Genomic DNA, 57318 nt, shown 5'->3' with positions numbered 1-57318 from the left:
GCCCAGGTCTTGCTCGAAGTTCTGCACCCGGCGCGTGATGGCCGGCTGGGTCAGTTGCAGGGCCTCGGCGGCAAGGTTGGTCGACTGGCAACGGATGACCGCCACGAAGGCGTCCATGTCATCGATTTTCATATTCGGCGCTCACATATTGAAATGTGGGGACATGCCTACAGAGCATAATCCCCGTGACGCCGATTGTCACAGCGAGTTGGGCTGCCAGGCCGTTCCGCCTCAGCCGTGGGCGAAGCCCAGCAAGGTTTCACCCTCCATCCGATACCGGACCCACTCATCCTGGGCCTCTGCGCCCAACGATTTGTAGAACCCGATGGCGGGCTCGTTCCAGTCCAGCACGCTCCACTCCAGGCGCCCACACTGGTTTGCCACCGCCTCACGGGCAATGTGCCGCAGCAGTTGCCGTCCTGCGCCATCGCCGCGTTGCTCGGGGGTGATGTACAGGTCTTCCAGGTAGATGCCGTTGCGCCCCAGCCAGGTCGAGTAACTGTAGAAATACACGGCAAAGCCGATGGCCCGGCCGTCTCGCTCGCAGATCAGGCTATGCACCGTGCTGCCCTCGTCGAACAGGCTGTGCTCGATGTCGGCTAGGGAGGCGACCACTTCGTGGCGGGCACGTTCATAGTCGGCGAGCTCGGTGATGAAGGCCAAAATCTGCGCAGCATCGCTACGAACGGCAGGGCGGATGTTGAGGCTCATGGGGCGTCCTTGTGGGTGGAGAACATCGCGGGTCGGTACAGTGATTTGTATCTGTTTAATTTAACCCAACTGTATCGGTTGCAGTCAGGGCGACTCGGCTAGTGTGGCAGCAACGACAATAAATGCGGAATGCCGATCATGCTTGCCTCTGCCGATTTGCTCATGGCCTTCATGTTATTCGCCTTCGTTTCCTCCATCACCCCAGGGCCGAACAACACCATGTTGCTGGCGTCGGGGGTGAACTTCGGCGTGCGTCGGACCATTCCCCACGCCATCGGAATCAGTGTCGGCTTCATGGTGATGGTGCTGGCGGTGGGCTTTGGCCTGGGCGAAGTGTTCAAGGCCTGGCCGCCGCTGTATACCGTGCTGCGTTATACCGGCGCCGTTTACTTGCTTTACCTGGCCTGGAAAATCGCCACCTCCGGACCGGTCGGCAGCTCTTCTTCCGGCGCCCGCAAGCCCCTTGGGTTCTGGGGCGCGGCAGCGTTTCAATGGGTCAATCCCAAGGCCTGGGTAATGGCCGTGGGGGCGATCACCACTTACACACCGGCCCAAGGCTATGTGCTCAATGTCATCGTGATCGCTGCGGTGTTCGCCCTGGTCAACCTGCCCAGCGTCGGGGTCTGGGTGATGTTCGGCAGCGCCTTGCGCAATGTGCTGCAGAACCCGCGCTGGCTGATGCTGTTCAATGTCCTGATGGCCTTGTTGCTGGTGATTTCGCTGTACCCGTTGCTGTTTGTAGAATCGGCGTTTTCCTAGAACGATGAGTAGCGCGCGCCGATGGAGTTGATTCCCTGGTCCCATACCTGCACCGAAGGTTTCACCTTGCGCGGCTGGCGTTCGCCAGCCAGTGGCAAGCCGCTGGTGCATTTTCTCCATGGCAATGGTTTTTGCAGCCTGGCTTACCAGCCACTGTTGATGCGTCTGGCAGAGCATTTCGACTTGTGGCTGAGCGACGTGCAGGGGCATGGAGACAGCGACCACGGCGGTGATTTTCTGGGCTGGAACCGCACGGCGGCACTGGCCTTGGAGGCCTTCGAAGCGGGACGCGGCGAATATGGCGATGTACCTCGATATGCCGTCGGGCATAGCTTCGGTGGCGTGCTCACCGGGCTGATGCTGGCCAGCGACCCGCTGGCCTTCGCGCGAGCCGTTTTGCTTGACCCGGTATTGTTCAGTCGGCGGATGATCGGGGTCATGGGCGCGGCCGCGATGGTTGGCCTGCATCGTCGTCATGCCCTGGCGCGCAAGGCGGCCAGCCGCCGCAGTCACTGGCCGGATCGCGAAGCCGCACTGGCCTCGCTTCAAGGGCGGGGTATCTTCAAGGGGTGGAGCGCCGCAGCGCTGCAGGCCTACGTCGAACACGCTATCGGTGACTGCGGGGAAGGGGTGGTGCTCAAGTGCCGGCCCAGCCGCGAAGTGGAGATATTCAGTTCTTTCCCCACCCGCATGTGGCCCAATCTTGCCCGTATCCAGGTGCCGACCCTGGTGCTGTACGGCGAGCACACCTATCCCTTCGTCCCTCGCTCGGTAAACCGCCTGGCCACGCTCAATGCCAATGTCACCGCGCTACCCGTACCCGGTGGTCACTGCTTCATGCAGGAAGACCCTGTCATGGCGGCGGAACAGGTGCTCTCCTTTCTTCACCAATGAGCGTATTGTCCTGTCAGTGGAACGATCCATGCCATTTGAGCCGTCTTCCGGCGGATTGACATGGTTGTTAAGGTGAGCTCAGCCGAGAGAGGAGACTTCTCATGAAAACGATACTGGGTATCCACCGCAGCCCCCATGCGCACTGGGTGGGGGACGGTTTTCCGGTACGCAGCCTGTTCACCTATGACAACCTGGCCAGCCAGATCAGCCCATTCCTGCTGTTGGACTACGCGGGGCCCCATGACTTCACGCCCACCCATGACCGGCGTGGGGTTGGGCAGCACCCGCACCGGGGCTTCGAGACCGTGACAATCGTCTACCAGGGCGAACTGGAGCACCGTGACTCCACGGGTGCCGGCGGCCTGATCGGCCCAGGCGACGTGCAATGGATGACCGCCGCCAATGGCATCATTCACGAAGAATTCCATTCGCCAGCGTTCGCGCGCCAAGGCGGTACCCTCGAAATGGTGCAACTTTGGGTCAACCTGCCTGCGCGGGACAAGCGCGCCGCTGCGGGCTACCAGACGCTGCTGGCCTCTGACATTCCTGTGGTGCCGTTGGCGCATGAGGGGGGCAGTGTCCGGGTGATTGCCGGTGAGTACGAAGGCCGGCGAGGCCCCGCCCGCACCTTTACCCCGATGGACGTCTGGGACTTGCGCCTGAAAGCCGGTACTTCGCTGCAGTTGCCGGTGGCGCAGGGGCGCACGGCCGCTCTGGTGGTGTTGCGCGGTATGCTGCGCGCCAACGGCGAGCGAGAAGCCGGCCCGGCCAGCCTGGTGCTGTTCGAGCGCGACGGAGAGCATGTGGTGATCGAGGCGCAGCAGGACAGCAGTGTGTTGCTGCTCAGTGGTGAGCCGATCGACGAACCGATAGTGGGCTATGGTCCGTTCGTGATGAACAGTCAGGTCGAGATCGCCGAGTCGTTCGATGACTTCCATGCCGGTCGGTTCGGACAGATGGCCGAGGACCGCGACGGTGCCGCGCACTGACCGCCCGTCGCGAACTGCCAGCATCCAGTCGAACCACCCGGCCCGGATCGCATTCTTCCACTAAGGTGCTTAGGGATATCTGAGCCGATCATTGTTCAGGCACATGGAGTGCCGCTTGGACATGCGCATTATCAATTGGCACCCCACGCGGCAAAGGCGTACTCACACAACAGGCCATCCAGTACAGAGAGGGTCGTACCATGTCGTTGATTGGAGTTTCGATGCTAGAGATGCGGCAGATGATCGAGCAAGCCTGCCTGCCCGATCGTTGCGAGGTAAGCTGCCCGGACGGCGCCACCCTGACAATCCGCCTTGGCCAGGGACAATCGCTCGATGACGGTGTAACGTTGACATCGATCCCGCTGCAGAATCTGAACAGTTGCCGTGACCTGGTGCATCTGGTCAGTCAGTTGCACGCCCTTCGTGACGCACAGCCAACGGTGCTGAAAGCCATTGCCTGACAGTGTCTAGCCCCGGCTGGCCCAAGCTGGCCGGGGGCGATCCCCGCTACTGCAGTTCGAGCAACAGGTTCAGCCCGCCGTCTCCGCACTTTCCATGGTCCCGTACCACTCCACGGTAGTCTCGCCCGTCCCAGATGAAGGCGACGCTATGGGCACGGTCGACTTTATCTGGCAGCGGGGGGCAGATGTGCAGGCGTAACGCGGGGCGGCCCTGGAGCGTGAGGGCGGCCAGTTGGCATTGGCATTCGACGCGCTGGGCCACGGGCCCGAAAAGCGTATCGCGCACATAGTCTAGTTGTAGGCAGGCATTGGGCGAGCGACCGGGCATTTTCATGGGCGTGGCGTCCCCATGGGCGGTCGCTGTCCAGATTGGACGCGGGTCATGACAGGCTCCTCGCAGGTGGCGATTGGTATCTTCGTTTGAAGCGTGTTTTTCGCAGATGTTCAATCGATTTGATGAACATGCGACCGATCGCTAGCGGGTGCTGAACTTGAACGACGGTACATACCCTGAGCCAAGCAAGTACGGGCATTTGGACGGTACAAACGCATCGGTCATCAGGTCGTGGGCGCTGTTGTATTCATTGGTCAGCACACCTGTGATACCAAGCAGCGTATGGGGTAGCGAAGAGGTACTGATGGGTTGGTCGGCCCGGTCCTTGAGTTTTGCGAGCCTGAGGTTGAGCGGTGCCGGCAGGTTGTCGGATGCCCAGATGAACGAAGAGACCGCCAGGTCGTATTCATTGCCGATGCCATGACCCAGCAGCTCGCGGTGATCGTCCAGGATATTTTCGCCATGGTCGGACGCGTAGACCAGCAGGGCAGGCCGTCGACGGGCCTGCAGTTGGGTGATGAGGCTGTTCAGCAGCCAGTCGGTGTACAGAATGGTGTTGTCGTAGTCTGCGGTGATCTGGTCTTTCGCACTGCCGCTGGCCGGTTTGAATTGCTTGAAGTTGTCGGGGTAGCGCCGGGCGTAGTCGAAGTGGCTGCCCTTGATGTGGATGAAGATCGCCTGTTTGCGCGTGCCGCCGTCGCGCACTATTTTTTCGTAGGCAGGAAGCAGGGCGCCGTCATGACTGCGTTCGAAATACTGACGGTACTGCGCTTCCGCGGCGATGTGCGGGATGATGCCGCCGAAGCTGTCGACTTCCTGGACCGAAAGCCAGTGGGTGTCGTAGCCCGCTTTTCGGTAGATGCCGACCAGTGATTGGGTCGAGGCAATCATGTCCCAGTTGGAAATGGGCGACAGGCTGAGCATGGCGGGAACGGCCACCGACGTATACGGCGAGGTGGTGCACACGTTGTCCAGCCTGTAGATACCCTTTTGCCGGTCGAGGTTCGGCGTGGTGGGTTTGTGGTAGCCATAGAGTGACCAGTTATGTGGCCGTGACGATTCGCCGATCACGAACACCACTGTTTCGATACTCGCTTCGTCGGCCTGGCTGATGATGTCGATCTTCGCGGTGCGACGTTTGCTGATGTGTTCCTGGGATTGCATGTGCAGGTAGGTGGTCAGGCCGATCTGCGACAGGTAGCCGAACGGCGTGCTCTGGTCCTTTGCGGCAAGGTCCAGGACTGCACTTGTGCCAAGGCTGTTGAGTTTGACTGTCTTGTAGAAGTAGGCGCCGTAACCTAGCAGCAGGGTGCAGGCCGTCAACAAGGCGAGGGCCGGGCTTCTGTAGTAGCGCCGTTTGTACAGCCCGGCCAGTCCCAGGCCGTAGCACAGGGCGAATATGGCCAGCACCGAGACGACCGGCTTCCAGTAGGTGGCTGCGAAATCGCTCGCCTCCTTGTAATTGGTCAGGGCAATGAATACATAGGCAGCAGTCAACCGGGAGTTGAAGTTCAGTACCAGGAACAGGTCGATCGTGGCCAGCAGGTAGAAGGGCAGCAGCAGCGCGTGGACTTTGAACTGATTGGACGAAACGAGCCGCAGCAACACCAGCCAAAGCCCGGAGATGGCAAGGTTATAGAGGGCCAGCAAGTCGATGCTCGCATGCTGCTGGTTGGCAATGCCCCGTATCAACAGGGGGGACAGAAGGTATGCCCACAAGACCAGGGTTGGCCATTGCGATATCAGTGAATGAGGGGTAAGCGGGGGCGTTCGTTCCGAGGTCTGCATGTTTGAATCGTCCTCGTGATAAGCCCAACCACCCCAGCGCGGGTAGCGCCTGAAGAAGGTGTGGCGAGCTACAACGTTCCATGCGCAAGCGTGCAATAGCCAATTGCCGGTAGCTAAGCACCAGCATAGTCAGCCCAACACACTCCCAGCACTCAGTGCCCTGATATTTTGTGTAACCGCCCGATAAGCGGTGGCGTCGCATCAACCTGTGCGTGACTTTTTCTTCCGCTGCCGGTTTATTTGGCGGCAGTTTGAGGCTAGCTTCCTCGAGTCGCTGTCCCAGTTGTCCTGCTCGCGCCGCCGTGCTCCTGGGGCAGACCACGCTCCTTACTTAACTAACAGACATCGCTCCCTATGCCCGAAGGCTTCCCGAACCTGCCATCGTTGAACGCCCTACGGGTGTTCGAAGTGGTTGCGCGCCATCTGAACTTTCGCCTGGCGGCCGAGGAACTGGGTGTTACCCAGGCTGCGGTGGCCCAGCAGATTCGCGGGCTGGAAGCCAGCCTGGAGATTCGTCTGTTCGAGCGCTTGCCGCGAGGGCTAGGCATGACCGATGCCGGGCGCTCCTACGCCAGCCGCGTGCGCAGCGCCTTGTCCATGATCGACGAGGCGACCCGTCTGCTCAGGCCGCAGCCGCTTCACCTCACGGTCAGCGTCACCCCCTCCTTTGCCTCGAAGTGGCTGATCCCAAGGTTGGGTGCCTTCGCCGAGGACTACCCGGATATCGACCTGCGCGTACTGGCCACGGACAAGCTCTCGCACTTCAGCACGGATAGTGTCGATTTGGCGGTGCGCTATGGCCAGCCCCCGTTCGGGCCAGGGCTGAATACCGAGTTGCTGATGGACCAGCGGATCGTGGCGGTGGCCAGCCCACGGTTGCTGGCCAGCAAGGGGGCCCCCGACAGCTTCGAGGCATTGCAGGACTTCGTGATGCTGCATGATGCGCATGATTTCTGGCCAGAATTTACCGGTGCGTTGTTTGCGCAGCACGCCCAGGGCACGGCGAAAAACGTGCGGTTCAACCAGACGTCGCTGGCCATCGAAGCTGCCATCAACGGCCAGGGCATTGCCTTGGCCAGCCAGATGTTCGTTCAAGGAGACATCGATGCCGGACGACTGGAGCAAGTGTTTGCCCAGCAGTTGCGGCTCGATAAGGCGTTCTATCTGGTCTGGCCACGCAAGGCTGGTACACCGCCAGGTTTGGCGGTGGTCAAGGATTGGCTGTTGCGTCAGGCTCATCTGTAGACAGTAGTTTTGCTACTGCCAGCACCAACTTCGGCTGCCTCCCTCACCGGCGACTCTGCTGCTAGTGTGATGACATCAATTCACACGATGTCCATCCAGAGGAGGCAACATGTCCATAGAAAAAGTAGCGATCATCACGGCAGGCGGCAGTGGTATGGGCGCGGCAGCTGCGCGGCGTCTGGCAGCGGATGGCTTCAAGGTCGGCATCCTCTCATCGTCGGGCAAAGGTGAGGCGTTGGCCAACGCACTGGGAGGCGTCGGCGTGACCGGTAGCAATCAGTCGAATGAGGATCTCCAGCGCCTGGTCGATGCCGTGGCGGAAAAATGGGGCCGTGTCGACGTGCTGGTTAACAGCGCAGGTCACGGCCCGCGCGCGCCGATCCTGGAAATCTCCGACGCCGACTGGCACCTGGGTATGGACACCTATCTGCTCAACGCCATCCGTCCGTCCCGCCTGGTCACGCCTATCATGCAGCGCCAGGGCGGTGGAGTGATCATCAATATTTCGACGGCCTGGGCATTCGAGCCCAGCGACATGTTCCCCACTTCGGCGGTGTTCCGCGCAGGTCTGGCCGCGTTCACCAAGATTTTCGCCGATACCTACGCCGGCGATAACATCCGCATGAACAATGTCTTGCCAGGCTGGATCGACAGTCTGCCCGCCACCGAGCAGCGCCGCGACAGCGTACCGCTCAAGCGCTACGGTACCTGCGAGGAAATTGCAGCGACCATTGCCTTCCTGGCCGGGGAGGGTGCCGCTTACATCACCGGGCAGAACATCAAGGTCGATGGCGGTATCACTCGCCATCTCTGACAGGAGCACGCGCCCACGGCATCGGCCCTGTTGTGCGATTGGATGGTTCATCGGATAGCCGCTCGTGGCTTTTACCTGTGATGCCAAAAGCGGCCTGGCAGCTGGCCGTCGATGGTCCAGACTGTCTGATGCGAGCGGCTTGCGATGCCATCGCTGCCATTGAACCATGGCAGCGATGGCATTCATGTCTGGCCGTCGAATGCCAACCGTGCCGAGGGTCGTACATGGATGAGCGTGGTCCTTGCCTGGCGATTCTGCTGGTCTGCGTCCTGGCGGTGCTACCAAAGACGGCACTGGCGGCGCGAGACTGCCATTATCTCACTGCAACAGGTAATCCCGAGTATCCGCCTTACCTGTGGCGTGACCCGGACAATCCACGGCAGCTGATCGGCGCCAATGCCGACCTGCTCCTGCACCTGGGCAGAAGCCTGGGCCTGGAGGTACAGGTGTTGTATACCGGGCCTTGGTCCCGGGCGCAGGAGGAAGTACGCACTGGCCGTATCGACCTCATGGCGGGCTACTTCCTGACCCAGGCGCGGCAACAGGTGATGGATTTCGTGATGCCGGCGTTCCTGCATACGCCCAGCGTGGTCTGGGTGCGCCAGGACAGCGTCTTTGCCTATCAGGGGTGGGCTGACCTGCAAGGACTCAAGGGCGGGACCTTGGTCAGCAACAGCCATGGCCAGCAGTTCGACGACTACGCCAAGGCACACCTGAACCTCGAAGCGGTGCCCAGCGCCAGGCAAGCCTTCGAGAAACTGCTGCACAAGCGCAACGACTATGTGGTCTACGAGCAATACCCCGGCATGGCGCTGGCGCGTACGCTGGGCATGGACCCGCTGCTGAAGGTGTTGGAGCCACCGGTGGCCAGCGAGGGGCTGTATCTGGCGCTGTCACATCAATCGCCGTGCAACCAGCCTCTGCTTCGGCAACAGCTGGCGCAGAAAATGAAAGCGATCGTCGATGGGCCGCTGCCGGCGCAATGGCTTGAGCAAAACCTCGAGCGCTGGAAAAAACAGCAGAAGAACGCGGCGCAACCCTGAAGGAGGCTGGCCCACGATGGCCAGCACCGCGGCCCCTTCTGACCCTAACCGAGCAAATCAGTCGGGGTATCGACATCCCGCAAGACGCCGGAATCTTCCACGTCCACCCTGCGCCAGGCATGCCGGTTGTCCAGAATGACCTGCCGACCACCCTGGTCACCCTGCACGCATTCAAGCGCCGGCCAGAACGCCCGCCCGAACAGCACCGGATGGCCGCGCTCGTCCTGGTGGAACGGCATCACGATATGCGTTTCGCTGGCCTCGGCGCGCAGGCGTCGCAGTGTGTGCGCTGTTACCCAAGGCATGTCCCCAAGCATGATCGCCACCGCCTGGGCCCGCGACGCCTGCAGCGCTTGGATGCCGGCGGCCAGGCTGGCTGACAGGCCGTTTTCGGCGTGCGCGGCGTAGACGAGCTTCGCGTCTGGCCCGATGCCCAGTCGCTGTGGCTCATCCCCCGGGCGCACCACCACCAACACTTCGTCGAAGTGCTCAAGCGCTTGCCTGAGTGTCTCGGCCAGCAGTGTCTGGCCCGAGGGCAGGGCGGCGACGCGTTTGTCGCTGCCAAAGCGCGTTGCCCGCCCAGCCGCCAGTACCAGTGCTGCGCAGGTCGCCAGGCCCGCCGTCACGCGCCCTCCTCTTGGGCGTACTTGGCCAGGCTGACATCGAGGGTACCAGGCAGTACCACGCCATTCTTGGCCGCGAGCAACTCGGCCATGACGCTGACGGCGATTTCGGCCGGGGTCTTGCTGCCGATGTAGATGCCGATGGGGCCGTGCAGGCGCTGCAGCGAGGTTTCGCTCTCGCCGAAGTGTTCGATCAAACGCGCGCGGCGCAGCTCATTGTTGCGCCGCGATCCGATAACGCCGATATAGAACGCCGGGCCTCGCAGGGCTTCGAGCAGGGCCAGGTCGTCGAGCTTGGGGTCGTGGCTCAGGCCAACGATGGCGGTACGCATGTCGGCGGCGTAGGCGCGCACCACGTCATCCGGCATGCCGACGAGCTTCTCGACACCGGCAACGTTCCAGCCATCCATGTACTCCGGGCGCGGGTCACAGACCGACACCTTGAAGCCATTGAGTAAAGCCATGGTGGCCAGGTATTCGGCCAGCACACCAGCGCCTATCAGCAGCAGGCGGTAGCCTGGCCCCAAGGTATTGACCATGCGTTGGCCGTCGAAGCTGAACGGGACCGGCGTATCGGTAACGTTCAGCCGAGCCTCGCCAGTGCCAACTTCCAGCGTGCGCTGTACCAGGTTGCCGGCGTCGAGCTGGACCAAAAGTTGATCCAGGCTGCGCCATGCTGGGTTGGCCTCCAGGATCAGTTCCAAGGTGCCGCCACACGGCAGGCCGAAGCGATGAGCTTCATCGGCGCTGACGCCGTAGCGCAGCACTTGCGGGCTTCGTTGCGCAATTCCGCTGCCGCCATAGGCGGTGGTGTGGCGATGAATGAGGTCGTCCTCGATACAGCCACCGGAAACGCTGCCAACCACTCGACCGTCGTTGCGCAGGGCCATCATCGAGCCGACGGGCCTGGGCGACGAGCCCCAGGTCCGAGCCACCGTGGCAAGCAGCACGGACTCGCCGGCTTGCAGCCAGTCTCGGGCGGTGCGTAGGACCAGCAGGTCGATACTTTCCATCGGTCAATCCTGTTCAACGCATATGCAGAATGATCGGGCTGCTACTGGCTGGGTCGGTGTGCCCGCGCAGCTTGGCCACTGCCGGGGCATCGACCGCGCCGCCATGGTTGCCCCAGGTGGTGCGGATATAGCTCAATACTTCGGCAATCTCCTGGTCGGATAGCTGTTCGCGGAACGCCGGCATGCGATAGGCATCCGGCAGCCCGGCCGTGACCACCCGCTGCGAGCCATTGAGGGTGATATTGATTGCCGATGCTTGCTCCTTGGCCAGCGCCGACGTGGCGCCAGCCAGCGGTGGCATCCACTCTTTCTGGCCTTTGCCGTCCAGGCCATGGCAGGCGGCGCAGCGGGTAATGTAGGTGTGCGCGCCTGGCGTGTCCGGCTGGGCGTCGGCAGCGACGGCCTGGTACTGCCACGGCGTGCCGTCACGTTGCGGGTCGCCAGGCAACGACGCCAGGTAATGGGCGATCGCTGCCAGGTCCTGGTCATTCATGAACTGGGTGGAGTTGTTGAAGGCCTCGGTCATCGAGCCGAACACAACCGTGTGTTGGTTGCGACCGGTCTTGAGGAACTGCACGATGTCGGCCTCGCTCCAGCGCCCCAGGCCAGTGTTCGGGTCAGCACGCAGGCTTGGCGCATACCAGCCATCGAGCAGGGCGCCGGACAGGAACGTGTCGCCAGCCTCGTCCAGGGCTTTTTCGTTGAACGCCAGGCCCCGTGGGGTGTGGCAACTGCCGCAATGGCCCGGACCCTGGACGATGTAGGCGCCGCGGTTCCACTGGGCATCCTGTGCGGGCTTTTCCGCATAGGGCATGTCGGGGGCGAACAGCCCGTTCCACAGCGCAATCGGCCAACGCAGGTTCAGCGGCCAGGGAATCTCGCCAGGGAGGTTGGGCTGGTTGGCCGGTTGCACGCCTTTCATGAAGAAGGCGTACAGCGCACGCACATCGTCGTCACTGAGCTTGGCGTAGGAGGGGTAGGGCATGGCCGGGTAGAGCCTGCGTCCACCCGGCGCGACCCCGTGGCGCACGGCGCGGTCGAAGTCGGCAAGGCTGTAGTTGCCGATGCCGGTAGCGCGGTCGGGGGTGATGTTGGTGGCATGGATGGCACCCAGCGGTGTGGCCATTTCCAGTCCGCCTGCGAAGGGAGCCTGCCCAGGCAAGCTGTGGCAGGCCACGCAGTCGCTGAGCCTGGCCACGTACTCGCCGCGGCTGATCAGCGACGGCTCATGTTGGGTGATGGGCTGGTTCTGGAACGGCGAGGCGGGCTCGCGGCTGACATACCAGGCCAGCAGGCCTGCCGCCACCAGGCAGGGCAGCGCGAGCCAGCCTGCGGTGCTTGCGAAACGGCTTTGGGTCATGGGCAATCCTTGCTCGGTCAGCTGAAGGTGTAACGGCTAAGGGGCATGCTGCGAATGCGCTGGCCGGTCAGCCGCGCCACGGCGTTGGCCACAGCCGGGGCGACTGCCGGCAGTGGTGGTTCGCCGATGCCGCCCATCTTCGCGCCGCTTTCCACGATCCGCACATGCACGTTTGCCATCCGCGACGGTGGCAAGATCGGGTACAAGTCGTAGTTGCGCGCCTTGGGCTTGCCGTCGACGTACACCGCTTCCTCAAGCAGCGCCTGAGACAGCCCCAGGGCCACTGCACCGTTGACCTGCGCTTCGATGATCGCCGGGTTGACGATGCTACCAGGGTCGATGGCCTGCCAGATGTCGTGCACCTTGACCTGGCCATTCTCGATGGAGACCTCGGCGATGACCGCTGCCTCGGAGCCGAACGGAGAGGCCATGGCCACGCCACGGGCGCGCTTGCTGCCATCTTCGGCGGTGAACGGGCCGCGCTTCCAGCCGCCGGAAAGCTCACCGACAGCCTGCAGCAGTTGGGTCAGCCGTGGGTTACCTTTGAGCAACTGCAGGCGCAGTTCGAACGGGTCCTTGCCGCCTTTGTCGGCCAATTCGTCGAGAAATGCCTCGTAGAAGAAATCGTTCAGCGAATTGCCCACCGAGCGCCAGTAGCCAAGCATCACCGGACCTTTCACATAGATCTGCGCAATGCGCTTGTTGGCAATGGCATAGGCCTTGCCGGACAGCCCTTCCAGCGCGGTAGGGTCGATCTTCTCGCCCTGCTTGCCGGCCAGCGCCTCGGTTGGACCCTCGGTGGCACTGACGGCCTCGATGGCGACTGGCAGGCCTTCGGCATCCAGCGCGGCGCGAAACTTGACCACCGCCATGGGCCGATGCACGTCGCGCAGGAACTCTTCCTCGCGACTCCAGATGAGCTTGACCGGTCGGCCGACCGCCTTGGCCAGCGCGATGGCCTGTGGGTAGGGGTTGGCCGAGTCGTACAGGAAGTGTCGCCCGAAGAAGCCACCCAGCAGCGGTGAGTGCAGGGTGATGCGTGCCGGGTCCAGGCCGGTGCGCTTGGCGATGTCGTCGCGGAACATGTCCGGCGCCTGGTTGGGTAGCCAGACTTCCAGCGAGCCATCCGGGTTGAAGCGTGCGATGGCCGACGGCGGCTCCAATTGGGCATGGTTCAGGTACTGGTTGTGGTAGGTGGCCTCAACCGTGGTCTTGGCTTCGGCCAGTACCTTGGCCACGTCTCCCTCTACCTCGTCATCACGGGCCGGTCCTTGCTGGGCAGCCAGGTGGTCGCGGTAGGCGTCGCTGGAGAAGTCGGCCGGCATGGCCCGCACTTTTGAGTCGGCGGCAGGTTCTTGCCAGTCGACCTGAAGGGCCTCGACCGCACGCTTGGCGTGCCACCAGCGCTCGGCCACCACCGCAACGGCGCCAGGCAGGCGGTGCACCGAATGCACGCCTTTCATGGCCTTGACCTGGTCCTCGTTGCGCAGGTTGCCGACGGTCATGCCCAAGCGTGGCGCATGTTGCACGGCGGCGTGGAGCATGTCGTCGACCTTGATATCGATGGTATACAGCGCCTTGCCGGTGGACTTGTCATAGGCATCGACCCGGCGCACCGGTTTGCCGATCCAACGGAACTGACTGGGGTCGCGCAGCTTGATGCTGGCAGGGTCCGGCACCGGCAGGTCCATGGCGCGCCCTGCCAGCTCACCGTAGGCCAGCGAACGGCCAGATGCGGCATGGACGACTTTGCCAGGCTCGGTGGACAGCTCGCCGACCGGCACGCCCAGCTGTTGAGCGGCGGCTTGCAGGAGCATGGCCCGGGCCAGGGCGCCGAGGCGGCGCATGGTCGGGTAGCTCATGCGCACCGACATGCTGCCACCGGTAATGCGCATGCCGTTTTCCATCACCACATAGGTTTCGCCGGGCGGTGCACTGTCGAGCACGAAGGTGGCGGGGTCGGCATCCAGTTCTTCGCCGACGATCTGCGCCATGGCGGTGTAGATGCCCTGGCCGCCTTCCATGAATGGGCACAGCAGGCGCACGGTGCTGTCCGGGCGGATTTCCAGAAATGCCGGAACCTGGGTGCCGCGCGCTTCGGGGGCAGCGGTTGCGGCCTGGATCCGGGCCGAGCCCAGTGGCAAGCCGAAGCCCAGGACCAGCGCGCCTACCGCGCTGCTGGCCAGGAAGCGTCGGCGCGACAGGTTGACCGTTTCGCCCGCCGTTAGCTTCAGCAGGTCTTCAGGGGTGTCGGTCCGAGGTTTCATTACGCCTTACCCCCTTCGGCCAGCGCATGCACCGCCGCATGGATGGCGTTGTAGGTGCCGCAGCGGCACAGGTTGACCATTGCCGCATCGATCTGCTCGTCACTGGGTTTCGGGGTGTGCTTGAGCAGAGCCGTGGCAGCCATCACCTGGCCGGACTGGCAGTAGCCGCACTGAGCCACCTGGTGCTCGACCCAGGCAGCCACCACGCGTTTGCCCACCTCGTCGGTTTCGATGGCCTCGATGGTGGTCACCTCGCGGCCGACCACGCCTGCCACCGGCGTCACGCAGGCGCGCACCACATTGCCGTCCACCAGCACCGAGCAGGCGCCACATTGGGCCAGGCCGCAGCCGTACTTGGTGCCGGTCAGGCCCAGGTCGTCACGGATCACCCACAGCAAGGGCGTGTCCGCATCGGTCTCGACCTGATAGGTCTTCTGGTTGATCCGTAGTTCCATGGTTCACCTGCTGATCATCGGTTGCTGTCGCATGTTCTGGGTGGGCTGGGAATACACTCTTCCCTGACCCAGAAACGCTAGCACAGGAGGGTGACCCCTGGTCTGGTGCGGGGTGCAGGTCAGGAGGATCAGGCAAGTAATTCGGTGAAATGCGCAAGCCAGCAACGATGATGCCGGTGCAGACAAACAGGACTTCCGGGTCGAAAACCCGGATAATGCCGGCCAATTTCGTTTTGCACGCTTAAATCACGGTAATCCCGCATGGAAATCAAGGTCAATTTTCTCGACAACCTACGTCTTGAAGCCAAGTTCGACGACTTCACGGTAATCGCCGACCAGCCGATCCGCTATAAAGGCGATGGCTCGGCGCCGGGGCCGTTCGACTACTTCCTGGCGTCGTCGGCCTTGTGCGCGGCTTACTTCGTGAAGTTGTACTGCCAGACACGCAATATCCCCACCGAGCACATCCGTCTTTCGCAGAACAACATCGTCGACCCGGAAAACCGCTACAACCAGATCTTCAAGATCCAGGTCGAGCTGCCCGAGGACATTTCCGAGAAGGACCGTCAGGGCATCCTGCGCTCCATCGACCGCTGCACGGTCAAGAAGGTGGTGCAGACCGGTCCGCAGTTCATCATCGAGGAAGTCGACAACCTCGACGCCGATGCCCAGGGCCTGCTGATGCCGGTGGCCGACACCACCACTTACATCGCCGGCAAGGACCTGCCTCTGGAGCAGACCATCGCCAACATGTCGTCGATCCTGGCGGGGTTGGGCATGAAGATCGAGATCGCGTCGTGGCGCAACATCGTGCCCAACGTGTGGTCGCTGCATGTGCGTGACGCACAGTCGCCGATGTGCTTCACCAACGGCAAGGGTGCGACCAAGGAGGCTGCGCTGGCTTCGGCGCTGGGCGAGTTCATCGAGCGGCTGAACTGCAACTTCTTCTACAACGACCAGTTCTGGGGCGAGGAAATCGCCAATGCGCCGTTCGTGCACTACCCCAATGAGCGCTGGTTCAAGCCAGGGCCAAAGGATGCGCTGCCGGTGGAGATCCTCGACGCGTATTGCCTGGACATCTACAACGCCGATGGCGAGTTGCGCGGCTCGCACCTTTACGACACCAACTCGGGCAATACCGAGCGCGGTATTTGCTCGCTGCCATTCGTGCGCCAGTCGGACGGTGAAGTGGTCTATTTCCCGTCCAACCTGATCGAGAACCTGTTCCTTAGCAATGGCATGAGCGCGGGCAATACCCTGGCCGAAGCCCAGGTGCAGTGCCTGTCCGAGATCTTCGAGCGGGCGGTCAAGCGCGAAATCCTCGAAGGCGAACTGGCGCTGCCGGATGTGCCGCAGGAAGTGCTGGCCAAGTACCCAGGCATCCTGGCCGGAATCCAGGGGCTGGAAGAGCAGGGCTTCCCGGTGCTGGTCAAGGATGCGTCGCTAGGCGGTGAGTTCCCGGTGATGTGCGTGACCCTGATGAACCCGCGCACCGGTGGCGTATTCGCCTCGTTCGGCGCCCACCCGAGCTTCGAAGTGGCACTGGAACGCAGCCTCACCGAATTGCTGCAGGGCCGCAGTTTCGAAGGGCTGAACGACTTGCCGCAGCCAACCTTCGAAAGCCATGCCCTGACCGAGCCGAACAACTTCGTCGAACACTTCATCGACTCCAGCGGCGTGGTGTCGTGGCGCTTCTTCAGTGCCAAGGCCGATTTCGAGTTCGTCGAGTGGGACTTCTCCGGGCACGGCGAGGATTCGAACGTCCAGGAAGCCCAGACCCTGTTCGGTATTCTCGAAGACATGGGCAAGGAAGTGTACATGGCGGTGTACGATGACCTCGGCGCCAATGCCTGCCGCATCCTGGTGCCGGGCTACTCGGAGATCTACCCGGTCGAAGACCTGATCTGGGACAACACCAACCGTGCCCTGGCGTTCCGCGCCGACATCCTCAACCTGCACAGCCTCGACAACCGTGCGCTGCGGGCGCTGCTCAAGCGCCTGGACAACTGCGAGGTGGATGACTACACCACCATCACCACCCTGATCGGCGTCGAGTTCGACGAAAACACCGTGTGGGGCCAGTTGACCATCCTTGAGCTCAAGTTGCTGATCTGCCTGGCCTTGCAGCGTTTCGACGACGCCAAGGAGCTGGTGGAGGCCTTCCTGCAGTTCAACGACAACACCGTCGAGCGCGGCCTGTTCTACCAGGCCTTGAACGTGGTGCTGGAGGTCGTGCTGGACGATGAGCTGGAAATGGCGGATTACGAAGTCAACTTCCGTCGCATGTTCGGCAACCCGCGCATGGACGCGGTGCTGGGTTCGGTGGACGGCAGCGTGCGCTTCCATGGGCTGACCCCGACCAGCATGAAGCTCGAAGGCCTCGACCGCCACTTGCGTTTGATCGAAAGCTACAAGAAGCTGCACGCGGCACGGGCCAAGGCCGCCCAGTAAGGGTCAGTCGGGCGCGACGTTGCAACGGTTGCGTCCGAGCCGCTTGGCTTCGTACATCGCCTTGTCCGCGCGCGCCAATACCTCTTCCGGGGTGTGGCTACCGCCCCCAGCACCGCGCACGTAGATGCCAATACTGGCACCGATGGTGACCTGCGTATCGGCCAGGCGGAACGGGCTGGCCAGGGTGTCGCAGAGCTTGCGTCCGATATCCCGGGCAGCGGCCTGGTTGGCCACGGACTGGGCAATGACGATGAATTCGTCTCCAGCCAGACGGGCAACCACATCATCGGCCCGCATGACCGCCAGCATCCGACTGGCGGCCGCCTGCAGCAGGAGGTCGCCGGTTTCATGGCCGCATTCGTCGTTGACCTTCTTGAAACCGTCCAGGTCGATGAAGTACAGGGCGAAGGCAGTCTGCTGGCGCAGCGCGTAGGTCAGCTCGTGCTGCAGCACCGCACGATTGGGCAGGCCGGTCAGCGGATCGAGGGTCGCCTGGTCCAAGAGCGATTTTTCGCGTTTCTTGCGTTCGGTCACATCCAGCGACATCACGAAGAAACCTTCAACCTTGCCCTGGCGCACGTCGGGTACATAGCTGGTGTGCCAGATGCGCGGGTCGGCCGGGTTGTAGCGGACATCGTCGGCCTCCACGCGCTCGCCGGCCAGCGCCTTGCCAAAGTATGGGAGCAGGTGTTCGTAGACATGCTCTGGCAGCACTTCGGCGACCTTGCGCCCCTTCAGGTGAGCGGGGTCCAGGCCGAAGATTTCCTTGTACAAGGCATTGTTGAAACGGTACCTGAGCGCCGTGTCGATGTGTGCGATCAACACCGGCAGGTTGTCGGCGATGGCCTGCAGCGTGGTCTGGCTGCGCTGCAGATCTTCGGTGCGCTGGGCCACTTGTTGTTCCAGCGAGGCCTGGTATTGCTGCAGGCGTGACTGGGTGCGGCGCAACTCGGTGATATCGCGCACCGAAGCCACCAGTTGCGCGGGCAGACCGTGCTCATCGCGCAGCGCCGACATGCTCAGTTCCACCCACACCACGCCACGAGCATGGCTGTGCAAGCGCAAGGTCTGCATGGCGTTGTCCTGCTCACCGGTCAGCAGGCGATGGACCAGGGCGGTGTACAGTTCGCGATCCTCGGCATGCACTTGCTGCAGTAGGGTTTGCAGCACCAATGCCTCGGGCGGCTGGCCCAGCAATTGGCAGAACTCCCGATTGGGCTCGTAGATACGGCCTTCCAGGCTGATGATTGCCTTGCTCGAAGGGCCCTCCTGGAAGACCGCGCGGAAGCGCTCGGCCGAGGACACCAGGGCGCTGCGTTCGGCTTCATCGACGATACGCGCGTCGATGGCCAGGCTGCGGTGCAGCAACTCACGCTCGACGATCCGGGCCAGGTCGCGCAGGTGCTCCAGGTCTTGCTCGCCGAGTTGCCTCGGACGGGTGTCCAGCGCACACAGCGTGCCGACGGTCAGCCCGCCGGCAAAGCGCAGTGGCACGCCAGCGTAGGAGCGGATGAACGGGGCACCGACCACCAGCGGGTTATCCGCGAAGCGTGGGTCGGTTTTGGCGTCGGCGATCACCAGGATGTCATCGGCGTGCAGGGCATGGGCGCAGAAAGCGACATCCCGCGAGGTCTGTTGCGCATCGAGGCCGTGGCGTGACTTGAACCATTGGCGGTTCATGTCCACCAGCGAAACCAGCGCCATTGGCACGTCGAGCAGGCGGCTGACCAGCCGTGTGATGCGGTCGAAGTTTTCCTCTGCCGGCGTGTCGAGGATATTCAGGCTGTCCAGGAAGCACAGTCGGGCAGCTTCGTTGAGGGGTGGTGGGGCAATTAGCATGACGGATTTTGTTTTCCAGGCTGCGATGTCCTGAAGCCAACCTTAGCGGGACGTTCGGCAAGCGCAAGCCCCTGCAACGGGCATCTAAACAGATGCATCGTTGTAATGAACCGTTCTTGCCATTCAGCCAGGTGCTGCTTGCCGCGCAGCGAATGTGGGGTTTAGCTGGTGAATGGCCCTCAGCGGGTCTCAATTCTTTCTGACTCAAGGCGCATCGACCGCCGCAAAGTCGTCCGGTCGAGCACTACACAGTAGGCGTGGACCATGAGCACATCCCTGGATTTCAATGCGTTGAAGACCCGCCAGCAGGCCGCCTGGGCCAGCGGCGATTATGCCGTGATCGGAACCACCCTGCAGATTGTCGGTGAGCGCCTGGCCGAAGCCTGCGACTTGCGCTGGGACGAGCAGGTGCTGGATGTCGCGGCCGGTAACGGTAACGCCACACTGGCTGCCGCGCGGCGCGGGTGCAAGGTGACGTCTACCGATTATGTACCCGCGCTGCTCAAGCGCGGCGAGGAACGCGCCCGTGCAGAACACCTGAGCGTGGACTTCCAGGTGGCGGACGCCGAGGACTTGCCATTTCGAAACGGTGCCTTCGATGCCGTGATCTCAACCTTCGGCGTGATGTTCGCCCCCAACCAGGCGCAAGCGGCCCGCGAGCTGGCCAGGGTTTGCCGTTCTGGTGGGCGTATCGGCATGGCCAACTGGACGCCCCAGGGCTTCGTTGGGCAAATGTTCAAGACCTTGGGACGACATGTCCCGCCACCTGCCGGGGCGTTACCACCGTCGCGCTGGGGGGACGAGCCGCAGTTGAGGGAAATGTTCAGTGGTGAGATCGGCTCGATGACGGTCAGCCATGAGCTGTTCAATTTCCGTTATCGTTCGGCTTCGCATTTCATCGATGTCTTCCGTACCTGGTACGGCCCGGTGCACAAAGCCTTTGCCGCGCTGGAGCCGGAAGCGGCGAGGGCGCTGGAGGATGACCTGACGGAGCTGCTCAATGAAAACAACATCGGCGGTGCGTCGCTGGTGGTGCCCAGCGAGTACCTTGAGGTCGTGATCGTGCGGCGCTGAACCGGGTTGTCGCGGCCCGGGTACCCGTCAGTTCTTGCACTTGGCCAGGACCACCTGGCACGTGTCCGGGGTGCCCCCGGACCTGCTGGCATAACGGATGCAGTTGTTCAGTGATTTTTGCTGGGCGATGCTCAACGTGTTGCCCCAGGCCAGGCCGCCTTCGCCGCTGCTGGGCAGTGCTTTTGCGTAGCATTTGGAGCCCGTTGTCGCCATGGCGTAACGGGCCTTGCTGGTTTTGTTGGAACACCCGGCCGTCATGGCCAGACTGATGGCGATCAGAGCACTGGCGAACAGGTAGTTGCAGTGCCGTAGAGGGTGCGCATTCATGACATGCCCCAAGCTCGGTGAACGCTACGGTCCGGTTGGTGAATGCGCGTCAGGATATGTCATTCCGGCCAAGCGGTGAACCCGACGGTCCCTCTTTCCTGGGGGGTACAGCAAATGTAGTCGAGCCGCGAAAGGGCCGCAGGGTCGCCCCAGCGCTTCATCCATCGAGGCTGAAGTCTGGGGCCACTTTTGTGGCACTTTCGCGGCACGAGGCCGCTTCCACAGCAGGCGCGTAGGGTCAGAAACGGTAGTTCAGGCTGGCTTCCAGGGTGCGCGGCGCACCTGGGGTTATCAGGTCGACCGAGCCGTGCGCGGAGGCATAGTAGTCGCGGTCGAACAGGTTCTTCAGGCGCAAGGCCATGTCCCACTGCGGCACGCTGTACAGCAGCGCCGCATCGAAGGTGGTGTAGCCAGGCATCACCACCTTGTTATCCAGCGCGGTGTAGCGCTCGTCGACGTAGTTGGCGCCTGCAGCCACCCGCCATTGCGGGGTGAGGGTGCGCACCAGCCACAGGTTGGCGCTGTTGCGAGGGGTCAGCGTGGGCGTCTGGCCTTCGTTGGACACCCCGTTGGTCTTGCTGTTGGACTTGGTGATTTCCGCATCCAGGTAGGCGTAGCCTGCGTAAACCTGCCACTTGTCGGTCAACTGGCCGCTGACGGTGGCTTCGAAGCCGTCGGTGCGTTGTTCGCCGGCCAGTATGGTGAGGTTCGGGTTGGCTGGGTCCGCCGTCTTCATGTTGGTGCGTTCGAGGCGGAAGATCGCCGCCGTCAGCGAAAGACGGTTGTCCAGCAGGTCCCACTTGGCGCCCAGCTCGTAGTTGGTGGTCTCTTCAGGTTCCAGGTGCTGGTTGCTCGGGCTGACCGCGAACACTTCACCAGACGGCTGGTAACTGCGGCTCACCGAAACGTAGTACGACTGGATCGCGTCAGGTTGATACACCAGGCCGGCACGCGGGCTCCAGGTCTTGTCGGTGCGGTCGAGGTCGACATTCTGGCGACGGTCGTCGTCGTACTCTTGGCCGAAGATGTCATAGCGCACGCCGACCAGGGCTTTCCAGTGCTCGCTCAGCTCGACCAGGTCCTGCACGTACAGGCCTGTGGTCTGCTGATAGTTGGTGCCCTTGGACGACAGGTTGGCCGCATGCTCTGGTACCGGTACCAGGCCGTCGCGATACACCGGTACCTGGGCCACGTTGTTCTGGCTGAAGACCCGCTGGTGCTTGTCCTGCATGCCCACTTCCACGCCGTACAGCAGGTTGTGCTGCATGCCAAGCAATTGTGCCTGCTGCTTGAGCTCGGTCTGGTTGAACACGCCGTACTCGTCACGCGCCACGTTGCCGCGGTTGAGCTTGACGAGCAACTCGCCGTTGGGCGCGGTGACGAAGCGGGTAGGGCTGCTGTCGGCCAGCGTGTTGTTGCGGTCCAGGTCGTAGCGGTAGAAGCGGCTGGTGTTGGTCAGGGTGAAGTCGTCGTTGATGCGGTAGTCGAGGCTGGCGGTGAACGAGAATACCTCGCTGCGGGCGTAGTCCTGGTCGGCATCGCCTGAGCCGAAGCGCTTGTCGCGATCGACATCCACTGGACGGTTGCCCAGGGCGGGGATACCGAAGTCGATCAGGCGCTTGTCGTACAAGTAGGTAGCACCCAGGTTCAGCTCCAGGTCGTCGGACAGCCTGAAGTAAGCCGACGGGGCGATGGCCTTGCGGTCGATGTAGCCATCGTCGCGGAAGGTGTCGCTGTCTTCGAAGGCGCCAGTGACGCGGTAGGCCTGGTTGCTTCGCTGGTCAGCCCAGCCGGTGTCGAACTGGGTGCGGCGCTTGCCTTCACTGTCGAAACTGACGCCGACCTCGCGCTTGGGCGCAAAGCCAGGTTTCTTGCTGATGCTGTTGATCAGGCCGCCCGAGGAGCCACGGCCGTAGAGCACGGCGGCAGGACCTTTGATGACTTCGACCCGCTCGATGTTGGACAGGTCGCGAAAGTACAGGGCGTCGTCCCGAACACCGTCGATGTACATGTCGCCGATGGCGCTGAAGCCGCGGATGGTGACCTGGTCGCGCTGACCATCGCCGTTGGACAGGCCGACGCCGGGCACGTTCTTGAGCACGTCCGCCATGGACTGAGCGCCCTGGTCCTTGATCACGCTCTCTGGAACGACGTTCACGGTCTGTGGAATGTCGCGCAGCGGCGCATCGATCTTCAGCGCGCTTTTGCTTTCGCTGGCCTTGTAGCTTTGCTGCTCGTAGGCGCTGGTAACGGAAGTTGCGGGGAGGGCGAGGGCCTCCTGGGTGTCGGCATGAGCGGTGGGGGCGACCAGCAAGCCGAGTACTGACAATGAGGCAGGAGCAGCAGACAGTTTTGCCATGAAGGGCGACTCAGTTGTTGTTTTGAAGTCGCGAATGGTAATGGTTAACAAATGTAAAGCAAGTGTAAAGGTTAATCATTCCCTAATAATTTTGTAATGGCTTTTGGGATCCAAAAATGGCGCCCGCTGCTAACGGGGGCGGCGGGTTGGTGCGCAATGGCTATGCTTGTCTGCGCGTAAGGATTTCCCCACTCATTCGCTCTGAATCACATGGAAGCTGCCTATGAAACCCATTAGCTCCCTGGCTCGCGCCGTTGCCCTTGCTTCGATGCTGACCACTGTCAGCCTCCTCGCCCAGGCGGCGGACGTACCGATTGGAAGTGAGGCGCTGGAAAGTCATGTCACCACCCAGGTGCAGGCCATCGACCTGGAAAAGCGTCAGGTGACGGTTAAAGGGCCTAACGACAAGGATGTAACCTTTCAGTTGACCGAGAAGGCCAAGGCGTTGCCCAACCTGAAGGTCGGTGACACCGTCGACATCTATGTCACCCGCGCGGTGGCCTACGTGCTCAACACCCATGTAGGTGGGGCGCCAAAGATGAGCGATGAGTCTGGCACCCTCCGTGCCACTGCCGACAACCCCAACCCAGGGGGCGAAGCGTTCCGCCAGGTCAGGGTGACGTCACAGATCCAGAAAATCGACCTCAAGAACCATGAGGTAAGCCTGCTGCCGCCTGAGGGCAAGTTACAGGTGGTCAAGGTCGAGAACCCTGACCTTCAGGCCCGGATGAAGAACCTCAAGGTCGGGCAGACGGTCGATGCCATCTACACCGAAGTATTGCGCGTGGAGACGTCACGCTAGCGACGGGATGAGGCGCCGTCCCCGCATAACGCTCGTACTCGCCGGCTGAGCGGTTTTCGAAGACCCAGGGCGTTATACTCGGCGCCCGTTTCATTGAAATCCGAGTATTGTGATGGGTCTTTCCTCTGCCGCCACACCCGAACCGCGCCGCTTGGGCGCCCCCTCGATCGCCCTGGCCTTGTTGCTGGCCGGGGCCTGGTTTCTCAACCGCAATGCCGGTTTCAAGCAGGTGTTGCTGCTGCTTGTCGGCGCGGCCTTGGGCCTGACGCTCTACCACGCAGCGTTCGGCTTCACCTCGGCCTGGCGAGTGTTCATCAACGAGCGCCGTGGCGCCGGTCTGCGGGCCCAGATGGTCATGCTGGCGCTGGCGGTACTGCTGTTCTTTCCGGCGCTGTCGGCGGGTAGCCTGTTGGGTAACCCGGTAAGCGGACTGGTGGCTCCGGCAGGGGTCTCGGTGGTGTTCGGCGCGTTCATCTTCGGCATCGGCATGCAGTTGGGCGGTGGTTGCGCTTCCGGGACGTTGTTCACCGTCGGCGGTGGCAACGCGCGAATGCTGGTGACCCTGTTGTTCTTCATCATCGGTTCGGTGTCGGCGACCCATCACGCTGATTGGTGGTTTACGCTGCCATCGTTTCCGGCCACTTCGATCGTTCAGGTGTGGGGTGTCGGACCCGCTTTGCTGGTGAGCCTGGCGCTGTTCGGCCTGATTGCCTGGACGACCGTGGTGCTTGAAAAGCGTCGGCATGCAACCCTGCAAGCGCCGGTTGCCCGCGAACACCAAGGCTTGCAACGCTTTGTGCGTGGCCCGTGGCCGCTCTTGTGGGGCGCTATCGCCCTGGCCTTGCTGAACTACGCCACCCTGGCCCTGGCGGGGCGACCTTGGGGGATCACCTCGGCGTTCGCCCTGTGGGGCGCCAAGACTCTGAACGGCCTGGGGGTGGACGTGAGCAGTTGGGCGTTCTGGCAGATGCCAGCCAACGCCAAGGCGCTGGCGGCGCCACTGTGGCAGGACATCACCACGGTCATGGACCTGGGTATCGTTCTGGGGGCTTTGCTCGCCGCGGGGCTGGCAGGCCGTTTCGCACCTAGCCTGAAGATTCCCCTGCCATCGTTGATCGCTGCCATGGTCGGCGGCTTGATGCTGGGTTATGGTTCACGCTTGGCTTACGGTTGCAACATTGGCGCTTATTTCAGCGGCATCGCCTCGGGCAGCGTGCACGGTTGGTTGTGGTTGCTGGCGGCCTATGCCGGCAACGTGATCGGTGTGCGCCTGCGTCCGTGGTTCTTTGCCGGTGAGCGTGGTCCCGTAGCGCTCACCGGCTGCTGAATTCTAATGATGATCTGAACAAGGAGGTTTGCGTGGCGCAATACACGGCACAAGTAGCCTGGGCCCGTGAGGGGCAGGATTTCCTCGGTAACCAGTACAGCCGCAGGCACCTGTGGCGTTTCGATGGCGGTGTCGAGGTAGTGGGTTCCTCGTCGCCCCATGTGGTGCCGTTGCCGCTGTCCGATGCTTGGGCGGTCGACCCCGAAGAAGCCTTCGTCGCATCGCTGTCCAGTTGCCACATGCTGTGGTTTCTGTCGCTTGCGGCCAAGCAGCGTTTCTGCGTCGAGCAGTACGTGGACGATGCTGTCGGCGTGATGGATCGCAATGAAGCGGGGCGCACGGCGATGACCCTTGTGACCCTGCGCCCCCGGGTGGCGTTCTCGGACGAGCGCCAGCCGACTCTGGAGCAGTTGGAGCGCTTGCACCATCTTGCTCATGAAGAGTGCTTCATCGCCAACTCGGTGAGGACAGAGGTGCGTTGCCAGCCAATCTACCCAGGCTGACCCTTACTTCACTGCGTGCGGCAATGATAAACATGCAGCTGATTGCGGTGACAGGGTGGCCTATTTTCTCGATTTTGATTCATTTTGTGCAATTAAGTTATTGATCAAAAAAGGAAAATACTTCTGGATGTAATGGATCGCCAGCTAGATTATTCATCAATATTTAGCCATAATATTTTGATAAATAAGAAATTATCTCTTGGCGACCGCATGCTGCACGCACTGCTCGTAATACGTCTGCTTGATAGCCGCCGGCTTGAGTCGCGAGCGGCTGTTGTAGGTCTGCTCGGTGATGCCGAATGCGGTCATGCGCATCCACGGTTTGGGGAATTTACGTACCTGCAGCTTCTTGCGGGTGGCATACAGCGTAACCCCGGAGAGCTTGGCCTGCTGAGCCTCGGCGGCGATCTGCGAACCCCAGGCGCAGACGTGGCGATCATTCTGGCTCAACGTCCTGGCTTGGACGCCGAAGGCGATCGTGGCCAACAGGCAGCCGGCCATGGTTGCTAGAAATACCCGCATGTTGCTGTCCTAAGCTTCTGAAGGAGAAGGGAGTTTGCCTCGCCTGCGAAGGGCTGGGGGCCAGCAGTTTGCTGGCAGGTGGGGGCAATGCGACCGCCAATCGCCAGTTCAAGTGGGGGGCGGTGCGGCACAGTAATAAATACCGGGCGGGGTGTATGTGATCGTACAACTGCTTGCGCTATCATGACGGCTGTCTTTCAAGGTGAAATACAGGGCATGACAGAGCAACAGGTACAGGCAAGAACCCGGCGCAAGCCGCGCAGTCTGGCCCAGGAACTGGTTACGGTGCTGACCGAGCGCATTCGCAGCGGCCAGCTCAAGCGCGGCGACAAGTTGCCGACCGAATCGCAGATCATGGCCGAGGAAGGCGTGAGCCGCACGGTCGTGCGTGAAGCGATCTCGCGGCTGCAGGCAGCCGGTCAGGTCGAGACTCGCCATGGTATCGGCACTTTCGTGCTGGACGCTCCGGCCTCTAGCGGTTTTCGCATCGACCCGGCGACCGTGGTCACGCTGCGTGAAGTGCTGGCGGTGCTGGAATTGCGCATCGCTCTGGAGATCGAGTCGGCAGGCCTTGCGGCGCAGCGGCGCAGCGACGAGGAACTGGCCGGCATGCGTGCTGCGCTGGACGAGCTCAACGAAGGTGTTGCCCATGCCTTCGATGCGGTGTCGGCGGACTTCCAGTTTCACCTGCGCATCGCCCAGGCCAGCGGCAACCATTACTTCGCCGATATCATCAACCACCTGGGCACCAGCATTATCCCGCGCACCCGGCTGAATTCGGCGCGCCTGGCGCGTGACGACCAGGCCCATTACATGAGCCGGCTGAGCCACGAGCATGAAGCGATCTATGAAGCGATTGCCCGGCGCGATAGCGAGGGGGCGAAGATGGCCATGCGCATGCATTTGAGCAATAGCCGCGAGCGGTTGCGCCAGGCGCATGAGGAGGCTGAGGCGCAAGAGGGCTGAGGTTTTTAGGGCAGGGTTGGAGTGGGTTGGTGTGTGTGAGATCGAGCGCCGCCCGCGCGGCGCATCGCGAGCAAGGCTCGCTCCTACGTTTGTTTCGGGCCAGTAACCCCAGCAATAGACGTGCGCGACCGCCTCGTTTGTACGGCTCAATCGCGCCCAGCACCAAAGTGGTCGCGCGCAACTCTCACAGGAATAATTGGCCCGAAACAGACGTAGGAGCGAGCCTTGCTCGCGATGCGCCGCGCGGGCGGCGCTCGATCTACCGGACGGCGCAACTCTAACGCCGAACAGCCAAAAACGCCCCGCATCAGCAGGGCGTTCTTGCATCAGGCCACTTAGATCGCCCCATCGCTCCATTGCCCATTCACCAGCCGACGCAGCCCAAGCGGATTGCTGTCACGCAGCGCCTCGGGCAGCAGCGTCTGCGGGTAGTTCTGGTAGCACACCGGGCGCAGGAAGCGATCGATGGCCAGGGTGCCGACCGAGGTGCCACGGGCATCGGACGTTGCCGGGTACGGCCCGCCATGCACCATCGCATCGCACACTTCCACGCCGGTCGGATAGCCGTTGACCAGAATGCGGCCGACTTTTTCTTCAAGCAAGGGCACCAGCCAGGCGAAGGCTTCGAAGTCTTCAGGCTCGCCGATCAGGGTAGCCGTCAGTTGCCCGCGCAGGCCTAGTAGGGCAGCGCGTAATTCGGCATTGTCCTTGGCTTGCACGGCTACCGTGGTCGGGCCGAACACCTCCTCCTGCAGCAGCGGGTCGGACTCGACCAGCAGGCGGGTGTCCGCCTTGAACAACTGTGCGCGGGCCTGGCCGCCTTCCTGCGGCTGGCCGGCCAGGTGTTCGATGCCAGCGTGGGCATGCAAATGCTTCAGGCCGTCCACATAGCTGCGCAGGCCGCCCGCGTTGAGCATGGTCTGGCCGGCTTGCTGCTCCAGGTGTCGGCCAAGGTCGGCGAGTAGCTGGCTGAATGGCGCCGACTGCAGCCCTATCACCAGGCCCGGATTGGTGCAGAACTGGCCGGCGCCAAGGCATACGGATCCCGCCAGTTCACGGGCGATGGCGTCGCCACGCCTGGCCAGGGCGCCCGGCAGGATGATGACCGGGTTGATGCTGGACATCTCGGCGAACACTGGAATCGGCTGAGGGCGTTCGGCGGCCATGCGGCACAGGGCATCGCCACCTTTGAGCGAACCGGTGAAACCGACCGCCTGGATAGCCGGGTGCTTGACCAACCACTCACCGACCCCGCCACCAAAGACCATGTTGAACACGCCTTTGGGCATGCCGGTACGCTCGGCGGCCCGGATGATCGCGGTGGCGACCATGTCGGCGGTTGCCATGTGGCCGCTGTGGGCCTTGAACACTACCGGGCAGCCTGCGGCGAATGCAGCGGCGGTGTCGCCGCCGGCGGTGGAGAAGGCCAGCGGGAAGTTGCTGGCACCGAAGACGGCGACCGGGCCTACACCGATGCGCATCTGGCGCAGGTCGACGCGGGGCAGCGGTTGGCGCTCTGGCAGGGCCAGATCGATGCGCGCGCCAAGGAAGTCGCCACGGCGCAGCAGCTGCGCGAACAGGCGCATCTGGCCGCTGGTACGACCGCGCTCACCCTGGATGCGTGCGGCGGGCAGGGCAGTTTCACGGCAGACGATGGCGACGAAGGCGTCATCGAGTTCATCCAGTTCGGCGGCAATGGCGTCGAGGAACTCGGCGCGGCGGGCCGGGCTCGACTGGCGGAATTCGGGGAATGCCGCGGCAGCGGCCTTGGCGGCTTGGTCGACTTCGCTTTCGGTGGCCTGCATGAAGCTGAAAGGCAGGGCTTCGCCGGTGGTGGCGTCCAGGCTCTGCAGGCGCTGCGAACCTGTGGCGCTGCGCTGGCCGGCGATGAAGTTGTGGCCGAGGATCTCAGGCATGGGGTACTCCTTTGGAGAAAAAGACTGGAGGACAACGTCGTTCCTGTAGGCGCCAGGCGCTGGGCGAGTGCTGCGCACTCCAATCGCCGACAAGCCGGCCGCCACAGGGCAGGTGGCGTATCAGGTGATCGGCGCCGGGTTGAACAGCGTGATGTCGTTGTGCAGCTTGTGCTGCTCGGCCCAGGTCCGCTTGCGGCCGCTGGCCACGTCCAGGTAGTAGTGAAACAGCTCCCAGCCCAGTTCCTCGAGGGTCGAACGGCCACTGGCAATGCGCCCGGCGTCGATGTCGATCAGGTCAGGCCAGCGCTGGGCCAGTTCGGTCCGGGTGCAGACCTTGACCACCGGCGTCATGGCCAGGCCATAAGGCGTGCCGCGACCGGTGGTGAACACATGCAGGTTCATGCCTGCGGCCAGTTGCAGCGTGCCGCAGACGAAATCGCTGGCGGGGGTGGCGCAGAAGATCAGGCCTTTGCGCTTGACCCGCTCGCCAGGGCCAAGCACACCCTGGATGGCACTGCTACCGGACTTGACGATAGAGCCCAGGGATTTTTCGACGATGTTGGACAGGCCGCCTTTCTTGTTGCCCGGTGTCGTGTTGGCGCTGCGGTCGGCCGCGCCTTGTTGCAGGTAGCGGTCGTACCAGTCCATCTCGCGCACCAGGGCATCGGCGACTTCCTGGTTCTCGGCGCGGGAGGTGAGCATGTAGATGGCGTCGCGCACTTCAGTCACTTCCGAGAACAGTACGGTAGCGCCGGCGCGTACCAGCAGGTCAGCGGCAAACCCCAGCGCTGGGTTGGCGGTGATGCCCGAGAAGGCATCGCTGCCACCACACTGCATGCCCAGAATCAACTCGCTGGCGGGTACCGTTTCGCGGCGGCGTTGATCGAGCTTCTTCAGGCGCGTTTCGGCCAGTTCCATGATCTGCTCGATCATTTCGACGAAGCCCAGGCTGGCATCCTGCAGGCGGTATAGCCACGGTTCGCTGAGGTCCACCGACGGGTCGTCATCGTGCATCACCTGACTGGCCTGTAGCTTTTCGCAACCCAGACTGATGACCAATGCCTCGCCGCCGAGATTCGGGTTGCGTGCCAGGTTGCGCACGGTACGGATGGGGATGTAGGCGTCGCGCGCATTGATCGCCACGCCGCAGCCGTAGCTGTGGGTCAGTGCCACCACGTCGTCGACGTTCGGGTACTTGGGCAGCAGTTCGCTGCGGATGCGCTTGACCGCATGTTCGAGAACGCCGGTCACGCATTGCACCGTGGTGGTGATGCCAAGGATGTTGCGGGTACCGACGGTCCCATCGGCATTGCGATAGCCTTCGAAGGTAAAGCCTTCCAGTGGCGGCAGGGGCGCGGGCACTGCGTCGCAGCGTGGCAGGCTGTCCAGTGCCGGGGCCGCTGGCATGGCCAGTTGGCTTTCCTGGACCCAACTGCCCTGGCGCAGGTCCTCAAGGGCGTACCCGATTATTTGCCCGTAACGGCGCACCGGCTCGCCCTTGGCGATGTTCACGGTGGCGACCTTGTGGCTCTGCGGTACACCCTCGATCAAGGTCAGGCCGTCGGCGAAGCGGGCGCCTTCGCCCAGGCCGCCGTCGTTGACCACCACCACGACGTTATCGTCGTCGTGAAGGCGAACGTAGCGGGGCGAGTCTGAGTGTTCGATCAACTGCATATGGGGGCCCTGTTTGTCAGATTCTCAGGCGTTGTACGTCCGCCCGCCCACGGCATCCGCCGGCGCGGGCGTGCTCTGTCAGTGGCGAGAGCTGGCCAGCTCGCCAGTGGCGCGTGGCTCGGCTTCAGTCTTTGGGTCGTCGCGCAACTCGATCCGTTTGATCGGGCCGACGATCACCAAGTAGCTGAACACCGCCACCAGCGCGTTGGCGCCTACATACACCAGCGCCCACTTGAACGAACCGGTGGCGCTGATGATGTAGCCGATGACGATTGGCGTGGTGATCGAGGCAATGTTGCCGAAGGTGTTGAACAGACCACCGGACAACCCGGCGATCTGCTTGGGCGAGGTGTCGGCGACCACTGCCCAGCCCAACGCGCCGATGCCTTTGCCGAAGAAGGCCAGGGTCATGAATCCTACGACCATCCATTCGGCATCGACGTAGTTGCAGAAGACCATGGTGGTCGACAGCAGCAGGCCACAGACGATGGGCAGCTTGCGGGCGAAGGTCAGCGAGTTGCCCCGTCGCAGCAGCCAGTCCGAGATCACCCCGCCAAGCACGCCACCGATGAAGCCGCACACTGCCGGCAGCGAGGCGATGAAGCCGGCCTTGAGGATGGTCATGCCACGTTCCTGCACCAGGTATACCGGGAACCAGGTGAGAAAGAAGTAGGTGATGGCGTTGATGCAATACTGGCCAAGATAGACGCCCAGCAACATGCGGCTGGTCAGCAGTTGCTTGATGTAGCCCCATTTGGGGCCTGCGTTATCGCCACGCTTTTGGTCCATGTCCACGAGGCCGCCGTTCTGCTCGATGTGTTCGAGCTCGTCCTGGCTGATGCGTGGGTGCTGACGTGGGTTGTAGATGGTCTTCATCCACACCATCGAGAACAGGATCCCGAGCGCGCCCATCACCACGAATACGTGCTCCCAGCCGAAGCTGAACACGATCCAGCCCATGATCGGGGCGAACAATGCGGTGGCGAAGTATTGTGCCGAGTTGAAGATGGCCGAGGCGGTGCCGCGTTCCTGTGTAGGAAACCAGGCCGCGACGATGCGGGCATTGCCCGGGAACGACGGGGCTTCGGCAAAACCGACCAGAAAGCGAAGGGTGAACAGGGTCACCACTGCCCAGGCCACGGGCAAACCGCCGACGAAGCCTTGCAGCAGGGTGAACAGCGACCAGGTGAAGATGCTGAAGGCGTAGACGCTCTTGGAACCGAAACGATCGAGCAGCCAGCCACCAGGAATCTGGCCAGCCACGTAAGCCCATCCGAAGGCGGAGAAGATATAACCGAGGGTTACGGCGTCAATGCCGAGGTCTTTCTGCAGGCTGGAACCTGCGATGGCGATGGTTGCTCTGTCGGCATAGTTGATCGTGGTCACCAGGAACAGCATGAACAGGATCAGGTAGCGCACATGCGTCTTTTTAGTCGCTTGCATGCTGGCAATACTCCCACTAGTTATTTTTGTGCGGGCTCACGAGTTGTAGCCGGAGTGGGGCATCCCACTCCGGTGGCGGCGATGGCAGGCCGCCGGGGGCGCTTATTGCGGACCCATCTTGTCCATCAGCGCTGCGAGCATTTCGTATTCTTCGCCAGTCAGGTCGGTCAGCGGGGTGCGTACCGGCCCTGCGTCGTAGCCGGCGAGCTTGGCCCCTGCCTTGACGATGCTGACGGCGTAACCGGCCTTGCGGTTACGGATGTCCAGGTATGGCAGGAAGAAATCGTCGATCAGCTTGGCCACGGTGGCGTGGTCGTCGCGGGCGATGGCGTTGTAGAAGTCCATCGCAGTTCTCGGGATGAAGTTGAATACCGCCGACGAGTAGACCGGCACACCAAGTGCCTTGTAGGCGGCAGCATACACCTCGGCGGTCGGCAGGCCACCCAGGTAGCTGAAGCGTTCGCCCAGACGGCGACGGATCGACACCATCAGCTCGATGTCACCCAGGCCGTCCTTGTAGCCGATCAGGTTCGGGCAACGCTCGGCCAGCCTCTCCAGCTGTACCGCGTTAAGGCGGCAGACATTGCGGTTGTAGACCACCACACCGATGTTCACCGATTTGCACACGGCCTCGACATGGGCTGCAACGCCGTCCTGGCTGGCTTCGGTCAAGTAGTGTGGCAGCAGCAGCAGGCCTTTGGCGCCCAAGCGCTCGGCTTCCTTCGCATATTCGATGGCCTGGCGGGTGGAGCCGCCGACGCCGGCGAGGATCGGCACCGACGTGGCGCAGGTGTCGACCGCGGTCTTGATGATCTGGCTGTATTCGCTGGCGGCCAGCGAGAAGAATTCACCGGTGCCGCCTGCGGCGAACAGGGCGCTGGCGCCATAGGGGGCGAGCCATTCCAGGCGTTTGATGTAGCCGGCCTGGTTGAAATCGCCCTGGGCATTGAAATCGGTTACCGGGAACGACAGCAGGCCGTGGGAGAGGATGGATTTGAGTTCTTGTGGAGTCATTGTTGTTGGCATCCTATGGCGCTTGGGTGACGAGTGATGTTTAGCGATGGATGTAAGTTATCGTACAACTATGGTGGTGGCTAGTCCCTTTTGGGGATTTTTTGCTTGGGTGGTGCTTGTCTTGGGATTTGCGGCGTATGTCCGAAGAGGCGTAGCGCCTGGGAGATCGAGCGCCGCCCGCGCGGCGCATCGCGAGCAAGGCTCGCTCCTACGCTTGTTTCGGGCCAGTGATGTCAGTGGCCGATGCGCGACCGTTTTGTTTGTACGACTTCATATCGCGCCGTGCACTGAAGCGTTTGCACGCCAATCCCACGGGATTCATTGGCGCGAAACAAACATTGGGGTATGCGGTGGGGGGGGAGATCGAGCGCCGCCCGCGCGGCGCATCGCGAGCAAGGCTCGCTCCTACGCTTGTTTCGGGCCAGTGATGTCAGTGGCCGGCGCGCGACCGTTTTGTTTGTACGACCTCATATCGCGCCGTGCACTGAAGCGTTTGCACGCCAATCCCTCGGGATTCATTGGCGCGAAACAAACATTGGGGTATGCGGTGGGGGGGAGATCGAGCGCCGCCCGCGCGGCGCATCGCGAGCAAGGCTCGCTCCTACGCTTGTTTCGGGCCAGTGATGTCAGTGGCCGATGCGCGACCGTTTTGTTTGTACGACCTCATATCGCGCCGTGCACTGAAGCGTTTGCACGCCAATCCCTCGGGATTCATTGGCGCGAAACAAACACTGGGGTATGCGGTGGGGTGGAGATCGAGCGCCGCCCGCGCGGCGCATCGCGAGCAAGGCTCGCTCCTACGCTTGTTTCGGGCCAGTGATGTCAGTGGCCGGCGCGCGACCGCCTTGTTTCTACGACCTGATATCGCGTCAGGTGCCAAAGCGTTCGCGGGCAATCTCACAGGCATAGTTGGCCCGAAACAGACGTAGGAGCGAGCCTTGCTCGCGATGCGCCGCGCGGGCGGCGCTCGATCTCGCAGGCGTAGGGTCTGTCACGACGACCACACTCAGTCATCGTATCTCTGGCTGCGAAAAGGGAAAAAACGATCGCGGAGACAGGCACAAGCCCGCCGCCCGCTTCCACGGGAAGTATTCTGGGACCAGCAGAGGGTGACCGGGGAAACGGGGGCGACGTTGCGCCGCCCCGCGATCAAAGCTAACGAAGCAGAGGAATCAAGCCGCCAGGTGGCGTTTGCCGGCCTGGGCCTTGCGGACCTGGGCGCGGCAGGCGTCGCCAAAGGCCTGGAACATTTTGATCGAGTCAGGGTTCTTCGCAGCTTGCCACTCTGGGTGCCACTGCACAGCGAAGAGGAAAGGCGAAATGCTTGGCGCGTGGATGGCCTCGACCAGGCCGTCTTCGGCGTGAGCGATCGGCTCGATGCCTTCACCCAGATTGCGCAGGCCCTGACCGTGCAGCGAGTTGACGCGGATCTCATCGGTACCGAGCGTTTCGCGCAGCCAGCTGCCTGGCTTGATCTTCACGCTGTGGACCTGGGCGTATTGCACCTCGACCGGGTCTTCCGGGTTTTCCCGGTGATCGTTGAAACCTGGCTCTGCGTAGACCTTCTGGTAGATATCACCACCCAGGGCCACGTTGATTTCCTGCATACCCCGGCAGATGCCGAAGATCGGCAAGCCACGCTTGATGGCTGCCTTGACCAGCGGGATATCGAACAGGTCGCGGTTCTTGTCCTGGCCTTTGCCTGGGGTCTCGTTTTCCTGGCCGTACAGGGTGGGGTCGATATTGCTGCCAGCACCGGTCAGGTACACGCCGTCGGCCATGTCCAGATAGGTCTCCAGGTCTTCGGTACCGCAGCAAGTGGGCACCAGTACCGGGACGCAATCGGAAAACTCGACCAGCGGGGTGATGTATTTGTGGGTCATGACCTGGTAGTCATGGCCTTTGCGCTCTTGCATGCCCATGGTCATCAGGACGACGGGTTTGCGCAGGGAGGGTTGTTTGCTGCCAATGTTGCTGTTGGACATATGTCACCTTGAGACAGGTTCGACCTGTCGTTGTTGTGCAGGCGCACGGCCTTGGCCTTCTGTGCTGCCTGGAGCCCCGAGCACTGCCGGCTCGTCCGAGTCGACGATTCCGGTCGGGGCTTAAGCGATAGATTGCCAGAGCCGTTCGATATGTCAAACGACACGCAGGGGCTTTGATGGGGGGCGGGCGCCGAAATACGGGGGGTTAAACCCTTGCGAGCCTCAGGCGGCAAGGGTTTGACGTAAGGTGAGGTCAATTATATTTAACGATGCAGTCGGCTCATTGCAGCCGTGCAATGAATCGCCGCCAATTCGGCGCCGGCAAAGGCTCCGCAACCCCAGCAGGCATCGGCTTGCCGACGATCAGGCCTCAATGCAGTATCTGCGCAAGGAACGCCTTGGCTCGCGCAGTGCGTGGCTGGCCGAAAAAGACCTCTGGCGGGCTGTCTTCGATGATCTGACCACCTTCAAGGAACAGCACGCGCTCGGCGACCTGCCGGGCAAAGCCCATCTCGTGGGTCACGCACAACATGGTCATGCCCGTGCCAGCCAGTTGTACCAGCACATCCAGCACCTCGGCGACCATCTCCGGGTCGAGCGCCGAGGTCGGTTCGTCGAACAGCATGATCCGCGGCTTCATGCACAGTGCACGGGCAATCGCAACCCGTTGTTGCTGGCCGCCGGAAAGCTGGCTGGGGTACTTGTGCGCCTGGCTCTCGATGCCGACCTTGCTCAGGTACATCCGCGCGCGTTCCTCGGCGTCCTTGCGTGACAGCCCGCGCACGCTGGTGGGGGCCAGCAGGCAGTTGTCGAGCACGCTCATGTGCGGAAACAGGTTGAAGTGCTGGAATACCATGCCAATTTCGCTACGCACCTGGGCAGCTTGTCGGCTGGTCGCAGCAAGGTCGGTGCCGTCGACCCGAATGGTGCCTTGCTCGGCCACCTCCAGACGGTTGATGCAACGGATCAGGGTCGACTTGCCCGAGCCGGATGGGCCGCACAGGACGATGCGCTCGCCTTCGCGCACCTTGAGGTTGATGTCACGCAATACATGGAAGGCGCCGTAATGCTTGTTCAAGCCCTCGATGCTGATCAGCGTTGGACGCGGATCGGGTTCAGGAGCAAGGCTGGCAACGCTCAGGGGGGCGGTCATATTGTTGTTCTCCCGCGTGGGTTCAGTCGAAACGTGCAGCGCTGTAAGGCGCAGGGTCGGTGAATGGCCGTTCGCCGGTGACCATCTCGGCCAGCAGGCGGCCGCTGACCGGGCCCAGGGTCAGGCCATGGTGGGCATGGCCGAAGTTGAACCACAGCCCTTTGTGCCTTGGCGCAGGCCCGATCACCGGACGCATGTCCGGCAGGCAGGGGCGACGACCGAGCCAAGGGCTGTCGTCCAGGCGCTCGCCGAGGGCCGGGAACAGTTGGCGGGCCAGGATTTCGCAGCGCCTTAGTTGGATTTCATTGCCCGGCGCGTCGCTGGCGGCGAACTCGATGCCGGTGGTCAGGCGCACGCCTCGGGCCATCGGTGCCAGCACGTAGCCGCCTTGTGTATCGCAGATCGCATGTTCGAGCTGTGCACCGTCACGGGTGCCGTAGTGCATGTGGTAGCCGCGCTTGATACCCAGCGGGATGCGGTAACCCAACCGCTCGTAGACTTGGGCGGATTGCGGGCCGAGGCAGGCGACGACTTCGTCGGCGGTGATCGGGCCGCGCTGGCTGTTCACCTGCCAGCGACCTGCGACCTGGCTCAGGCTGCGTGCATCGCCATGCAGGAACTGCCCGCCGCGCTGGACGAATAGCGCAGCGTAACCCTGGGTGAGGGCGCCGGGGTTGTTCACGGTTTTCGGGTCGAGCCAATGAATGCCACCGACCACCGCGCTGTCGAGCTGATGCTCTCGCGCCTGCAACTGGCCGCGCTCGAGAATCTCGTACTGCAGACCATAGCGGGCAAGCCCCCTGATCTCGGCCTTGGCCTGTTCGAACAGGGCCGGGTCGCGGTACACCTCGATCCAGCCTTTGGCTTGCACCAGCCCTTCGAGGCCAGCAGCACCGATCAACGCGTCATGCTCTTCGACGCAGCGCTGCACCAGCGGCAGCATGTCGGCGGCCGCGCCCGCCAGACGCCCAGGAGCCGACTGGCGCCAGTAACGCAGCAGCCATGGCGCTGCCTTGGGCAGGTGCAGCAGGCTGTAGCGAACATCGGGCTGGCGGTTCAGGCCATAACGCAGCAGAGCGCCCAGTTGGCGGGGGAACGCGTAGGGGATCACGCTCGAGCGCTCGATCAGGCCCGCGTTGCCGTGGCTGGTACCGCTGCCGGGTTCGTCGCGGTCGATCAGGATCACCTGGCGACCACGCGCTTGCAGGTGCAGCGCGGTGCTGACGCCGACGATACCGGCGCCGAGGACAAGGGTCTGGCAATGCATGGAACGTATCCTTCCGTCAGTTCAAGTGGCGGCCCAGGCGGGCTTCCAGGTGTTTGAGCAGGCGCCGTACCAGTTCCACGATCACCAGGTAGAGCACAGCGGCCCACAGGTAGATCTGGAAGTCGAAGCTGCGCGAGAAGGCCAGCTTGGTCACGCCCATCAGGTCGTAGATGGTCACCAGCGAAGCGATGGCGCTGGCCTTGATCATCAGGATCAACTCGTTGCCCAGCGGGCCGATGGCCACCAGCAGCGATTGCGGCAGGATCACCTTGAAGAAGGTGGTCGAGCGTTTCAGGCTCAAGGCTCGCGCGGCTTCGTACTGCCCTGGGGCGACCGCCATCAGGCTGCCGCGGAAGATTTCGGCTTGGTACGCCGCGGTGTTCAGGGTGAAGGCCAGCAGGGTGCAGAACCACGCCTCGCGGAAGAACCACCACAGTCCTACGTCCTGCCAGAAGCCTTTGAGCGAACCCAGGCCGTAATAAAGTAGGAACAGCTGCGCGAGCAGCGGCGAACCCCGGAAAAAATAGATGTAGCCAGCGGCCATGCGCTGCAACAACAGGCTGTGTGACATCCTCGCCAATGCCAGCAGCAAGCCAAGGACGGCGCCCAGACTGAAGGAGATGGCCACCAGTTTCGCGGTCACCAGCAGGCCATCGACGAAGCGTGGCCCGTAGCGCTCCAGCAGGTCAGGGTCTAGTACCAGGCCCAGCAGTTGTTCGAAGCTCATGCCCGTGCTCCTTGCAGATGTCGGTTGCAGCGTCGTTCGATCCAGGCGAATACCCGCCCCGACAATGCCGAGAACAGCAGGTAGCCCACGCAGGCAACGCCATAGAAGAACATCGGCTCTTTGGTCACGCTGACTGCCAGATTGGTCTGGCGCATCAGGTCGACCAGGGAAATGGTCGAGACCAGCGAGGTGTCCTTGAGCAACGACAGCCAGTTGTTGGAAAGGCCGGGCAGGGCGATGCGCGTCAGTTGCGGCAGCACCACCTTGAAGAACGCCGTGCGCTTGCCCAGGCCCAGGGCCGAGCAGGCCTCCAACTGGCCTTTGGGCAGGGTCTTGAAAGCGGCCAGCCAGATCTCGCTGGAGAACGCCGCGAATACCAGGCTGAAGGCGACCATGGCGGCCAGGAAGGTGTTGATCAGGAACTCACCTTCATAGCCCATGGCTGTCAGGATCTTTTGCGCGGCGATCTGGCAGCCGTAATAGATGATGAGCAGGGTGAGCAGTTCGGGCAGCCCACGAAACACGGTGGAAAAGGTGGTCGCCCAGGCTCTTGGCAGGCGTTTGCGAGAACGCGCAGCCATGGCCACGCCAAGGCCCAGCGGCAGGCCGATGGGCAGGCAGGCCAGGGCCAGCGAAACAGTGACCAGGGCACCGGCCAGCAGGGCCTGGCCCCAGCCTCCGCTGGCGAACGACAGAAGTGACAATTGGTCGAGCATGACAAGCCCTCACGCGGGATCACTTACCCTCCCTGCAGGACCGGGTTTATCCGCGAAAGTGCCAGCAACAGCGGCACCTGTCGCCCGGTCGGGCGCATTCGCGGGCAAACCCGCTCCCACAGGGCAGCAGGTCAGTTGTAGATGTCGAAGTCGAAGTACTTGCTGGCGATCTTCTGATAAGTGCCGTTGGCGACGATCTCGGCCAGGGCGGTATTCAATCGCTGGCGAAGCGCATCGTCGTCCTTGCGCACCGCGATGGCGGCGTCGGCCTTGGTCCCGGCCACATCACCGAGGATCTTGCAGCAATCCTTGCCATTTTTGTTGACCCACTCCTGCAGCGGGAACTTGTCGGCGATCACCCCGTCCAGGCGGCCGGCTGCCAGGTCGGCGTTGGCCTCGTCCATGGTTGGATAGAGCTTCACCTCGGCGCCGGCCTTGGCGTAAACGTCCTCGGCGTAGATCGCCTGGGTGGAGGAGGACTGGGCGCCCACGGTGTAACCTTCGAACGTGGTCTGGGCGTCGTCGATCTTGCTGTCCTTGGCCACGGCGACGGCCAGCGGCGTACGGTAGTAGTGGTCGGTGAAGGCGATCTTTTTGCGGCGCTCTTCGGTGTCGATCATCGAGGCGACCACGGCATCGTACTTGCGCGCCATCAACGCCGGAATGATGCCTTCCCAGTCTTGTGCCACCAGGGTGCACTCGACTTTCATCTGTTCGCACAAGGCGTAGGTAATGTCGATGTCGAAACCGTGCAGCTTGTTATCGGCGTCGACATAGTTGAAGGGCGGGTAGCCGCCCTCGGTGGCGAAGCGCACGGTTTCGGCACTGGCAGCACCCGCCAGCAGCAGGGCACACGCACCCACCATAGCCATGGTCTTGTTCATCTCGCACCTCTTGCACTCTTGCTATTGTTGTTTGCCCGACGGCCACGAGGTGTAGCCGACGAATTCGTTATGTAGAGCGGCAGTTGCTTCCAAGCGTCTTTCAACATCCGGTCCGAGCTTCTTGCAGACCTCGTTGACCATCAGGTGCACCCACGACAGCATGGGGGCAGTAGATTCCCAGAACAGATTGAACTCGGTAGGTACGCGGAACACTTCGTCGGCGTGGGCATCTGCCCAGTCGCAGAAGGTATCGGTCACCAGGGTGACGGGTATGCCGGCGGCCCGTGCCTTCTGGCACAGCAGCAGGGCGTGGCGTGAATAACGGCGGGCCTCGAACACCACCAGGGCGCTCTGTTCGGCGGGCCCGAGCAGCACTTCGCCGAAGTGCCCGGCGCTGCCATCGACCTGTTGCACGCCATCGCGTAGGTATTGCAGCAGGTGGGTCATGCACAGGGCGACGCCGCGCTCGGTCTGGAAGCCGGCGATGAATACCCGTGGTTTCTGCGCCAGGCGCTGGGCGACCTGGTGCCAGGCGTCGGTCTGACGATACTCGTGGACCCGTACCAAGGCGGCCATTTCCAGCTCCAGGCTGCCAGAGATATCGCTGGGGTCATGGTTCTGGCGGTATTCTTGCAGACGATCACCCACCAGCCAGGGGCCGTCGCCCAGGTCGCTTTGCAGATCTTGCTTGAGCGCTTTTAGGTGAGGGTAACCGAGGGCGCGGCAGAAACGGCCGACACTGGATTCGCTGACACCCAGCTTGGCAGCGATGCTGGCCGAAGTCTGGAATGGCAGTTCGTGCAGATTGGCGAGCATGTACGTGGCGATCTTGCGGCCTGAGGCAGCGGCCCCTTGCAGGCTGTTTTCCAGGCGTTGCTTGATCGGTTGGCTCATGCTGTGGCTCCCGGTGAGGCGTGGAAAAGAAAATGGATGTTTTCTGTCATCAAGTCAACATTTGACAGGTAGCTGTCACTTGCAGGAAAGTTTTTGTCGTTGCCAACGCTGTAGCCACTCCAAATCCAATAAGGAGCTTCAGATGTCCGCACCCTCCACCAGCCCCGTCGTGCGTGTGCCTTTCGCCGAGTTGCAGGCGCTGTTGCAAGCGATTTTCCAGCGCCACGGTTGCAGTGAGGCAGTGGCCGAAGTGCTGGCCCACAATTGTGCCAGCGCCCAGCGCGACGGCGCCCATAGCCACGGGGTGTTCCGTATTCCGGGGTATGTCTCGACACTGGCCAGCGGCTGGGTCGATGGCCGCGCAACACCGCAGGTCACCGATGTCGCCTCCGGTTATGTCCAGGTGGATGCGGCGGGCGGTTTTGCCCAGCCCGCCTTGGCAGCCGCACGTGCGCTGCTGGTGAAAAAGGCCCGCAGTGCCGGAATCGCCGTGTTGGCAATCCACAACTCGCACCATTTCGCGGCCCTGTGGCCGGATGTCGAGCCGTTCGCCGAGGAAGGCCTGGTTGCACTGAGCGTGGTCAACAGCATGACCTGTGTGGTGCCCCATGGCGCACGCAAGCCGTTGTTCGGTACTAACCCCATCGCCTTCGCTGCTCCGTGCGCCGACCATGACCCCATCGTCTTCGACATGGCCACCAGCGCCATGGCCCACGGCGATGTGCAAATCGCCGCCCGTGCCGGCCAACAGTTGCCTGAAGGCATGGGGGTCGATGCCAATGGGCAGCCAACCACCGACCCGAAGGCCATCCTCGAGGGCGGGGCGTTGTTGCCGTTCGGTGGACACAAGGGCTCGGCACTGTCGATGATGGTCGAGCTGCTGGCGGCGGCCCTGACCGGAGGTAACTTTTCCTGGGAGTTCGATTGGTCCAAGCACCCTGGGGCCAAGACCCCATGGACCGGGCAGTTGATCATCGTCATCGACCCCAGCAAGGCCGAAGGCGAACGGTTTGCCCAGCGCAGCCGTGAGCTGGTCGAGCAGATGCAGGCCGTGGGGTTGACGCGCATGCCTGGCGAGCGCCGCTACCGCGAGCGAGAAATGGCCGATGAGCAAGGGGTGGCGTTGACGCAGTGTGAGTGGGAGTCCCTTCAGGGAATGATTGGCTGAGCGGGTTTGAGGCCAAGGTTGCTTCATCGCGAGCAAGGCTCGCTCCTACCTGGTCGTGTCGCACAGGCATGGCGGGACAGGGGCGAACCTTGCTCGCCATCACCGCGCAGGTGGCGTTCGATCCAAAGGGCGAAGAAAACGCTCCCGTCATGCAATCTTGCATAGACAACCTTGCACGATAGGTGATGTTTCTTGGCCCCGACTCCGGGTATCCTCAGGGCAGCCTTTCCGAACTGTCCTGATCCAAGGAGCTGCACGCTGTGTTCAAACATGTCGATGCCTATGCCGGCGACCCGATCCTCTCGTTGATGGAGACCTTCAAGGCCGACCCACGCGCCGATAAGGTCAACCTGAGTATCGGCCTGTACTACGATGAGGCCGGCGTGGTGCCGCAATTGGCGGCTGTGGATGCGGTGGAAAAACGCATCGCGGGCCAGGACCACGAAGCCTCGCTGTACCTGCCGATGGAAGGCCTGGCCAGCTACCGTCAGGCCATCCAGGCGCTGCTGTTCGGTGCTGACCACCCGGCCGTCACCGGCAAGCGTGTGGCCACCGTGCAGACCGTCGGTGGTTCCGGCGCGCTGAAAGTCGGTGCCGACTTCCTCAAACGCTACTTCCCAGGCTCCGAAGTCTGGGTCAGCAACCCGACCTGGGATAACCACCGTGCCATCTTCGAAGGTGCCGGTTTCAAGGTCCACACCTATCCGTACTTCGACCAGGCCACCCGTGGCGTGGACTTCGCCGGCATGCTCGCCACCCTGCAGACCCTGCCGGAAAACAGCATCGTCCTGCTGCACCCATGCTGCCACAACCCTACGGGTGCCGACCTGGAGCAGAACCAGTGGCAACAAGTGGTGGAAGTGGTCAAGGCGCGCAACCTGATTCCGTTCCTCGACATCGCTTACCAGGGCTTCGGCGAGGGCCTGGTGGAAGACGCCTACGCCATCCGTGAAATGGCCCGCGCCGGCGTGCCGTGCTTGGTCAGCAACTCGTTCTCGAAGATCTTCTCGCTGTATGGCGAGCGGGTAGGGGGGCTGTCGGTGGTCTGCGACGACGAAGCCACCACCCAGAGCGTGCTCGGCCAGCTCAAGGCCACCGTGCGCCGCAACTACTCCAGCCCGCCCAACTTCGGTGCCCAGTTGGTGGCCGGCGTGCTCGGCGACCCGGCCCTCAACGCCCAGTGGGTCGCGGAAGTCGAAGTCATGCGCAAGCGCATCCTCGACATGCGTCAGGCCCTGGTGGACGCCCTGGCGGTATTGCTGCCAGGCCAGGACTTCCAGTTCTTCCTGCGCCAGCGCGGCATGTTCAGCTACACCGGCTTCAGCGTCGAGCAGGTGCGTCGCCTGCGTGACGATTTCGGGGTGTACCTGATCGACAGCGGCCGCGTGTGCATGTCGGGCCTGCGCCCGGCCAACCTGCAACGGGTTGCCGAAGCGTTCGCTGCTGTTCAGAAGTAAGCCTTCATCACAGCCCATCGCCGGTAGGCCGGCGATGTGGCTTGTCCGGTAACACCGCCTCTTGTAAAGACAAGTGCAACCGTCCCTCGGACGGGGCTTCCCCAAGTGCAACCTTTGCAGGCACAATCGCGCCCCTCTTTTCCGGTTGAGTTGGGCGAAACGTCTATTTCGCCATTCTCAGCCTGTTGCAGTCTTGCGAGTGGAGCTTCACCCGGAATGAATGAGCAGGCCCCAAGCGTTGAACAACGCTTTGCAGAATCGACCCCCGCCACCCTCGGCAGCTGGTCGCGTCACGACACCACCTGGATGCTGGGCCTGTTCGGCACAGCCATCGGCGCTGGAACCCTGTTCCTGCCGATCAACGCAGGCCTCGGCGGTTTCTGGCCGTTGCTGATCCTCGCCGCGTTGGCGTTCCCCATGACGTATTTCGCCCACCGTGGCCTGACCCGTTTCGTGCTGTCGGGGCGCAACGGTGGCGATATCACCGAAGTGGTGGAAGAGCATTTCGGGCTCAAAGCCGGTGCCCTGATCACCGTGCTTTACTTCTTCGCCATCTTTCCGATCCTGCTTATCTACAGCGTGGCGTTGACCAACACGGTGAGCAGCTTCATGGAGCACCAGCTGCACATGACCCCGCCGCCACGCGCGATCCTCTCGTTCGTGCTGATCCTCGGCCTGCTGGCCATCGTCCGTTGCGGTGAGCAGGCCACGGTCAAGGTCATGAGCCTGCTGGTCTATCCGTTCATCGTCGCCCTGGCGCTGCTGGGCCTTTACCTGGTGCCGCACTGGACCGGCGGTATCCTGGACAGTGCCAACCAGGTGCCGTCCGGTTCGGCCTTCCTGCACACCGTGTGGCTGGCGATTCCGGTGATGGTGTTCTCGTTCAACCACTCGCCCATCATTTCCGCGTTCGCGGTGGACCAGAAGCGTCGCTACGGTGAGCACGCCGACGAGCGCAGCGGCCAGATCCTGGCCCGTGCCCACCTGCTGATGGTGGCCATGGTGCTGTTCTTCGTCTTCAGCTGCGTGCTGACCCTTAGCAGCGCCCAGCTGGCCGAAGCCAAGGCGCAGAACTTGTCGATCCTCTCGTACCTGGCCAACCACTTCAGCAACCCGACCATCGCCTTTGCCGCGCCGCTGATCGCCTTCATCGCCATCGCCAAGTCGTTCCTGGGGCACTACATCGGTGCCAGCGAAGGCCTCAAGGGCATCATCGCCAAGGCTGGCCTGCGCCCCGGCGCCAAGACCCTGGATCGCGTGGTCGCCGCGCTGATGCTGGTGGTGTGCTGGATCGTCGCCACGCTCAACCCGAGCATCCTCGGCATGATCGAGTCGCTGGGCGGCCCGATCATCGCGGTACTGCTGTTCCTGATGCCGATGTACGCCATCCGTCGCGTGCCGTCGATGCGCAAGTACAGCGGGGCGCTGTCCAACGTCTTCGTCGTTGTGGTCGGCCTGGTCGCACTGACCTCGGTGGTCTACGGCCTGCTGGGCTAATCCACCGCCAAAACTAAAAATGTCCGGATGGTCTGTGGCCATCCGGACATTTTTTTGTCCACAAGAATTGTCCGGCAATAAAACAATTTCTCCGTCACCCATAGGCACCCGGCTGCCTTCATGCTTAACTCAGTGTCCTTTTCAAACCCCGCATAAGGATTTCTGCCCATGGCTCAAGTGACTCTCAAAGGCAACCCGGTTCAGGTGAACGGCGAGCTGCCAAAAGTCGGTGCCCAGGCTCCCGCTTTCTCGCTGGTCGCTGGCAATCTGGCCGACACCTCGCTGAAGGACTTCGCCGGCAAACGTAAGGTGCTGAACATCTTCCCAAGCGTCGACACGCCAACCTGCGCCACCTCCGTGCGTAAGTTCAACGCCCAGGCCAACGACGTCGCCAACACCGTGGTGCTGTGCATCTCCGCCGACCTGCCATTCGCCCAGGCGCGTTTCTGTGGTGCCGAAGGCCTGGAAAACGTGAAGAACCTGTCGACCCTGCGCGGCCGCGAGTTCCTGGAGAACTATGGCGTAGCCATCGCCGATGGCCCGCTGGCTGGCCTGGCCGCCCGCGCCGTGGTAGTGCTGGACGAAAATGACAACGTGCTGCACAGCGAGCTGGTTGGCGAAATCGCTGACGAGCCGAACTACGCGGCGGCGCTGGCGGTTCTGAAGTAAACGCTGCGTGGGGGCAGGCCGTTGTGGCCTGCTCCGGCCCTGTCGCCGGCACCTGACATCGCAGTGCTTGCAGGCGCCCGGTACTAGGGCTTCAAGCAATACCCTGTAAACGGCCCGGAACGCGTTCCGGGCCGTTTTCATTTAAAGTTCAGCATCTTGGCAACGTCAGCCGAAGGTAAACCTCTGGTAAAGGGCCTTTGCTAAAACGAAGCCAGTGCTTATCGTTCAAACTCTCCAAGCCGTCCTTTTCTGAACAAGGTTCGTTCAATCCATGCAAGCTTCTGTCTCCCGTTCCCCCCGTCGCTGGCTCGTTGGCCTGCTGATCCTGCTGCTGGTGGCCCTGCTGGCCTGGTGGTTGTGGCCTGCAACGCCGGCACATAAAGAGGCCGGTGGTGGTCGCATGGGCATGGGAATGGGCAAGGGGCGCCCAGGCTTCGGTGCATCCACCGACCCGGTGCCGGTGCGGGTTGAACCGGTGCGGGTTGGCGACTTCCCGCTCTACTACAAAGCCCTCGGCACGGTAACGGCGACCAACACGGTCAATGTGCGTAGCCGGGTTGCAGGCGAACTGGTGAAGATCCACTTCAAGGAAGGCCAGCAGGTCAAGGCCGGTGACCTGCTCGCTGAAATCGACCCGCGCAGCTACCGCATCGCCTTGCAGCAGGCTGAAGGCACCCTGGCGCAGAACCAGGCGCAACTGAAGAACGCCCAGGTCGACCTGGCGCGTTACAAAGGTTTGTACGCCGAAGACAGCATCGCCAAGCAGACCCTGGATACCGCCGAAGCCCAGGTCGCGCAGTTCCAGGGCTTGGTCAAGACCAACCAGGCGCAGGTCAACGATGCCCGTTTGAACCTCGATTTCACCCAGATTCGTGCGCCGATCAGCGGCCGTGTAGGCCTGCGCCAGCTCGACCTGGGCAACCTGGTCGCCGCCAATGACACCACGGCCCTGGTGGTCATCACCCAGACCGAACCGATCAGTGTCACGTTCACCTTGCCGGAAACCGAACTGAGCAGGGTGCTCGAGCGCTACCGCAGTGGCGCCAGCCTGCCCGTCGAGGCCTGGGACCGCAGCGACAGCAAGCTGCAATCGACTGGCGTGCTGGGCAGCCTGGACAACCAGATTGATACCACCACTGGAACCCTCAAGTTCAAAGGCCGTTTCGAGAACAAGGACCAAGCCTTGTTTCCCAACCAGTTCGTCAACGTGCGCCTGCTGGCCGACACCCTCAAACAGGTGGTGCTTGCCCCTGCAGCGGCCATCCAGTTCGGAAACGATGGCACCTTCGCCTACGTCGTCAATGCCGATAACAAAGTCAACATCCGCAAGCTGAAGGTCGGCGCCAGCGACGGCGAGCACAGCGTGATCCTCGAAGGCCTGGCCGCAGGCGACCGACTGGTGCTCGAAGGTACCGACCGCCTGCGAGAAGGCACCCAGGTGGAGGTGGTGGAAGACAGCTCGCAGGTCCCCACCACGCCCGGTCAGCACCTGCAGGGCCAGGATGCCAAAGGTTCGGCCCAGGCGGGTGAAGCAGGCAAGGCGGGCGCATGAACCTCTCGCGCCTGTTCATCCTGCGCCCGGTCGCAACCACGCTGAGCATGCTGGCCATCGTCCTGGCCGGCCTGATTGCCTACAAACTGCTGCCGGTCTCGGCCTTGCCCCAGGTCGATTACCCGACCATCCGGGTCATGACCCTGTATCCCGGTGCCAGCCCTCAGGTCATGACCAGCGCGGTCACCGCACCGCTGGAGCGCCAGTTCGGCCAGATGCCAGGCCTTACCCAGATGGCCTCGACCAGCTCGGGTGGGGCTTCGGTGCTGACCCTGCGCTTCAGCCTGGACATGAACATGGACGTTGCCGAGCAACAGGTGCAGGCCGCGATCAACGCCGCCAACAACCTGCTGCCCAGCGACCTGCCTGCACCGCCGGTGTACAACAAGGTTAACCCCGCGGACACCCCGGTGCTGACCCTGGCCATTGCCTCCAAGACCATGCCGTTGCCCAAGCTCAACGACCTGGTGGATACCCGCGTGGCGCAGAAAATCGCCCAGATCAGCGGCGTGGGCATGGTCAGCATCGCCGGCGGCCAGCGCCAGGCGGTACGTATCAAGGTCAACGTCGACGCCCTGGCTGCCAACGGCCTTAATCTCGAAGACGTGCGCACCTTGATCGGCGCGTCCAACGTCAACCAACCCAAGGGCAACTTCGATGGCCCGACCCGGGTGTCGATGCTCGATGCCAACGACCAACTGCGCTCGCCCGAGGAGTACGCCAACCTGATCCTGGCGTACAACAACGGTGCGCCACTGCGCCTCAAGGATGTCGCCGAGATCGTCGACGGAGCCGAGAACGAGCGCCTGGCCGCCTGGGCCAACGAGAACCAGGCCGTGCTGCTGAACATCCAGCGCCAGCCGGGCGCCAACGTCATCGAAGTGGTCGACCGGATCAAGCAGATGCTGCCAACGATCACCGACAACCTGCCTGCCGGCCTGGACGTTTCAGTGCTGACCGACCGCACCCAGACCATCCGCGCAGCGGTCAAGGACGTGCAGCACGAGCTGCTGATCGCCATTGTCCTGGTGGTCATGGTCACGTTCGTGTTCCTGCGTCGCGTCAGTGCAACCCTCATTCCTTCGATCGCCGTGCCGCTGTCGCTGATCGGTACCTTCGGCGTGATGTACCTGGCCGGTTTTTCGATCAACAACCTGACACTGATGGCCCTGACCATCGCCACTGGCTTCGTGGTGGACGACGCCATCGTCATGCTGGAGAACATCTCCCGTCATATCGAGGAAGGCGAACCCCCCATGCAGGCGGCGCTCAAGGGCGCCCGGCAGATCGGCTTCACCCTGGTTTCCCTGACCTTCTCGCTGATCGCGGTGCTGATCCCGCTGTTGTTCATGGCCGATGTGGTCGGCCGGCTGTTCCGTGAATTCGCCATTACCCTCGCGGTGGCGATCCTGATTTCGCTGGTGGTGTCGCTGACCCTGACCCCAATGATGTGCGCGCGCTTGCTCAAGCGTGAGCCCAAGCCTGAAGCGCAGGGCCGCTTCTATCGCGCCAGCGGCGCCTGGATCGACTGGCTGATCGCGCACTATGGTCGTGGCCTGCAATGGGTGCTCCGGCACCAGCCGCTGACCCTGCTGGTGGCGGTGGCGAGCCTGGCACTGACGGTGGTGTTGTACCTGGCAGTGCCCAAGGGCTTCTTTCCGGCCCAGGACACCGGCGTGATCCAGGGTATTTCCGAAGCTCCGCAATCGACTTCGTTCGCCGCCATGAGCGAACGCCAGCAGGCCTTGAGCAAAGTGATCCTGCAAGACCCTGCGGTGCAAAGCCTGTCATCCTACATAGGCGTGGACGGCGACAATGCCACGCTCAATAGCGGCCGTCTGCTGATCAACCTCAAGCCCCACGGCGATCGCGATGTGACTGCTGCGCAAGTCATCGAGCGCCTGCAACCGCAGCTCGACAAACTGGTGGGCATTCGCCTGTTCATGCAGCCGGTGCAAGACCTGAGCATCGAAGACAGGGTCAGCCGCACCCAGTACCAGTTCAGCTTGTCGTCGCCCGACGCCGAGTTGCTGGCGCAATGGAGCGGCAAGCTGGTCCAGGCTCTGCAGCAGCGTCCCGAACTTCAGGACGTGGCCAGCGACCTGCAGGACAAAGGCCTGCAGGTGTACCTGGTGATCGACCGCGACATGGCCAGCCGCCTTGGCATCAACGTGTCGCAAATCACCAATGCCCTGTATGACGCCTTCGGTCAGCGGCAGATCTCGACCATCTATACCCAGGCCAGCCAGTACCGTGTGGTGCTGCAGTCCCAGACCGCGGCGAGCATTGGCCCACAGGCCCTGGAGTCGATCCACGTCAAGGCTTCAGACGGTGGCCAGGTGCGGCTGTCGGCACTGGCGCGCATCGAGCAGCGCCAGGCCCAGCTGGCCATTTCGCACATTGGCCAGTTCCCGGCGGTGATGATGTCGTTCAACCTGGCCCATGGCGCGTCCCTGGGCGAGGCAGTGAAGGTGATCGAGCAGGTGCAGCAGGAGATCGGCATGCCGATTGGCGTGCAGACCCGCTTCCAGGGCGCCGCCGAAGCTTTCCAGGCCTCGCTGTCGAGCACCTTGCTGCTGATCCTGGCCGCCGTGGTGACCATGTACATCGTGCTGGGCGTGCTCTACGAGAGTTACATCCACCCGATAACCATCCTCTCGACCCTGCCATCGGCAGCCGTCGGTGCCTTGCTGGCGCTGATCCTGAGCGGCAACGACCTGGGTATGATCGCCATCATCGGCATCATCTTGCTCATCGGCATCGTCAAGAAGAACGCGATCATGATGATCGACTTCGCCCTCGAAGCCGAGCGCAACCAGGGCATGGCACCGCGTGACGCGATCTACCAGGCGGCGCTGCTGCGCTTCCGGCCAATCCTGATGACCACCCTGGCGGCGCTGTTCGGCGCCGTGCCGTTGATGCTGGCGACCGGTTCCGGTGCCGAGCTGCGACAACCCCTGGGCCTGGTGATGGTCGGCGGGCTGCTGGTCAGCCAGGTGCTGACGCTGTTCACCACGCCGGTCATCTACCTGTACTTCGACCGCCTGGCGCGCCGCTGGCGTCCGGTCGCTGACGTGAAGCAGGCCGAGGCATGAACCTGTCCGGACCTTTCATCCGTCGCCCCGTGGCGACCATGCTGCTGAGCCTGGCGATCATGTTGCTCGGTGGCGTCAGTTTCGGCCTGTTGCCTGTGGCACCGTTGCCGCAGATCGACTTCCCGGTGATCGTGGTACAGGCCAACCTGTCCGGTGCCAGCCCCGAAGTCATGGCGGCCACGGTCGCCACGCCGCTGGAGCGCAAGCTGGGCACCATCGCCGGCGTCACCACCCTGACCAGTAGTTCGAACCAGGGCTCGACCCGGGTGATCATCGGTTTCGAACAGGGCCGTGACATCGATGGCGCGGCGCGCGAGGTGCAGGCGGCGATCAATGCCACTCGCAACCTGCTGCCCAGTGGCATGCGCAGCATGCCCACCTACAAGAAGATCAACCCGTCCCAGGCGCCGATCATGGTGCTGTCGTTGACGTCGGATGTGCTGCAGAAAGGCCAGCTGTACGATCTTGCCGACACCATCCTGTCCCAGAGCCTGGCCCAGGTGAGTGGGGTAGGCGAGGTGCAGATCGGCGGTAGCTCGTTGCCGGCAGTGCGTATCGCGGTGGAGCCGCAACTGCTCAACCAGTACAGCCTGTCGCTGGACGAAGTGCGCACAGCGGTGGCCAATGCCAACCAGCGGCGGCCCATGGGTTTTGTCGAGGATGCCGATCGCAACTGGCAGGTGCGTGCCAACGACCAGCTGGAAAAAGCCGAGGACTACGCGCCGATCGTGATCCGGCAGGAAAATGGCACGATCCTGCGCCTGTCCGACGTGGCTACCATCACCGACGGGGTGGAGAACCGCTACAACAGCGGTTTCTTCAACGACCAGAGCGCGGTGTTGCTGGTGGTCAATCGCCAGAGCGGTGCCAACATTATCGAAACCGTCGACCAGATCAAGGCACAGCTCCCGGCGTTGGAGTCGCTGTTGCCGGCCAGCGTCAAGCTGAACGTGGCCATGGACCGCTCGCCGGTGATCAAGGCCACCTTGAAGGAGGCCGAACATACCCTGCTGATCGCCGTGGTGCTGGTGATCCTGGTGGTCTACCTGTTCCTCGGCAACCTGCGTGCTTCGCTGATTCCTAGCCTGGCGGTGCCGGTGTCGCTGGTGGGCACCTTCGCGGTCATGTACCTCTGCGGCTTCTCGCTCAACAACCTGTCGCTGATGGCGCTGATCCTGGCCACCGGTCTGGTGGTGGATGACGCGATCGTGGTGCTGGAGAACATCTCCCGGCATATCGAGGGCGGCGAACCTCCGATGCGCGCTGCGTTCCTCGGCGCCAAGGAGGTGGGGTTCACCTTGCTGTCGATGAACGTCTCGCTGGTGGCGGTGTTCGTCTCGATCCTGTTCATGGGCGGTATCGTGCGCAGCCTGTTCCTGGAGTTCTCGGTCACGCTCGCGGCGGCAATCATCGTCTCGCTGGTGGTTTCCCTGACCCTGACGCCGATGCTCTGCGCCCGCTGGCTCAAGGCGCAGCACCGCGAGCAGACTCGCCTGCAACGCTGGAGCGACCAGCTCCACCAGGGTATGGTCGATGCCTACGATCGCAGCCTGGGCTGGGCCCTGCGCCACAAGCGACTGACCCTGATCAGCCTGTTGCTGACCATCGGGGTCAACATCGCCTTGTACGTGGTGGTGCCCAAGACCCTGATGCCGCAGCAGGATACCGGCCAGCTGATCGGCTTCATTCGCGGTGACGACGGCCTGTCGTTCAGCGTGATGCAGCCGAAGATGGAAATCTACCGACGCGCCTTGCTGGCCGATCCGGCGGTACAGAGTGTCGCCGGCTTCATCGGCGGCAACAGCGGTACCAACAATGCCATGGTGCTGGTGCGTCTAAAACCGATCGGCGAACGAAAGATCAACGCTCAGCGTGTCATCGAACGCTTGCGCAAGGAAATGCCCAAGGTGCCGGGTGGGCGACTGTTCCTGATGGCCGACCAGGACCTGCAGTTGGGCGGCGGTGGTCGCGACCAGACTTCGTCGCAGTACCTCTACACCTTGCAGAGCGGCGACCTGGCGGCGCTGCGCGAATGGTTCCCGAAAGTGGTCGCCGCCTTGCGTGCGCTGCCGGAGTTGACCGCCATCGACGCCCGTGACGGCTCGGGTACCCAGCAAGTGACCCTGGTGGTCGATCGTGACCAGGCCAAGCGCCTGGGCATCGACATGGACATGGTTACCACCGTGCTCAACAACGCCTACAGCCAGCGGCAGATCTCCACCATCTACGACAGCCTCAACCAGTACCAGGTGGTGTTGGAGATCAACCCGAAATACGCCTGGGACCCGACCACGCTCGAGCAGGTCCAGGTCATCACCGCCGACGGTGCCCGGGTACCACTGTCAACCATCGCCCGTTACGAGAACAGCCTGGCCAACGACCGGGTCAGCCACGAGGGGCAGTTCGCCTCCGAAGACATCGCGTTCGACGTCGCCGAAGGCTACAGCCCCGACCAGGCCATGAGCGCGGTGGAGCGGGCGGTGGCCAAGGTTGGCCTGCCTGAAGAGGTGATCGCCAAGCTCGGCGGTACTGCCGATGCTTTTGCCAAAACTCAGGAAGGCCAGCCACTGATGATCCTCGGCGCCCTGGTGCTGGTGTACCTGGTGCTGGGCATTCTGTATGAAAGCTACATTCACCCGTTGACCATCCTTTCGACCCTGCCTTCGGCTGGGGTTGGAGCCTTGCTCGCGCTTTACGCCACCGGTGGCGAGTTCAGTCTGATTTCGCTGCTGGGGCTGTTCCTGCTGATTGGGGTGGTAAAGAAGAACGCCATCCTCATGATCGACCTGGCCTTGCAGCTTGAGCGTCACCAGGGCTTCACGCCGGAGGAGTCGATTCGACAGGCCTGCCTGTTGCGCTTGCGACCGATCCTGATGACCACTCTGGCGGCTATTCTGGGGGCCTTGCCATTGCTGCTCAGCCGCGCCGAAGGCGCTGAAATGCGCCAGCCCCTGGGCCTGACCATCATTGGCGGCCTGGTGGTCAGCCAGGTCCTGACCCTCTACACGACGCCGGTGGTATACCTGTACCTCGACCGTTTGCGTCACCGATTCAACCGTTGGCGTGGCGTGCGCACCGACGCCGCCCTGGAAACCCCGCTATGAACTTTGCCCAGACACCTCTTCACCGTGCCCTGCAGTTACTGACACGTGGGCGTGGCTCGCGCCTGGTCGGCGCGGGGCTGTGCGTGGCGCTGCTGAGTGCCTGTACCCTGAGCCCCGACTACCATCGTCCCCAGATGAGCACCCCGGTCCAGTTCAAGCAGGCCGAAGGTTGGACCCAGGCCAAGCCGTCCGATGCCATTGACCGTGGGGCGTGGTGGGAGATCTACGGCGATGCCGGGCTCAACGCGCTGGTCGAGGAGCTCAATCGCAGCAATCAGACCGTCGCCCAGTCCGAAGCCCAGTATCGTCAGGCCCAGGCGCTGGTGCGCAGCAGCCGTGCCTCGCTGTTCCCCAGCCTGGACCTGACCACCAGCAAGAACCGCTCGGCCCAGGGCACCGGTAGCAGCAGTTCGAGCTTGTCCAACAACAGCAGCGGCATCCGCAACACCTACAACGCGCAGCTGGGGGTGAGCTGGGAGATCGACCTGTGGGGCAAGTTGCGTGAAACGCTCAATGCCAATGAGGCGAGCGCTGAAGCCAGTCTTGCCGATCTGGCGGCCATTCGCCTGAGCCAGCAGTCGGAGCTGGTGCAGAACTACCTGCAACTGCGGGTCATCGACGAGCAGAAGCGCTTGCTGGAGGCCACGGTGGCCGCCTACCAGCGGTCGCTGCGGATGACCGAAAACCAGTACCGAGCGGGCGTCGCCGGGCCCGATGCGGTGGCCCAGGCCCGGACCCAGCTCAAGAGCACCCAGGCCGACCTGATCGACCTGGTGTGGCAGCGCGCCCAGTTCGAGAACGCCATTGCGGTGCTGATGGGCAAGGCCCCGGCCGAATTCAGCCTGGCTGATAACCAGTCGATACCGGCGTTGCCGGACATTCCGGTAACATTGCCGTCGCAATTGCTCGAACGTCGTCCCGACATCGCGTCGGCCGAGCGCAATGTAATGGCTGCCAACGCCAACATCGGCGTGTCTCGCGCGGCATACTTCCCCGACTTGTCCCTGAGCATGAGCGGCGGTTATTCCAGCAGCAGTTTCAGCAACTGGATCGAGCTGCCCAACCGTTACTGGTCGGTGGGGCCATCGCTGGCCATGACCCTGTTCGATGCTGGCAAACGTAGCGCCGAGGTGGATCGCACCGTGGCGGTGTATGACCAGACGGTGGCGCAGTATCGGCAGACGGTGCTCGACAGCTTCAAGGAAGTCGAGAACTACCTGGTGCAGCTCAAGGTCTACGCCGACGAAGCGGTGGTGCGTCAAGAGGCGCTGGATGCCGCGCGTGAGTCGTTGCGACTGACCGAGAACCAGTATCGTGCAGGCTTGATTGGCTATTTGGATGTGGTGAACGTGCAGACCACGGCATTGAGCAACGAGCGCAGCGTGCTCAACGTGCTGCAGGGGCGGTTGGTCGCGAGCGTCCAGCTGATTGCCGCGCTTGGCGGTGGCTGGCAGTCCGACGAGGCGTTCGCCCGGCAGGAGTGACAGGTACCGTCGCCAGCCAGCTTCTCTCTCCCGGAGCGGGCTGGCTGGCGGTCGACCTTGACAGCAGCCTGGATCCGTTCCCATTCGCAAAAACCCCGTGCGTTTCGCTAACGCTTGAGTACAATCGTCAGCTTTTTCCGGGCCCTTCGTCCCGACGCTGGAACTCCTGATGCTGACCGGTAGCTACTCTTCCTCGCTGGTGCTGATTTCGCTGTGCGTGGCGATTCTAGCGTCCTACACCGCCCTCGACCTGACGGGGCGCATCGCCACGGCCAAAGGCCGGGCTGTTCATCTGTGGATGGTGGGCGGAGCGCTGGCCATGGGTATTGGCATCTGGTCGATGCACTTCATTGGCATGCTTGCCTTCAGCCTACCTATCCAGCTGGGCTACGACTTCGGCCTCACCGCGTTCTCGCTGTTGATCGCCGTGTTGTCCTCGGCTTTCGCTTTGTGGCTGGTCAGCCAGCCGAGCCTGCCCTGGACGCAGTTGGGGTTCGGTGCACTGATCATGGGAGCCGGCATCAGCTTCATGCACTACACCGGCATGGCCGCGTTGCGCATGCTGCCAGGGATCGACTACGACCCGGTATTGTTCAGCGCATCCCTGGCCATTGCCGCGAGTGCCTCGGCGGCAGCCTTGTGGATCGCTTTCCGGCTACGCCAGCATACCCCCTATGTCCGGCATGTTCGCGGTCTGGCGGCGATCATCATGGGCTTCGCCATCGTCGGCATGCACTTCACCGGCATGGCCGCGGCGAATTTTCCCGAAGGCAGTTACTGCGGTGCGTTGGCAGAGGGGCTCAAGGGTGACGGGCTGGTCTACCTGGTGCTGATCACCACGCTGGCGGTACTGTCGGTAGCGTTGCTCACCTCGGTGCTCGACGCCCGTCTGGAAGCGCGCACGGCCGAGCTTGCCCGCTCGCTGACACGGGCCAACCAGGAGCTGATCCAACTGGCCCTGCACGATACCCTGACCGGCTTGCCCAACCGTACACTGCTGGCCGACCGCATCGAGCAAGCCATCCGCAAGGTGGCGGAGCAGGGCGGTTGTTTTGCGCTGATGTTCATCGATCTGGACGGCTTCAAGCCGGTAAATGACGCCTTTGGTCATCATGTGGGCGATCAGCTGCTCAAGGAGGTGGCGGCGCGCCTGCGAGGCCATCTGCACAGCCAGGACACCCTGGCACGGATTGGCGGCGATGAATTCGTGCTGTTGGTGGAGCTTCAGGAACCGGACGATGCCATGGGCGTGGCGGTCAAGCAGGTCAACCTGGTATCGCGTCCCTTCCGCGTTGCCGAACATGACCTGCAATTGTCGGCAAGCCTGGGCATCGTGCTTTATCCCGGCAATGGCCAGGACCAGCACGAACTGCTGCGTAATGCCGACGCCGCGATGTATCACGCCAAGAGCGCCGGCAAGAATGGCTACAGCTTCTTCGACGTGTCGATGAACAGCAATGCCCGTCAGCAGCTGCAACTGCTCCAGGACCTGCGCGTGGCCCTTGAGCTGGGCCAGTTCCGTCTGCATTACCAGCCCAAGTTCGATGCCCAGGCCTGCCGCCCCATCGGTGCCGAAGCCCTGTTGCGCTGGGAGCACTCCCAGCACGGGCTGCTGTTGCCAGACCGCTTCATTGGCCTGGCGGAGAAGACCGGTCTGATCATTCCCATCGGCGAATGGGTGATGCAGGAAGCCTGCCGACAGATGCGCGCCTGGATGGAGCAGGGGCACGAGGACTGGCGCATTGCGGTCAACCTCTCGGCGATTCAATTCTGCCATGCCGGGCTGGTCGACAGCGTTGCCCGAGCGTTGCGCGCAAACAACCTGCCGGCCAACCGGCTGACCCTGGAAATCACCGAAACCACAGCGATGCACGATGCCGATGCCAGCCTCACGGTACTGCAGCGCCTGGCCGACATGGGGGTCGACCTGTCCATCGACGATTTCGGTACTGGCTATTCCAGCCTGATGTACCTCAAGCGCCTACCAGCCAACGAGCTGAAGATCGACCGAGGTTTTGTGCGCGACCTGGAGCAAGACAGCGACGATGCGGCCATCGTTTCGGCGATTGTCGCATTGGGTCAGGCGTTGGGCCTGCGGATCGTCGCCGAGGGAGTGGAAACCGACCGCCAGCAGGCTTTTCTGACCCGTCTGGGGTGCGATTCGTTACAGGGTTATCTGCTCGGGCAGCCGGTGCCGGCCGAGCAGTTCATGGACAAGCTGCAGGCGTTGCGTCAGGCGAGCGACGCAGTGGCTTAACCTGCGTCGCGCAGTGCCATGGCAGGCACGAACGCCTCCATCTCGGCCTCGACGGCTTCGATGATCCGTTCCACGTCGGAGGCCGCCATGATGGCTGCGCAGGGGATACCGGCAATGGCGAGCAGGGTTTGCCCCGTGGCGCGGTCGAACAGGCGGGCGACCATGCTGCGCGGTGCATCCATGCTGGCCTCGAAGCCCAGCGGATGGAAATGCCAACGCATCACCTGGCAGGCGTTGGGGAACGTCATTTTGTTCAAGCCAGCCTCCTTGTCCAGTCCTGGACGCCTCGTTTGGATGGCCGCATGCGCGGTTGCCGGGAACTTAACCATAGCACTTGGATCGCCATTGTCCCGCGCCGCTCAAGACAATTGCATGAAGGCTTGAAGGCGGTCACAGATCCGTCATGCCTACCATTGGGCTATTAACGTCCAGGCAA

At 62.7% G+C, this 57318-nt stretch carries 47 protein-coding genes (1 of these 47 cut by a window edge); 22 read left to right on the top strand and 25 right to left on the bottom strand.

What is annotated here, in order from left to right; genetic code table 11:
• Together C4Q26_RS27530 and C4Q26_RS27525 are read right to left on the bottom strand one after the other, a co-directional pair.
• Positions 1-132: the beginning of a LysR family transcriptional regulator gene (locus tag C4Q26_RS27530; RefSeq protein WP_023380301.1), read on the bottom strand. It extends 762 nt beyond the left edge of the window; 132 of the gene's 894 nt are visible here — the first part of the coding sequence; it begins with the start codon at positions 130-132; its stop codon lies off the left edge, out of view.
• 99 nt (positions 133-231) lie between these two features.
• Complete coding sequence (locus C4Q26_RS27525) at positions 232-711, bottom strand: GNAT family N-acetyltransferase (RefSeq protein ID WP_023380302.1); 480 nt, start codon at positions 709-711, stop codon at positions 232-234.
• A gap of 129 nt (positions 712-840) precedes the next feature.
• Here C4Q26_RS27525 and C4Q26_RS27520 point away from each other — a divergent pair, with 129 nt between their 5' ends.
• The 4 genes from C4Q26_RS27520 (at position 841) to C4Q26_RS27505 (ending at position 3814) form a co-directional block, all read left to right on the top strand.
• Positions 841-1470, top strand: coding sequence for a LysE family translocator (locus tag C4Q26_RS27520; protein ID WP_023380303.1), 630 nt, complete (start codon positions 841-843; stop codon positions 1468-1470).
• A gap of 21 nt (positions 1471-1491) precedes the next feature.
• A complete protein-coding gene (locus C4Q26_RS27515) occupies positions 1492-2364 on the top strand; it encodes an alpha/beta fold hydrolase (protein ID WP_023380304.1) in 873 nt (290 codons plus the stop codon).
• A 101-nt stretch (positions 2365-2465) separates the two neighbouring features.
• Positions 2466-3353: a pirin family protein gene (locus tag C4Q26_RS27510; protein WP_027907791.1), complete on the top strand. Its 888-nt coding sequence runs from the start codon at positions 2466-2468 to the stop codon at positions 3351-3353.
• Positions 3354-3553: 200 nt separating this feature from the next.
• Entirely contained in the window at positions 3554-3814 is a 261-nt protein-coding gene (locus tag C4Q26_RS27505; RefSeq protein WP_027907792.1) for a DUF1652 domain-containing protein, read from the top strand.
• Positions 3815-3860: 46 nt separating this feature from the next.
• Here the strand turns inward: C4Q26_RS27505 and C4Q26_RS27500 are convergent, their stop codons facing one another.
• Positions 3861-4148: a hypothetical protein gene (locus C4Q26_RS27500; protein ID WP_104884007.1), complete on the bottom strand. Its 288-nt coding sequence runs from the start codon at positions 4146-4148 to the stop codon at positions 3861-3863.
• Positions 4149-4289: 141 nt separating this feature from the next.
• A complete protein-coding gene (locus tag C4Q26_RS27495; RefSeq protein WP_238546548.1) occupies positions 4290-5867 on the bottom strand; it encodes a phosphoethanolamine transferase in 1578 nt (525 codons plus the stop codon).
• Positions 5868-6290: 423 nt separating this feature from the next.
• Here C4Q26_RS27495 and C4Q26_RS27490 point away from each other — a divergent pair, with 423 nt between their 5' ends.
• The 3 genes from C4Q26_RS27490 (at position 6291) to C4Q26_RS27480 (ending at position 9038) form a co-directional block, all read left to right on the top strand.
• On the top strand, positions 6291-7181 hold the full coding sequence (locus C4Q26_RS27490; protein ID WP_023380309.1) for a LysR substrate-binding domain-containing protein: 891 nt from the start codon (positions 6291-6293) through the stop codon (positions 7179-7181).
• Between the two features lie 109 nt (positions 7182-7290).
• Positions 7291-7995 carry an SDR family oxidoreductase gene (locus C4Q26_RS27485; protein ID WP_023380310.1) on the top strand — a complete coding sequence of 235 codons (705 nt, stop codon included), beginning with the start codon at positions 7291-7293 and terminating at the stop codon, positions 7993-7995.
• Positions 7996-8219: 224 nt separating this feature from the next.
• Positions 8220-9038 carry an ABC transporter substrate-binding protein gene (locus C4Q26_RS27480; RefSeq protein ID WP_041925654.1) on the top strand — a complete coding sequence of 273 codons (819 nt, stop codon included), beginning with the start codon at positions 8220-8222 and terminating at the stop codon, positions 9036-9038.
• A gap of 44 nt (positions 9039-9082) precedes the next feature.
• Here C4Q26_RS27480 and C4Q26_RS27475 read toward each other — a convergent pair whose 3' ends face one another.
• From C4Q26_RS27475 to C4Q26_RS27455, 5 genes are read right to left on the bottom strand one after another with little or no spacing between them, the layout of a single operon-like run.
• Complete coding sequence (locus C4Q26_RS27475) at positions 9083-9664, bottom strand: NTP transferase domain-containing protein (protein WP_027907795.1); 582 nt, start codon at positions 9662-9664, stop codon at positions 9083-9085.
• Positions 9661-10674 (bottom strand): XdhC family protein, encoded by a 1014-nt coding sequence (locus C4Q26_RS27470; protein ID WP_104884006.1) that lies wholly within the window; start codon positions 10672-10674, stop codon positions 9661-9663. The genes C4Q26_RS27475 and C4Q26_RS27470 overlap by 4 nt, the downstream gene beginning before the upstream one ends.
• Positions 10675-10687: 13 nt before the next feature.
• Positions 10688-12034 carry a cytochrome c gene (locus tag C4Q26_RS27465; RefSeq protein WP_023380314.1) on the bottom strand — a complete coding sequence of 449 codons (1347 nt, stop codon included), beginning with the start codon at positions 12032-12034 and terminating at the stop codon, positions 10688-10690.
• Positions 12035-12051: 17 nt separating this feature from the next.
• A complete protein-coding gene (locus tag C4Q26_RS27460) occupies positions 12052-14301 on the bottom strand; it encodes a xanthine dehydrogenase family protein molybdopterin-binding subunit (RefSeq protein WP_104884005.1) in 2250 nt (749 codons plus the stop codon).
• Positions 14301-14756 carry a (2Fe-2S)-binding protein gene (locus C4Q26_RS27455; protein WP_023380316.1) on the bottom strand — a complete coding sequence of 152 codons (456 nt, stop codon included), beginning with the start codon at positions 14754-14756 and terminating at the stop codon, positions 14301-14303. Before C4Q26_RS27455 ends, C4Q26_RS27460 begins: the two co-directional genes overlap by 1 nt.
• Before the next feature lie 261 nt (positions 14757-15017).
• On the opposite strand from C4Q26_RS27455, the gene C4Q26_RS27450 reads away from it, so the two are divergent.
• Positions 15018-17207 carry an OsmC domain/YcaO domain-containing protein gene (locus C4Q26_RS27450; RefSeq protein ID WP_027907797.1) on the top strand — a complete coding sequence of 730 codons (2190 nt, stop codon included), beginning with the start codon at positions 15018-15020 and terminating at the stop codon, positions 17205-17207.
• 3 nt (positions 17208-17210) lie between these two features.
• On the opposite strand, the gene C4Q26_RS27445 is transcribed toward C4Q26_RS27450, so the two are convergent.
• Complete coding sequence (locus tag C4Q26_RS27445) at positions 17211-19046, bottom strand: diguanylate cyclase domain-containing protein (protein WP_049818814.1); 1836 nt, start codon at positions 19044-19046, stop codon at positions 17211-17213.
• Between the two features lie 264 nt (positions 19047-19310).
• Between C4Q26_RS27445 and C4Q26_RS27440 the strand changes: the two genes are divergently transcribed.
• Positions 19311-20120, top strand: coding sequence for a class I SAM-dependent methyltransferase (locus tag C4Q26_RS27440; RefSeq protein ID WP_023380319.1), 810 nt, complete (start codon positions 19311-19313; stop codon positions 20118-20120).
• Positions 20121-20147: 27 nt separating this feature from the next.
• On the opposite strand, the gene C4Q26_RS27435 is transcribed toward C4Q26_RS27440, so the two are convergent.
• Both C4Q26_RS27435 and C4Q26_RS27430 read right to left on the bottom strand, forming a co-directional pair.
• Positions 20148-20447, bottom strand: coding sequence for a hypothetical protein (locus C4Q26_RS27435; RefSeq protein WP_023380320.1), 300 nt, complete (start codon positions 20445-20447; stop codon positions 20148-20150).
• Between the two features lie 238 nt (positions 20448-20685).
• On the bottom strand, positions 20686-22806 hold the full coding sequence (locus C4Q26_RS27430; RefSeq protein ID WP_104884004.1) for a TonB-dependent siderophore receptor: 2121 nt from the start codon (positions 22804-22806) through the stop codon (positions 20686-20688).
• Between the two features lie 223 nt (positions 22807-23029).
• Between C4Q26_RS27430 and C4Q26_RS27425 the strand changes: the two genes are divergently transcribed.
• The 3 genes from C4Q26_RS27425 (at position 23030) to C4Q26_RS27415 (ending at position 25438) form a co-directional block, all read left to right on the top strand.
• Positions 23030-23608 carry a hypothetical protein gene (locus tag C4Q26_RS27425; RefSeq protein ID WP_104881848.1) on the top strand — a complete coding sequence of 193 codons (579 nt, stop codon included), beginning with the start codon at positions 23030-23032 and terminating at the stop codon, positions 23606-23608.
• A gap of 112 nt (positions 23609-23720) precedes the next feature.
• A complete protein-coding gene (locus C4Q26_RS27420) occupies positions 23721-24935 on the top strand; it encodes a YeeE/YedE family protein (protein ID WP_104884003.1) in 1215 nt (404 codons plus the stop codon).
• A gap of 32 nt (positions 24936-24967) precedes the next feature.
• Positions 24968-25438, top strand: a complete 471-nt coding sequence (locus tag C4Q26_RS27415) for an OsmC family protein (protein ID WP_104884002.1) — start codon at positions 24968-24970, stop codon at positions 25436-25438.
• A 192-nt stretch (positions 25439-25630) separates the two neighbouring features.
• On the opposite strand, the gene C4Q26_RS27410 is transcribed toward C4Q26_RS27415, so the two are convergent.
• Positions 25631-25960, bottom strand: coding sequence for a hypothetical protein (locus C4Q26_RS27410; protein ID WP_027907799.1), 330 nt, complete (start codon positions 25958-25960; stop codon positions 25631-25633).
• Between the two features lie 216 nt (positions 25961-26176).
• Between C4Q26_RS27410 and C4Q26_RS27405 the strand changes: the two genes are divergently transcribed.
• Positions 26177-26926 (top strand): FadR/GntR family transcriptional regulator, encoded by a 750-nt coding sequence (locus C4Q26_RS27405; RefSeq protein WP_023380326.1) that lies wholly within the window; start codon positions 26177-26179, stop codon positions 26924-26926.
• Positions 26927-27261: 335 nt separating this feature from the next.
• On the opposite strand, the gene C4Q26_RS27400 is transcribed toward C4Q26_RS27405, so the two are convergent.
• From C4Q26_RS27400 to C4Q26_RS27350, 11 genes are all read right to left on the bottom strand, one after another.
• The gene (locus C4Q26_RS27400) at positions 27262-28842 is read right to left on the bottom strand and encodes an aldehyde dehydrogenase (NADP(+)) (RefSeq protein ID WP_023380328.1); all 1581 of its coding nucleotides are present in this window, start codon (positions 28840-28842) and stop codon (positions 27262-27264) included.
• A gap of 120 nt (positions 28843-28962) precedes the next feature.
• Positions 28963-30516 (bottom strand): galactarate dehydratase, encoded by a 1554-nt coding sequence (gene garD, locus C4Q26_RS27395; protein WP_023380330.1) that lies wholly within the window; start codon positions 30514-30516, stop codon positions 28963-28965.
• A gap of 78 nt (positions 30517-30594) precedes the next feature.
• Complete coding sequence (locus C4Q26_RS27390) at positions 30595-31959, bottom strand: MFS transporter (RefSeq protein ID WP_104884001.1); 1365 nt, start codon at positions 31957-31959, stop codon at positions 30595-30597.
• Between the two features lie 102 nt (positions 31960-32061).
• Positions 32062-32973: a 5-dehydro-4-deoxyglucarate dehydratase gene (gene kdgD, locus C4Q26_RS27385; RefSeq protein WP_023380333.1), complete on the bottom strand. Its 912-nt coding sequence runs from the start codon at positions 32971-32973 to the stop codon at positions 32062-32064.
• A gap of 1172 nt (positions 32974-34145) precedes the next feature.
• Positions 34146-34958 (bottom strand): gamma-glutamyl-gamma-aminobutyrate hydrolase family protein, encoded by an 813-nt coding sequence (locus C4Q26_RS27380; protein ID WP_023380334.1) that lies wholly within the window; start codon positions 34956-34958, stop codon positions 34146-34148.
• A gap of 370 nt (positions 34959-35328) precedes the next feature.
• A complete protein-coding gene (locus tag C4Q26_RS27375; RefSeq protein ID WP_023380336.1) occupies positions 35329-36111 on the bottom strand; it encodes an amino acid ABC transporter ATP-binding protein in 783 nt (260 codons plus the stop codon).
• Positions 36112-36133: 22 nt separating this feature from the next.
• A complete protein-coding gene (locus C4Q26_RS27370; RefSeq protein WP_023380337.1) occupies positions 36134-37378 on the bottom strand; it encodes an FAD-binding oxidoreductase in 1245 nt (414 codons plus the stop codon).
• Positions 37379-37394: 16 nt separating this feature from the next.
• Entirely contained in the window at positions 37395-38105 is a 711-nt protein-coding gene (locus tag C4Q26_RS27365; RefSeq protein WP_023380338.1) for an ABC transporter permease, read from the bottom strand.
• The gene (locus C4Q26_RS27360; protein ID WP_023380339.1) at positions 38102-38821 is read right to left on the bottom strand and encodes an ABC transporter permease; all 720 of its coding nucleotides are present in this window, start codon (positions 38819-38821) and stop codon (positions 38102-38104) included. Before C4Q26_RS27360 ends, C4Q26_RS27365 begins: the two co-directional genes overlap by 4 nt.
• A gap of 131 nt (positions 38822-38952) precedes the next feature.
• Positions 38953-39705: a transporter substrate-binding domain-containing protein gene (locus C4Q26_RS27355; protein ID WP_023380340.1), complete on the bottom strand. Its 753-nt coding sequence runs from the start codon at positions 39703-39705 to the stop codon at positions 38953-38955.
• A 21-nt stretch (positions 39706-39726) separates the two neighbouring features.
• Complete coding sequence (locus tag C4Q26_RS27350; RefSeq protein ID WP_023380341.1) at positions 39727-40599, bottom strand: MurR/RpiR family transcriptional regulator; 873 nt, start codon at positions 40597-40599, stop codon at positions 39727-39729.
• 142 nt (positions 40600-40741) lie between these two features.
• Here C4Q26_RS27350 and C4Q26_RS27345 point away from each other — a divergent pair, with 142 nt between their 5' ends.
• The 9 genes from C4Q26_RS27345 (at position 40742) to C4Q26_RS27300 (ending at position 56882) form a co-directional block, all read left to right on the top strand.
• Positions 40742-41767, top strand: coding sequence for an Ldh family oxidoreductase (locus C4Q26_RS27345; protein ID WP_023380342.1), 1026 nt, complete (start codon positions 40742-40744; stop codon positions 41765-41767).
• Between the two features lie 260 nt (positions 41768-42027).
• Positions 42028-43224, top strand: a complete 1197-nt coding sequence (locus C4Q26_RS27335; RefSeq protein ID WP_104883999.1) for an amino acid aminotransferase — start codon at positions 42028-42030, stop codon at positions 43222-43224.
• A 216-nt stretch (positions 43225-43440) separates the two neighbouring features.
• The gene (locus tag C4Q26_RS27330) at positions 43441-44721 is read left to right on the top strand and encodes a serine/threonine transporter (protein ID WP_023380345.1); all 1281 of its coding nucleotides are present in this window, start codon (positions 43441-43443) and stop codon (positions 44719-44721) included.
• A gap of 168 nt (positions 44722-44889) precedes the next feature.
• On the top strand, positions 44890-45390 hold the full coding sequence (gene tpx, locus C4Q26_RS27325) for a thiol peroxidase (RefSeq protein WP_023380346.1): 501 nt from the start codon (positions 44890-44892) through the stop codon (positions 45388-45390).
• A gap of 271 nt (positions 45391-45661) precedes the next feature.
• Positions 45662-46942, top strand: coding sequence for an MdtA/MuxA family multidrug efflux RND transporter periplasmic adaptor subunit (locus C4Q26_RS27320; protein ID WP_023380347.1), 1281 nt, complete (start codon positions 45662-45664; stop codon positions 46940-46942).
• Positions 46939-50037 (top strand): MdtB/MuxB family multidrug efflux RND transporter permease subunit, encoded by a 3099-nt coding sequence (locus C4Q26_RS27315; RefSeq protein ID WP_027907606.1) that lies wholly within the window; start codon positions 46939-46941, stop codon positions 50035-50037. Before C4Q26_RS27320 ends, C4Q26_RS27315 begins: the two co-directional genes overlap by 4 nt.
• A complete protein-coding gene (locus tag C4Q26_RS27310; protein ID WP_023380349.1) occupies positions 50034-53141 on the top strand; it encodes an efflux RND transporter permease subunit in 3108 nt (1035 codons plus the stop codon). The genes C4Q26_RS27315 and C4Q26_RS27310 overlap by 4 nt, the downstream gene beginning before the upstream one ends.
• Positions 53138-54625 (top strand): efflux transporter outer membrane subunit, encoded by a 1488-nt coding sequence (locus C4Q26_RS27305; protein ID WP_023380350.1) that lies wholly within the window; start codon positions 53138-53140, stop codon positions 54623-54625. The genes C4Q26_RS27310 and C4Q26_RS27305 overlap by 4 nt, the downstream gene beginning before the upstream one ends.
• Before the next feature lie 169 nt (positions 54626-54794).
• Positions 54795-56882, top strand: coding sequence for a bifunctional diguanylate cyclase/phosphodiesterase (locus C4Q26_RS27300; RefSeq protein ID WP_104883998.1), 2088 nt, complete (start codon positions 54795-54797; stop codon positions 56880-56882).
• Here the strand turns inward: C4Q26_RS27300 and C4Q26_RS27295 are convergent.
• Positions 56879-57139, bottom strand: coding sequence for a DUF1652 domain-containing protein (locus C4Q26_RS27295; RefSeq protein ID WP_027907608.1), 261 nt, complete (start codon positions 57137-57139; stop codon positions 56879-56881). The two genes, C4Q26_RS27300 and C4Q26_RS27295, sit on opposite strands and share 4 nt — an antisense overlap.
• Positions 57140-57318 lie beyond the last annotated feature (179 nt).

It is taken from the genome of Pseudomonas sp. SWI44 (genome assembly GCF_002947915.1).
In the GTDB taxonomy this organism is placed as follows: domain Bacteria; phylum Pseudomonadota; class Gammaproteobacteria; order Pseudomonadales; family Pseudomonadaceae; genus Aquipseudomonas; species Aquipseudomonas taiwanensis.
Note: the sequence above shows the minus strand (reverse complement) of the source record. Positions and strands in the feature narration are given on the sequence as shown.

What these genes read in the sequence shown, in the direction of transcription:
- C4Q26_RS27420 (WP_104884003.1), top strand. Translation starts at nt 23,721, where the DNA reads ATGGGTCTTTCCTCTGCCGCCACACCCGAACCGCGCCGCTTGGGCGCC.
- C4Q26_RS27465 (WP_023380314.1), bottom strand. Translation starts at nt 12,034, where the DNA reads ATGACCCAAAGCCGTTTCGCAAGCACCGCAGGCTGGCTCGCGCTGCCC.
- C4Q26_RS27405 (WP_023380326.1), top strand. Translation starts at nt 26,177, where the DNA reads ATGACAGAGCAACAGGTACAGGCAAGAACCCGGCGCAAGCCGCGCAGT.
- C4Q26_RS27300 (WP_104883998.1), top strand. Translation starts at nt 54,795, where the DNA reads ATGCTGACCGGTAGCTACTCTTCCTCGCTGGTGCTGATTTCGCTGTGC.
- C4Q26_RS27425 (WP_104881848.1), top strand. Translation starts at nt 23,030, where the DNA reads ATGAAACCCATTAGCTCCCTGGCTCGCGCCGTTGCCCTTGCTTCGATG.
- C4Q26_RS27435 (WP_023380320.1), bottom strand. Translation starts at nt 20,447, where the DNA reads ATGAATGCGCACCCTCTACGGCACTGCAACTACCTGTTCGCCAGTGCT.
- C4Q26_RS27345 (WP_023380342.1), top strand. Translation starts at nt 40,742, where the DNA reads ATGTCCGCACCCTCCACCAGCCCCGTCGTGCGTGTGCCTTTCGCCGAG.
- C4Q26_RS27305 (WP_023380350.1), top strand. Translation starts at nt 53,138, where the DNA reads ATGAACTTTGCCCAGACACCTCTTCACCGTGCCCTGCAGTTACTGACA.
- tpx (WP_023380346.1), top strand. Translation starts at nt 44,890, where the DNA reads ATGGCTCAAGTGACTCTCAAAGGCAACCCGGTTCAGGTGAACGGCGAG.
- C4Q26_RS27310 (WP_023380349.1), top strand. Translation starts at nt 50,034, where the DNA reads ATGAACCTGTCCGGACCTTTCATCCGTCGCCCCGTGGCGACCATGCTG.
- C4Q26_RS27430 (WP_104884004.1), bottom strand. Translation starts at nt 22,806, where the DNA reads ATGGCAAAACTGTCTGCTGCTCCTGCCTCATTGTCAGTACTCGGCTTG.
- C4Q26_RS27315 (WP_027907606.1), top strand. Translation starts at nt 46,939, where the DNA reads ATGAACCTCTCGCGCCTGTTCATCCTGCGCCCGGTCGCAACCACGCTG.
- C4Q26_RS27450 (WP_027907797.1), top strand. Translation starts at nt 15,018, where the DNA reads ATGGAAATCAAGGTCAATTTTCTCGACAACCTACGTCTTGAAGCCAAG.
- C4Q26_RS27390 (WP_104884001.1), bottom strand. Translation starts at nt 31,959, where the DNA reads ATGCAAGCGACTAAAAAGACGCATGTGCGCTACCTGATCCTGTTCATG.
- C4Q26_RS27445 (WP_049818814.1), bottom strand. Translation starts at nt 19,046, where the DNA reads ATGCTAATTGCCCCACCACCCCTCAACGAAGCTGCCCGACTGTGCTTC.
- C4Q26_RS27505 (WP_027907792.1), top strand. Translation starts at nt 3,554, where the DNA reads ATGTCGTTGATTGGAGTTTCGATGCTAGAGATGCGGCAGATGATCGAG.
- C4Q26_RS27320 (WP_023380347.1), top strand. Translation starts at nt 45,662, where the DNA reads ATGCAAGCTTCTGTCTCCCGTTCCCCCCGTCGCTGGCTCGTTGGCCTG.
- C4Q26_RS27515 (WP_023380304.1), top strand. Translation starts at nt 1,492, where the DNA reads ATGGAGTTGATTCCCTGGTCCCATACCTGCACCGAAGGTTTCACCTTG.
- C4Q26_RS27490 (WP_023380309.1), top strand. Translation starts at nt 6,291, where the DNA reads ATGCCCGAAGGCTTCCCGAACCTGCCATCGTTGAACGCCCTACGGGTG.
- C4Q26_RS27370 (WP_023380337.1), bottom strand. Translation starts at nt 37,378, where the DNA reads ATGCATTGCCAGACCCTTGTCCTCGGCGCCGGTATCGTCGGCGTCAGC.
- C4Q26_RS27440 (WP_023380319.1), top strand. Translation starts at nt 19,311, where the DNA reads ATGAGCACATCCCTGGATTTCAATGCGTTGAAGACCCGCCAGCAGGCC.
- C4Q26_RS27355 (WP_023380340.1), bottom strand. Translation starts at nt 39,705, where the DNA reads ATGAACAAGACCATGGCTATGGTGGGTGCGTGTGCCCTGCTGCTGGCG.
- kdgD (WP_023380333.1), bottom strand. Translation starts at nt 32,973, where the DNA reads ATGACTCCACAAGAACTCAAATCCATCCTCTCCCACGGCCTGCTGTCG.
- C4Q26_RS27380 (WP_023380334.1), bottom strand. Translation starts at nt 34,958, where the DNA reads ATGTCCAACAGCAACATTGGCAGCAAACAACCCTCCCTGCGCAAACCC.
- garD (WP_023380330.1), bottom strand. Translation starts at nt 30,516, where the DNA reads ATGCAGTTGATCGAACACTCAGACTCGCCCCGCTACGTTCGCCTTCAC.
- C4Q26_RS27455 (WP_023380316.1), bottom strand. Translation starts at nt 14,756, where the DNA reads ATGGAACTACGGATCAACCAGAAGACCTATCAGGTCGAGACCGATGCG.
- C4Q26_RS27510 (WP_027907791.1), top strand. Translation starts at nt 2,466, where the DNA reads ATGAAAACGATACTGGGTATCCACCGCAGCCCCCATGCGCACTGGGTG.
- C4Q26_RS27525 (WP_023380302.1), bottom strand. Translation starts at nt 711, where the DNA reads ATGAGCCTCAACATCCGCCCTGCCGTTCGTAGCGATGCTGCGCAGATT.
- C4Q26_RS27485 (WP_023380310.1), top strand. Translation starts at nt 7,291, where the DNA reads ATGTCCATAGAAAAAGTAGCGATCATCACGGCAGGCGGCAGTGGTATG.
- C4Q26_RS27460 (WP_104884005.1), bottom strand. Translation starts at nt 14,301, where the DNA reads ATGAAACCTCGGACCGACACCCCTGAAGACCTGCTGAAGCTAACGGCG.
- C4Q26_RS27365 (WP_023380338.1), bottom strand. Translation starts at nt 38,105, where the DNA reads ATGAGCTTCGAACAACTGCTGGGCCTGGTACTAGACCCTGACCTGCTG.
- C4Q26_RS27375 (WP_023380336.1), bottom strand. Translation starts at nt 36,111, where the DNA reads ATGACCGCCCCCCTGAGCGTTGCCAGCCTTGCTCCTGAACCCGATCCG.
- C4Q26_RS27470 (WP_104884006.1), bottom strand. Translation starts at nt 10,674, where the DNA reads ATGGAAAGTATCGACCTGCTGGTCCTACGCACCGCCCGAGACTGGCTG.
- C4Q26_RS27480 (WP_041925654.1), top strand. Translation starts at nt 8,220, where the DNA reads ATGGATGAGCGTGGTCCTTGCCTGGCGATTCTGCTGGTCTGCGTCCTG.
- C4Q26_RS27360 (WP_023380339.1), bottom strand. Translation starts at nt 38,821, where the DNA reads ATGCTCGACCAATTGTCACTTCTGTCGTTCGCCAGCGGAGGCTGGGGC.
- C4Q26_RS27520 (WP_023380303.1), top strand. Translation starts at nt 841, where the DNA reads ATGCCGATCATGCTTGCCTCTGCCGATTTGCTCATGGCCTTCATGTTA.
- C4Q26_RS27330 (WP_023380345.1), top strand. Translation starts at nt 43,441, where the DNA reads ATGAATGAGCAGGCCCCAAGCGTTGAACAACGCTTTGCAGAATCGACC.
- C4Q26_RS27410 (WP_027907799.1), bottom strand. Translation starts at nt 25,960, where the DNA reads ATGCGGGTATTTCTAGCAACCATGGCCGGCTGCCTGTTGGCCACGATC.
- C4Q26_RS27350 (WP_023380341.1), bottom strand. Translation starts at nt 40,599, where the DNA reads ATGAGCCAACCGATCAAGCAACGCCTGGAAAACAGCCTGCAAGGGGCC.
- C4Q26_RS27400 (WP_023380328.1), bottom strand. Translation starts at nt 28,842, where the DNA reads ATGCCTGAGATCCTCGGCCACAACTTCATCGCCGGCCAGCGCAGCGCC.
- C4Q26_RS27500 (WP_104884007.1), bottom strand. Translation starts at nt 4,148, where the DNA reads ATGAAAATGCCCGGTCGCTCGCCCAATGCCTGCCTACAACTAGACTAT.